The 57671-nt window shown below is 61.9% G+C and carries 35 protein-coding genes and 2 riboswitches (1 of these 37 running past the window's edge); of the genes, 7 read left to right on the top strand and 28 right to left on the bottom strand.

The annotated features are described in order from the left end of the window. The 5 genes from Uis1B_RS04855 to Uis1B_RS04835 all read right to left on the bottom strand — a co-directional run. Positions 1–771, bottom strand: the 5' portion of a protein-coding gene (locus Uis1B_RS04855) for a tagaturonate reductase (RefSeq protein ID WP_101616118.1). It extends 681 nt beyond the left edge of the window; the window shows 771 of its 1452 coding nt (coding positions 1–771); its start codon is at positions 769–771; its stop codon lies beyond the left edge, outside the window. Between the two features lie 412 nt (positions 772–1183). Further along, positions 1184–4501 (bottom strand): mupirocin-resistant isoleucine--tRNA ligase, encoded by a 3318-nt coding sequence (gene ileS, locus Uis1B_RS04850; protein ID WP_101616117.1) that lies wholly within the window; start codon positions 4499–4501, stop codon positions 1184–1186. A 396-nt stretch (positions 4502–4897) separates the two neighbouring features. After that, a complete protein-coding gene (locus tag Uis1B_RS04845; RefSeq protein WP_243390261.1) occupies positions 4898–5755 on the bottom strand; it encodes an ADP-ribosylglycohydrolase family protein in 858 nt (285 codons plus the stop codon). Positions 5756–5805: 50 nt separating this feature from the next. Then, positions 5806–6555, bottom strand: a complete 750-nt coding sequence (locus tag Uis1B_RS04840; RefSeq protein WP_101616115.1) for an alpha/beta hydrolase — start codon at positions 6553–6555, stop codon at positions 5806–5808. Positions 6556–6627: 72 nt separating this feature from the next. Then, positions 6628–7491 carry a glycosyltransferase family 2 protein gene (locus tag Uis1B_RS04835; protein ID WP_165782738.1) on the bottom strand — a complete coding sequence of 288 codons (864 nt, stop codon included), beginning with the start codon at positions 7489–7491 and terminating at the stop codon, positions 6628–6630. 123 nt (positions 7492–7614) lie between these two features. Here Uis1B_RS04835 and Uis1B_RS04830 point away from each other — a divergent pair, with 123 nt between their 5' ends. Continuing rightward, positions 7615–9468, top strand: coding sequence for a hypothetical protein (locus tag Uis1B_RS04830; protein ID WP_101616111.1), 1854 nt, complete (start codon positions 7615–7617; stop codon positions 9466–9468). A 1-nt stretch (position 9469) separates the two neighbouring features. Here the strand turns inward: Uis1B_RS04830 and Uis1B_RS04825 are convergent, their stop codons facing one another. From Uis1B_RS04825 to ribD, 11 genes are all read right to left on the bottom strand, one after another. Next, positions 9470–11893 (bottom strand): hypothetical protein, encoded by a 2424-nt coding sequence (locus Uis1B_RS04825; protein ID WP_101616107.1) that lies wholly within the window; start codon positions 11891–11893, stop codon positions 9470–9472. A 230-nt stretch (positions 11894–12123) separates the two neighbouring features. Beyond that, positions 12124–14172 carry an ABC transporter ATP-binding protein gene (locus Uis1B_RS04820; protein ID WP_101616105.1) on the bottom strand — a complete coding sequence of 683 codons (2049 nt, stop codon included), beginning with the start codon at positions 14170–14172 and terminating at the stop codon, positions 12124–12126. Continuing rightward, the gene (locus Uis1B_RS04815; RefSeq protein WP_423734863.1) at positions 14172–15935 is read right to left on the bottom strand and encodes an ABC transporter ATP-binding protein; all 1764 of its coding nucleotides are present in this window, start codon (positions 15933–15935) and stop codon (positions 14172–14174) included. Before Uis1B_RS04815 ends, Uis1B_RS04820 begins: the two co-directional genes overlap by 1 nt. 83 nt (positions 15936–16018) lie before the next feature. Further along, a complete protein-coding gene (locus Uis1B_RS04810; protein ID WP_101616102.1) occupies positions 16019–16516 on the bottom strand; it encodes a MarR family winged helix-turn-helix transcriptional regulator in 498 nt (165 codons plus the stop codon). A 210-nt stretch (positions 16517–16726) separates the two neighbouring features. Beyond that, positions 16727–17842 (bottom strand): Mrp/NBP35 family ATP-binding protein, encoded by a 1116-nt coding sequence (locus Uis1B_RS04805; protein ID WP_101616100.1) that lies wholly within the window; start codon positions 17840–17842, stop codon positions 16727–16729. A 65-nt stretch (positions 17843–17907) separates the two neighbouring features. Beyond that, complete coding sequence (gene ligA, locus Uis1B_RS04800) at positions 17908–20742, bottom strand: NAD-dependent DNA ligase LigA (RefSeq protein WP_101616098.1); 2835 nt, start codon at positions 20740–20742, stop codon at positions 17908–17910. A gap of 273 nt (positions 20743–21015) precedes the next feature. Further along, positions 21016–24582, bottom strand: coding sequence for a tetratricopeptide repeat protein (locus tag Uis1B_RS04795; RefSeq protein WP_423734862.1), 3567 nt, complete (start codon positions 24580–24582; stop codon positions 21016–21018). 104 nt (positions 24583–24686) lie between these two features. Next, a complete protein-coding gene (gene ribH, locus Uis1B_RS04790; RefSeq protein WP_101616096.1) occupies positions 24687–25187 on the bottom strand; it encodes a 6,7-dimethyl-8-ribityllumazine synthase in 501 nt (166 codons plus the stop codon). Then, positions 25184–26503, bottom strand: a complete 1320-nt coding sequence (ribB, locus tag Uis1B_RS04785) for a 3,4-dihydroxy-2-butanone-4-phosphate synthase (protein WP_243390260.1) — start codon at positions 26501–26503, stop codon at positions 25184–25186. Before ribB ends, ribH begins: the two co-directional genes overlap by 4 nt. Positions 26504–26628: 125 nt before the next feature. Then, on the bottom strand, positions 26629–27336 hold the full coding sequence (locus tag Uis1B_RS04780) for a riboflavin synthase (RefSeq protein WP_101616094.1): 708 nt from the start codon (positions 27334–27336) through the stop codon (positions 26629–26631). Further along, on the bottom strand, positions 27317–28552 hold the full coding sequence (gene ribD / locus Uis1B_RS04775) for a bifunctional diaminohydroxyphosphoribosylaminopyrimidine deaminase/5-amino-6-(5-phosphoribosylamino)uracil reductase RibD (RefSeq protein WP_207763381.1): 1236 nt from the start codon (positions 28550–28552) through the stop codon (positions 27317–27319). The genes Uis1B_RS04780 and ribD overlap by 20 nt, the downstream gene beginning before the upstream one ends. Positions 28553–28653: 101 nt before the next feature. Beyond that, positions 28654–28811, bottom strand: a riboswitch (FMN riboswitch). Between the two features lie 95 nt (positions 28812–28906). Here ribD and Uis1B_RS04770 point away from each other — a divergent pair. After that, the gene (locus Uis1B_RS04770; RefSeq protein WP_165782737.1) at positions 28907–31375 is read left to right on the top strand and encodes an LTA synthase family protein; all 2469 of its coding nucleotides are present in this window, start codon (positions 28907–28909) and stop codon (positions 31373–31375) included. Between the two features lie 143 nt (positions 31376–31518). Here Uis1B_RS04770 and ppgK read toward each other — a convergent pair whose 3' ends face one another. From ppgK to Uis1B_RS04740, 6 genes are all read right to left on the bottom strand, one after another. After that, entirely contained in the window at positions 31519–32295 is a 777-nt protein-coding gene (gene ppgK / locus Uis1B_RS04765) for a polyphosphate--glucose phosphotransferase (protein ID WP_101616090.1), read from the bottom strand. Positions 32296–32438: 143 nt separating this feature from the next. Beyond that, entirely contained in the window at positions 32439–33704 is a 1266-nt protein-coding gene (locus Uis1B_RS04760; protein ID WP_101616088.1) for an MFS transporter, read from the bottom strand. Between the two features lie 224 nt (positions 33705–33928). Next, on the bottom strand, positions 33929–35383 hold the full coding sequence (gene tpiA / locus Uis1B_RS04755) for a triose-phosphate isomerase (protein WP_101616086.1): 1455 nt from the start codon (positions 35381–35383) through the stop codon (positions 33929–33931). A gap of 35 nt (positions 35384–35418) precedes the next feature. Beyond that, positions 35419–36075 carry a histidine phosphatase family protein gene (locus Uis1B_RS04750; protein WP_101616082.1) on the bottom strand — a complete coding sequence of 219 codons (657 nt, stop codon included), beginning with the start codon at positions 36073–36075 and terminating at the stop codon, positions 35419–35421. Between the two features lie 178 nt (positions 36076–36253). Further along, positions 36254–37291, bottom strand: coding sequence for a class II fructose-bisphosphate aldolase (locus Uis1B_RS04745; protein WP_165782736.1), 1038 nt, complete (start codon positions 37289–37291; stop codon positions 36254–36256). Between the two features lie 359 nt (positions 37292–37650). Continuing rightward, entirely contained in the window at positions 37651–38835 is a 1185-nt protein-coding gene (locus Uis1B_RS04740; RefSeq protein WP_101616211.1) for a pyridoxal phosphate-dependent aminotransferase, read from the bottom strand. 59 nt (positions 38836–38894) lie between these two features. Next, positions 38895–39046: riboswitch (FMN riboswitch) on the top strand. 8 nt (positions 39047–39054) lie between these two features. Here Uis1B_RS04740 and Uis1B_RS04735 point away from each other — a divergent pair. Together Uis1B_RS04735 and Uis1B_RS04730 are read left to right on the top strand one after the other, a co-directional pair. Beyond that, entirely contained in the window at positions 39055–39642 is a 588-nt protein-coding gene (locus Uis1B_RS04735; RefSeq protein ID WP_101616079.1) for an ECF transporter S component, read from the top strand. Positions 39643–39737: 95 nt separating this feature from the next. Next, positions 39738–42128, top strand: coding sequence for an energy-coupling factor transporter ATPase (locus Uis1B_RS04730; protein ID WP_101616077.1), 2391 nt, complete (start codon positions 39738–39740; stop codon positions 42126–42128). On the opposite strand, the gene Uis1B_RS04725 is transcribed toward Uis1B_RS04730, so the two are convergent. The 4 genes from Uis1B_RS04725 to Uis1B_RS04710 all read right to left on the bottom strand — a co-directional run bounded on the left by Uis1B_RS04725 (position 42109) and on the right by Uis1B_RS04710 (position 50049). Beyond that, positions 42109–44694 carry an alpha-L-rhamnosidase gene (locus Uis1B_RS04725; protein WP_207763380.1) on the bottom strand — a complete coding sequence of 862 codons (2586 nt, stop codon included), beginning with the start codon at positions 44692–44694 and terminating at the stop codon, positions 42109–42111. The two genes, Uis1B_RS04730 and Uis1B_RS04725, sit on opposite strands and share 20 nt — an antisense overlap. Beyond that, positions 44691–46286: an MFS transporter gene (locus Uis1B_RS04720; protein ID WP_207763379.1), complete on the bottom strand. Its 1596-nt coding sequence runs from the start codon at positions 46284–46286 to the stop codon at positions 44691–44693. Before Uis1B_RS04720 ends, Uis1B_RS04725 begins: the two co-directional genes overlap by 4 nt. 65 nt (positions 46287–46351) lie before the next feature. Next, on the bottom strand, positions 46352–48400 hold the full coding sequence (locus Uis1B_RS04715; RefSeq protein ID WP_101616074.1) for a PKD domain-containing protein: 2049 nt from the start codon (positions 48398–48400) through the stop codon (positions 46352–46354). A 50-nt stretch (positions 48401–48450) separates the two neighbouring features. Beyond that, a complete protein-coding gene (locus tag Uis1B_RS04710) occupies positions 48451–50049 on the bottom strand; it encodes an apiosidase-like domain-containing protein (RefSeq protein WP_101616072.1) in 1599 nt (532 codons plus the stop codon). Between the two features lie 238 nt (positions 50050–50287). Here Uis1B_RS04710 and Uis1B_RS04705 point away from each other — a divergent pair, with 238 nt between their 5' ends. From Uis1B_RS04705 to Uis1B_RS04695, 3 genes are all read left to right on the top strand, one after another. After that, positions 50288–51331, top strand: coding sequence for a LacI family DNA-binding transcriptional regulator (locus Uis1B_RS04705; protein ID WP_101616070.1), 1044 nt, complete (start codon positions 50288–50290; stop codon positions 51329–51331). 125 nt (positions 51332–51456) lie between these two features. Beyond that, the gene (locus Uis1B_RS04700; protein WP_165782734.1) at positions 51457–53802 is read left to right on the top strand and encodes an alpha-L-rhamnosidase; all 2346 of its coding nucleotides are present in this window, start codon (positions 51457–51459) and stop codon (positions 53800–53802) included. Positions 53803–53852: 50 nt separating this feature from the next. Next, entirely contained in the window at positions 53853–56273 is a 2421-nt protein-coding gene (locus tag Uis1B_RS04695; protein WP_101616066.1) for a glycoside hydrolase family 3 N-terminal domain-containing protein, read from the top strand. 222 nt (positions 56274–56495) lie between these two features. On the opposite strand, the gene Uis1B_RS12320 is transcribed toward Uis1B_RS04695, so the two are convergent. Both Uis1B_RS12320 and Uis1B_RS12315 read right to left on the bottom strand, forming a co-directional pair. After that, entirely contained in the window at positions 56496–56930 is a 435-nt protein-coding gene (locus tag Uis1B_RS12320) for a transposase (RefSeq protein WP_243390259.1), read from the bottom strand. Then, entirely contained in the window at positions 56921–57451 is a 531-nt protein-coding gene (locus tag Uis1B_RS12315) for a hypothetical protein (protein ID WP_243390258.1), read from the bottom strand. Before Uis1B_RS12315 ends, Uis1B_RS12320 begins: the two co-directional genes overlap by 10 nt. Between the last annotated feature and the right edge of the window lie 220 nt (positions 57452–57671).

Raw genomic sequence — 57671 nt, 5'->3', positions numbered from 1 at the left:
GACCCACAGCAGGAACGGTTCGGCCTTGACCATGTTGTTGTCCACGTAGCCGAGCTCGTTCCACAGCTCCTCGGCGCGGTCGCGCGGGTAGCCGGGCACGATGCGGTCGACCAGCGTGTTGCAGAACTTGTTGGCCTCGCCGATCCATGCGACGAAGTCATCGCCGTAGCCGTAGCGCCGGGCCTGTTCGATCAGGTCGGCCTTCAGCGTGGTGCCGTTGTCGGCGATCAGCTCGCACGGGATGATCAGGAATCCGGGCAGGCCCTTGTCGAAACGGCGCTTGAGCAGCTGCACCAGCTTGGCCGGGTAGCTCTTCGGCGGCACGATGTCGGCGGAGGAGTCGGCGTCGTCGAGCGCGATGCCGGCTTCGGTGGTGTTGGAGATGATGATTTCGGTGTCGGGGTCGTCGGCCAGCGCGAGGAACTCATCCCAGTCGGCCACGGCGCTCAGCGTCTTGCTGATGGAGTCGATGAGCTCGCGGCTCTGCACCTGCTCGCCGTTCTTCAGACCTTCGAGGATCACGGTGTACAGGTCGTCCTGGGCTTCGATCTCCTTGGCGCGTCCCTGGGCGATCGGCTGGACGACCGCCACATTGCCGTTGAACAGTCCGTTGTTGTTCATCTGCTGCACGATCCAGTCGACGAATGCGCGCAGGAAGTTGCCTTCGCCGAACTGGATGATCTTGACCGGACGCTTGCGGGCGGCTTCGGTGGTCAAACCCTTTTCCAGCGCGACCTCTTCGCTGAGGATGGGAAGATTGTTCTCTGCCATGATGTGCTCCTCTTTCCTGTGACTTAGGAGTGGATAAACCATACCGAAACGCCGCTTACCGCTTCGTATCGGGAGCTCCGGTATCTGGTTCCCAGCGTAGGGAGGGGAATACCATGACGATGAAAATGTTGCCAAGCTTTGCCGTATTTGCCGCGGAATCCTTGACAATATCCGTAATCGGTACTATCGGACATCCGACCGATCGATATCGCCATGAACGATGCCGTGCCGCTGACCGCCGCCGGACACGGCAAAGGCCGGAACCGCTGACATGCAACGATTCCGGCCTTATCGGCTGATCAACCCAGACGGCTGATCAGCCCAGACGGATATCGGCTCAGCCGGTTGATCAGCCCAGATGAGTTGATCAGCCCAGCCGAGTCGGATCCCGGAGAGTTCGGATCCCAGTGGTTCAGATCCTGGCGACCTCGACGCCGATCTCCTTGGCATCGGCATCGGCGGTAATCTCCACTCCGCCTTCGGCCAGCGTCTCCCTGGCGATCAGATCCTTGAACTGCTCGGCCTTCGGCGCGTCGGCCGCGGGCAGGACGAGCTTGAGGCTGATGCGGTCGGCGATGTCGAGGTCGGCCTCCTTGCGGGCGTCCTGCACGGCGCGGATCACGTCGCGGGCATAGCCTTCGGCGATCAGATCGTCGTTGAGCTCGGTGTCGAGGATCACGAAGCCGCCGGTCGGCAGTGCGGATGATACGGAGTTGGCCGCCTCTTCGGCGTTCTCCTCCTCCACACGGTTGATCAGCTCGTACTCGCCCTCCACCAGCGCGATCTCGCCGTTCGGGGTTTCGACCACGGGAGCACCGTCCTCGCCGACATGCCATGCGCCGGTCTTGGAGGCCTTGATGGCGAGCTGAACGTCCTTGCGCAGACGCTTGCCGGCCACGCGGGCGTTCACCTTCAGCTCGTGCACGATCCTCAGGCCTTGGGAGCCGGCGTCCTCCATGGTGCAGAACTCGATGTCCTTCACGTTGAGCTCCGACTTGAGGATGTCGGTGTACGGCTCCACAGCGGCGACGTCCTCGGCCACCACGGTGAGCTTGGCGAGCGGCTGACGCACGCGGATCTGCTGGGCCTTGCGCAGCGACAGCGTGCCGGACACCACCTCTCGCACCTTGTCCATCGCGGCGATGAGGGCCGGATCGTCCACGAGCACGTTGCCGAGCTCGGTGGCCTCGCCGGTCTTCTCGTCGGCCAGGAACGGCCAGTCGGCCAGATGCACGGATTCGCCACCGGTGAGGCCGCGCCAGATGGTTTCGGTTTCCATCGGGGCGAGCGGAGCCATCACGCGGCACAGCACCTCAAGCGCGGTGTACAGCGTGTTGAAGGCGTTGGCATCCTCGTTCCAGAAGCGATCGCGGGTGTTGCGGATGTACCAGTTGGTGAGCACGTCGATGAAATCGCTCACCTCGTCGCAGGCGTCGGAGATCGCGAACTCGTCGAGCGAACGCTGCACGCCGGAGACGACCTTGCGCAGTCGGGCCAGCAGGTAGCGGTCCATCTCGGGCAGACCGGCCACCTCGTCGGCGTTCAGCCGGCGGGCGTCGAAGCCTGCGCCCTTGTTGGCCGCATTGGCGTACAGGGTGAAGAAGTAGTAGGAGCTCCACAGCGGCAGCATGACCTGACGCACGGTGTCGCGAATGCCTTCAGCGGTGACGATGAGGTTGCCGCCGCGGAGGATCGGCGAGCTCATGAGGAACCAGCGCATGGCGTCGGAACCGTACTTGTCGAACACGCCGTTGACGTCCGGGTAGTTGCGCAGATGCTTCGACATCTTCTGGCCGTCGGATCCGAGCACGATGCCGTGGCAGATCACGTTCTTGAAGGCCGGGCGGTCGAACAGGGCGGTGGCCATCACATGCAGCAGGTAGAACCAGCCGCGGGTCTGGCCGATGTATTCGACGATGTAGTCGGCCGGGAAGTGCTGTTCGAACTTCTCCTTGTTCTCGAACGGGTAGTGGAACTGCGCGAACGACATCGAACCGGATTCGAACCAGCAGTCGAGCACGTCGGAGATGCGGTGCATATGGCTCTTGCCGGTCGGATCGTCCGGGTTCGGGCGGGTGAGGTTGTCGATCCACGGACGGTGCATGTTCACGTTGCCGTCGCGGTCGCGCGGATAGTCGCCGAAGTCGGCCTTGAGCTCCTCGAGGGAACCGTAGACGTCCACACGCGGGTACTTCGGATCGTCGGACACCCACACCGGGATCGGAGAACCCCAGAAGCGGTTGCGGGAGATCGACCAGTCTCGCGCGTTGGCGAGCCACTTGCCGAACTGGCCGTCCTTCACGTTCTCCGGGATCCAGTTGATCTGCTGGTTGAGCTCCAGCAGACGCGGCTTGATCTTGGTGACGGAGACGAACCAGGAGCTCACCGGCTTGTAGATCAGTGGGGTGGCGCAGCGCCAGCAGTGCGGGTAGGAGTGCACGTAGCTCTTCTCCTGCAGCAGGATGGCGCGACGATCCTCGGGGATCTCGGCGAGCGGGCCGTCACCGTTGCGCAGGTTGCGCAGGATCGGCTTGTTCGCGTCGAACACGTACATGCCTTCGTAGTCGGGGCACTGCGCGGTGAAGCGGCATCCGGCGTCGAGCACGTCGGTGCTCTTGATGCCCTTGGCGTTGAGCGTGTTCATATCGTCCTCACCGTAGGGGGCCTGATGCACGAGGCCGGTGCCTTCGACGGTGTCGACGTAGTCGGCGGTGAAGATCTGGTAGCCCTGCGGTCCGGGCACATGGCCTTCGGACTCGGCCTCGTCGCCTGCGAAGTACGGGAACACCGGCCAGTAGCGCCAGCCTTCCATGTCCTTGCCCTTGAGCTCGCGCACGATCTCGTAGTTCTCGCCGAGCTCCTTCTCGTACTTGGCGAGCAAGGGCTTGCCGAAGTAGAACTTCTTGCCGGCGTACTGTCCTTCGGTGGGCCTGACCTCCACATAGTCGATGTCGGCGCCGACGACGATGGCGAAGTTGGTGGGCACGGTCCACGGGGTGGTGGTCCAGAACACGGCGTAGGCGTCGTCCTCGTCGCGCAGCTTCACGGCCACGGAGACGGTGGTGTCCTGACGGTCCTGGTACACGTCGGCGTCCATGCGCAGCTCGTGCGCGGAAAGCGGCGTGCGATCCTTCGGGCAGTACGGCAGCACGCGGTAGCCCTGATACGCCAGACCCTTGTCGTAGAGCTGCTTGAACGCCCACATCACCGATTCCATGTACGGGATGTTCAGGGTCTTGTAGCCGTGTTCGAAGTCCACCCAGCGGGCCTGACGGTGCACGTAGTCCTGCCATTCGTTCGTGTACTTGAGCACGGAGGCGCGGCAGGCGTCGTTGAACTTGTCGATGCCCATCTTCTCGATCTGGTCGACCGAGTCGATGCCGAGCTCCTTCTGCGCTTCGAGTTCGGCCGGCAGACCGTGGGTGTCCCAGCCGAACACGCGGTTGACCTTGCGCCCCTTCATGGTCTGGTAGCGCGGGATCACGTCCTTGGCGTAGCCGGTAAGCAGGTGGCCGTAGTGCGGCAGGCCGTTGGCGAACGGCGGGCCGTCGAAGAACACGAACTCGTTCTGGCTGTGATCGCCGGAAGGATTGCGTTCGACGGACTTCTGGAAGGTATCGTCCTTATCCCAATAATCGAGGGTCTTCACCTCAAGATCGGGAAAGCTGGGGTTCGGCGCGACGTGCTCCAGGCTGGAGTCGGCCGCGGCCTTCGGGAACTTGTTGCTCACCGCTATCTCCTCGTCATCTGCCGAGGATTCTCACCCCGGCGCATCTTCATCGTTCGCCGAGGACGATCACGTCGCGCATCGACTGCCGCCTACGCGGCATCTGCGATGCGTACCGGACCGCGGTACCACCTCGCTTGCCGCACCCCGTTCCGTAACCTCATGGAACGCCGATGCGACCGCTTGTCCTGGGCTATGTCGGGCCCACCCGCCGGGTCTAATAGGCCGGTGCCGCGTTCGCCGCCGCGTTCGCCCGCGACGACCGGCCGGCCGTTCTTCCGGAAGCTCCCCGCTGATAACGGATCGATGCTCACCGCGTATATGATAGCACCGTCGCGCGGACGCTCGTCACACGCATCCGAGGAATGCTCGGATGCCGGCTGTTCCGACCGGCATAGGTCATTCGGCCGTGGACCGCGATTCCGGACGATTCGCGATGATCCGGTCGATGACGTCTCTGCCGCGTACCGCTCGAACCCAGTCATCCGGAATGCCCGTCGTGCCACCGATTCCGTAGATGATACCGGCAAGCGCGCCGGCGACCGCAGCCGTGGTATCGGTGTCATCGCCGAGATTCACCGCCGTCCGCACACAGTCGGCGTACGAAGTCGTGGTGGTCAGGCACCAGCATGCGGCCCGCAGGGTATGCCGGACGAATCCGGTGGATGCGATGCTTTCCCGAGGTTCCTCCCATATCCGGTCGAATCCAACGCAGGCGACCGCTTGCCGCGCCGGTAGGCCGTTGATGAGCATCCGCGCCGCATGAACATATGCCACGCAGGCTTCGGTACTGATCTCATGCGCATGGGTGACGGCACTGGCGGCACGAATATCGTCGTCCGAAACGGGAAAGAACGCCAGCGGAATAGATCTCATCAACGATCCGTTGCCGTTATTCCGCTCGCCGGTCATGCCATGGCCGGACTCCAACGCCATGTCAGTGGCGATACCGACGTCGAACACGATGCCGTCGGCCGTGTATTCACCGTCGTAGCGCCATGCACGAAACCGTTCGAGAAGATCGTCGACGTCGACGTGACCGTGACGCCTATTGAGCGAATCCAACGTGGCGAGCATCATCGACGTATCGTCGGAGAATGTTCCGGCCGGGTGTCGATGCGTGCCGCCGCCCGTCATGCCTTCGCACCGGAACGTATCGCGTTTCAGGAACTCGTACGGCACGCCCAGAGCGTCTCCCACCGCTTCGCCGTATACGGCGGCCCTGAGCTGATCGGACATGGTCAGGGAATCGGGCATGGATTCCTCCTTCAATCGTGCTTCAATCGTGCGGATTGGTTCTCGTCGCGCTATGCGTTCAGGAAGACGCGGATGTCGGAGAATTCCTCGTCGCACACGTCGTGGCGCATACCCTCGTAGGTGTGCTCCTCCACTCGGGCGAATCGGTGGAGGGCCGTGCGCATGTCGTCTTTCTGCGATTCTGGAATCTGCCGGTCGCGCGTGCCGTAGCCGAGGAACACGGCCGGGCGCACTCCACCGGCCGGAACGTCGGCATCGTCGGCATCATCCGGGCTCCCGGACTTCGAAGGATCGCCGAAATCAGCAAGCACACCCTGCACATCGTGGAACGACGGCGCATCGTGGAACGAGGGAGCGAGCAGCACCGCGGCATCGAACACCTCGGGGTGATCGGCGAGCAGACGGTAGGACAGATACCCGCCCTGCGAGAACCCGACGAGCACGATGCGCCGATCCCGCAGTCCGCTCGAATCCAGCAGGGTCACCAGTTCATCGCCGATCCGGGAGCATTGCGACTGGATCCGCGCGTCATCCCAATCCGCGCTGTCGTACCACGCGTATCCGCCGAGGTACCGACGGCGGATCGGCCCCTGCACGGCGATGTAGTCGGCTTCGGGGTCGATGGCTTCGATGATGCGGATCATCTCCTGCTCGTCATTGCCGTATCCGTGGAACATCACGAACAGATCACGCCGATCGCACCTTCGTATGGAATCGGATTGCCGCGCAGGGTCACGATCCTCGCCGTGCCCCTCTCCCTTATGATCGACATCGACGCTGATGATCATGGACAGTTTCATAGCCGCCTCGCTTTCGCGTGTCGTCTACTACCTTACGCCAGCGCCACTCCAACCCTTGGATTCCCGAATAATTCAATCCTGAACAAATCGATTTCGGGCGATCCACAGCAGATGTCGCATTCCCGTTTCGAAATAACGCTGCTTGGTGTCCCCATGCCGCGCCCGCTGTTTTATAGATACTTCACCAAAACGATCACCCAAATACCGGTGGGCATTGAGCTTGATCTGAGGGGAAAGATTCCAATCCCCTTCCGTAAGATGAAGTTTTGGTACAACTGAACGATGGAATACCCACATGCCTGATAATGAATCTCGGATTCGCAGACCATACAGTAACGCTATCTCCAGATTGAGCGTACGCACACCCATTTGCAACTTCAATGGAATATCCTTGGCCGGATATCTCGTGCAAGAGGCGAATTCCAATCCCCTTCTCCGCATTTCCTCGATAATGCGGGGAGTATCACCTATCGGATAGGTACCATCGCAATCCGAGCAAACAAGCAGATCCCCTCTGGCCGCTGTCATGCCGGTCATATGGGCGAAGCCGTAACCGATGCCATTAATGGTTCTGTCGTCTTTCAGCACACGCAATTTCGGGTATCGCCGTTCAAGATCCTTGGCAACCTCATAGGTATCATCAGTCGAGGCATTGCTGATGAGAATAATTTCATCATAGAAATCAGGAACCTCATCGATCAGACCAGCCAGATGTGCGCTTTCATTACGACACGGCATAATCAATGAAACGCGATACTCACCCAGCATCTGAGTTAATACTCCATTTCTCGGAACCACTAAACTCGTTGGGCAAAAACCTTGACCAAAGAGATCGAACAACATGGTTTCAAGCGTTTCGTCACCTGTCGTCCAAACAGCATTTAGACTACATTTGACACCCCCCCCCCCGAAATAATTAGTATGCAATATCGTCACGATACCGCCACATTCACATCAAAACAGTGGCACCATATTGCAGCACGGAGAAACGGATTCTTGATAAGAAGAGTATTGCACCACAACGATCAGTCTCATCGCACCTCAACAATGGCCGGATCAATGCTTCGAACCATGTTCCGACATTCCGTAGAAGATCATCGTCAGATTCGCTCCGCCATCATCATGATGTTCCTCGGAATCGCCACCATCGGTCGTCTTGCCATGTCGTTGACCCTACACATGTGGTTCCCCTACAGCCAGCTTGCCGACGACTGGCTATTGATGAGCTACTCCCTCCCCTGGTACGAACACTCCACAAGTCATTACAAACTCGCCAAGAATCAAGGGTTCAGCTTCTGGATACGAATCATCCACGCAACCGGAATCAATGTCGACGTCATGTACTTCATGCTGTGGCTTTGCGCCGCGGCCCTCACCGCACTGGCCATGCATCGTTTCTTCCGAACACGATGGCTGACCATATTCTCGTACCTTTACGTGCTGTGGAATCCCCTCGCTTTCGAATTCTGGTCCGGGACCCGCGTATACCGCAATTCGGTATTCGCTCCCTTCATGTTCATTCTTCTCGCATTGCTGATACTTTATCTCACTGCATTCGGACCTTGGTTTTCGCAACGCCCCACGTATCGTTTCACCACTGCCGCGGACTTTTCTCCGGACGGTCGGCGACGCAACCTGCTACAAGGCATCGCCCTGATAATCTTCTTCGCCGTCATCGGTCTCGTATTCTCGCTGGTCTACGATCTCAAGGAGGATTCGATATGGCTGATTCCCATGTTTGTCGTGATCATCGGAATCAAGGTCATTGAATCCATTCGGATGAAGGCACCGTGGTTGACGAAAGCGACGACCATACTGCTGTGTATTGTTCCACTGATCGTTTCATTCGCCGGCATACAGACCATCAAATTCGCCAATTACCAACGTTTCGGCGTCTACCTGCTCAACACGCGAACAACAGGAGAGGTCGCAGGCTTTATCAGCCGCATCTACCAGATCGACTCCCCTAATCAGAATCAAAAGATATGGACACCCGTCGATTCGATCGACCGGGCGTTCGCGGCGTCACCGACGCTTCGGCAATACCCTCAGATACAGCACTTCGTCGAACATAATGACTTCGCATTTCCCAACATCCATGAACGTCCGCTGACCGGGGACTATATTTCATGGCAGATGCTGGCGGCCCTCAACGCAACCATCGGCATGGATGATGAGAGGCAGGTGCAGGATCTGTTCCGTCAGGCCAATACCGAGATCGATGCCGCATTCGCTTCAGGAGCTCTTCCCCGGACGCATAAGATTTCATTGACGAAGTCCTTAGTCCCGCGGACACCCGAGGAAATAACCGGTCTTGTCGCACCGAGCATCAGATACTATGTCAATGCACTTACGTTGACCTCCCAGTATCGCGTTTCCATCGGAGAGAACGATGACGTCGACTATAACAATCCGAAAAGCTGGATCGGGTTGCAGCAGCTCAACATCGATCTGCAGAATCCCAATCCGCAGGTCATCCCTTGGTTCTCCGCGGATGATGCCCGATTAGTGGCCCGCAACATAGTCCGCATGTACCGGCTCGTCAATGCGGCGATGGTCCTCGCATTCGCAGTGATATTCATTGGAGCGATTCACGATGGCATACGACGCCGAGCCCTCCATCAGTGGAAGTATCTGGCTCTGTCCCTGTGCTTGTTCAGCTACGCATTTGTCTACACGTTTTTCGCCTACTGGTACGCGCAGTATCTAGAGAATCCCAATACCACATTCTTCTACATCACCGGCCTGATCATGCCGCTGCTCTGCATCGGATTGCTGATCGGTCTTGGAGCGCCGAAAAATCCCCATGGAAATCTCGACACGGGAATCCCCCCTGCCACATATCGCAGCAACCGAAGAGCCCGCATCGTCCGCGGAAAAGCAATGATATCGAGGACTCCCGATCGAGGATAACCTACTGTCCCACCACCATCAGCTGGGGGATCTGATCGGCCTGGTAGAGGAACGAGTAGATGAAGCCGTCCATGAACATCAGCACGATCAGCCCGAGCACCACGAAGGTGCCCAGTCGGGTCAGGGACGCATACCGCGCCGGTGAGGCTTCCGAAGATGTCTGGCGGGATGTCTGGCGGACATGCTTGCCGGAAACCGTCGTATCCGACGATTTCGCTCCGGTTCCAGACTTCCCGGACACCGGCGCATCCGATGCCGGCGAGGTTTGGGCCGAACCGTCCGCAACGTCTGCGTCGATCGGCTTCTTGTCGACCGGTCCCCTGTCGACCGGTCCCCTGTCGACCGGTCCCCTGTCGATCAGCCCCGTGCCGACCGGTCCCGTACCGCCCGATTCCTCGCCGGCGAGTCCCGTACCGATCAGCCGATCGTCGGCCGTCTTCACGAAGTATCGTGTGAGCATCCATATGATCGCTAGGGCGAAGAACACGATCGCGCACAGGAAGTAGCGGCTGCTGTACCCGCCGAACCGACCGTTGAAGTAGTAGGATTTCGCCACGCCGACGAACTCGTAGAGCAGCACGACCAGCACGGACGCCGCGCCCATCGACAGGTACCGCTGCGCCCGGCTCTTCGCGAAGAAGAACACCGTAAGCGGCACGAGGAATACCAGAATCACGCCGATCGTGGTGATGTCGTACGCCTTCATGTCGGGCCGGGGCAGATTGACGTGCCCGGTGACGGCATACCAGGTGCCAAGGAATCTTTCGATGAACGTCTGCACCACGTCGGCGACGAACATGCCGGAGTCACGCTTGTCGATCGGCGTGTACATGGCGCTGTTCACGTATTCCGCGTAGGCCATGTTGGCGTAGCCGGGCTGGATCGTGTGGAATTTGGCGTACAGGCCGGCGAAATAGGCGATCGGCAGCAGATACACCGGCGTGGAGGCGTAGAACGCCGGGCGCAGAATGTTGCCGGGGTGCTTCTCCACCAGCAGCGTGTAGCCCACCACCAGCACGCTCATGACGACGACCAGCATGCCGCCGGTGAGCTTGGTGAGCACGGTGGCGCTCACGCCGACCGCGATGAGCAGGAACGTAAGCCAGTCGTACCGGCGTTCGAAGAACCGTATGATACCGAGGGCGTAGACGCTCACCGTCAGCAGGATCAGCGTGTCGTTGGAGACGCCGCTGAGACCGTAGACCATGTTGACCGGCGCGATGACGATAAGCGCGAACAGCAGGTGCAGCAGCGGTACCGGCGCGATGCGCGTGAACCCGATGTAGAAGATCATGAGCAGGCCGAGCACGCCGATGATGAACGACAGCGTCCGCAGCCAGTCGAGACTGAACGTGGCCTGATCGCCGGATATCCGCACACCGCCGAACAGACTCATGATGTGGTAGTACAGCGGCGGATGGCCCAGATAGTTGAACTGCGTGGGCCCGGCCAGGTTCATCGCATTGTCGCCGACGTACGGGTAGATGCGCATGTGGGCGAAATCGGGGATGACGCCGCCATGCTGTTTGAGGAACACGATGTAGGAGACGTGGGCCTGTTCGTCGGGGAAGCCTTCCAGATACTGTGTGAAGAGCCTGAACTGGTAAATCACGTAGCCGATGACGATCGGATAGTTGAGCCCCGACATGATTCGGCGGGCCAGCAGGCCGCCTTTCGCGCCGACGAGATAGTTCGCAACCATGACGATCAGTAGCAGCACGATGAGTATGGTGATCGCACGGCGGTACGGGTATCGGCCGGCGCCGATACCGCCTTTGACGAACCACAGCCGGTAGAAGAAGGCGTACATCATGCCGAGTATCAGGCAACCGGCCGCATAGTAGCGTTTCGGCAGCTTCCTGAACAGCGTGAGCTTGCCGAGAACGACGACGAAGCACACGCCGATGAGCAGCAGCAGGTAGAGTCTGGTTTCGGATTGTCTTGTGGACGCGCGCATCACGTCGTTCAGCTGGGCTTCGGTGAGCGAGAAGACCGTTTTGCCATCCACGACGCTGCGCTGCAGTTGAGCGCCCGGAATGCTGTACACCGCATGGTCGATTTTGGTTCGGACGTTGATGTGAGCCACAAACGCACCGACCTGCGCGTTCTCGCCGTCTACCGTGATCGACAGGGTACGGGAATCGTCGTTGAGCGGATCGAGATGGATTGTGGCCTGCGACTGGATCACCTTGGTCGTCTGCCGGGACGACGCGGCATAATCCTCGTTCTCGTCGAAGGCGAAGACGACGTTGCTGTTCTCGGCGGGCGTCTGGGTGAAGGTGACGCTGTAGTACAGGTTGATCGGCCGGAAGTTCGCGAATCCGACGTATCCCGCCAGGATCACCGTCACCGCGACGAGCACCGCCACGGGGTATCTGCGCAGGGTCGTGACGCATTGCGCCAGTCGTTCCTTGACCACCTTCAAACCTCTTCCCTGTTGTCGATTCCGTGCCGTATTGCATATCCGCCGATCCCGCGTTACGCTGCGGCGGTCCGGTCCATGTCGTTCCGGCGACGTCGTCCCGGCAACCGATACGGCGGCGAAGCGTCTTCCATCTTGCTATCACCATCCGACCTGAAGATTTGGAGTCCTCAAGTCGTTCAACGTGCGACAGCCGGCGGAAAGGCGCCGAGGAACAATACGGCAACCGGCCGCTAGTCCAGCTCCACGGCGCCCGTGTACAGCTGGTAGTACTCGCCCTTGAGCGCGATGAGCTCGTCGTGGTTGCCGCGTTCGAGGATCCGACCGTGGTCGAGCACCATGATCACGTCGGAGTTGCGCACGGTGGAGAGTCGGTGCGCGATCACGAACACGGTGCGGCCCTTCATCAGATTGTCCATGCCGGCCTGCACCACTTCCTCGGTGCGGGTGTCGATGGATGACGTGGCCTCGTCGAGGATCAGCGCGGGTGGGTCGGCCACGGCGGCTCGAGCGATGGAGATCAGCTGGCGCTGACCCTGTGACAATCCGCTGCCGTCGCCTTCAAGAACGGTCTGGTATCCCTGCGGTAGCATGCGGATGAAACCGTCCGCATTGGTGAGCTTCGCCGCGGCGATGCATTCCTCGTCCGTGGCGTTCAATCGACCGTAGCGAATGTTGTCCATCACGGTGCCGGTGAACAGGTTCACGTCCTGCAGCACCACGCCGAGCGAACGACGCAGATCCGACTTGTGGATGCCCTTGACGGAAATGCCATCGTAGAGGATCTGACCTTCCTGCACGTCGTAGAACCGGTTGATGAGATTGGTCACGGTGGTCTTGCCGGCGCCGGTGGCGCCGACGAGCGCGATCTTCTGGCCGGGCTTGGCGAACCAGGTGATGTCGTGCAGCACCGGCTTGCCGGGATCGTAGCCGAACGTCACATCGGTGAACCTCACGTCGCCGCGCAGTAGGGTGAGTCGGCCGTCCGGCGAGGTGATCGCCGATTCGCGGGCCTTCATCGCCACTTCCGCGGCTCGGGGGCTCAGCGCGTGTGCGGCGGCGAGCGACCGGGTGCCGTCGTCGCCATCCTCGCGCTTCCACGCCCAGTAGCCGGTTTCGTGATCGACCTCGGTCATGGTGCGGCCGTCCTCGCCGAGCTCCACGTTCACGAGGGTGACGGTGCCGCCGTCCTCCTCCACGGGCTCGTCCATCAGGGCGAAGATGCGGGAGGCGCCGGCGATGGCCATCATCACCATGTTGAGCTGCATCGAGACCTGGCCGATCGGGTTGACGAAGGATCGGGAGAGGGTGAGCAGCGAGATCAGCGTGCCGAGGGTAAGCGGGCCAGCGCCGGCGAGACCGAAGTTGCCCAGCCCGGCGATCGCGACCATACCACCGACGATCGCCATGAGAATGTAGAGCAGGTAGCCCAGATTGACGACGATCGGCATGGTCACATTGCCCCAGGTGTTCGCTTCGGCGGCCGCTTCGAAAAGCTCCTCGTTCTTCTCGTCGAAGGTCTTCTGGGTGGCGGCTTCGTGGTTGAACACCTTGATGACCTTCTGGCCGTTGACGGATTCCTCCACGAAGGCGTTCACATCGCCGAGCCACTGCTGCTGCTTGACGAAGAAGCGTCCGGAACGACCGACGACCTTCCTTACGACCCACAGCAGGCCGACGGTGAACACGATGACGAACAGGGTGAACGGCACGGAGAGCCACAGCATGGCCAGCAGCGCGGCGAGGGCGGAGATGCTGGCGGAGAACATCTGCGGGAACGACTGGCTGATGGCCTGGCGCAGCGTGTCGGTGTCGTTGGTGTAGCGGCTCATGATGTCGCCGTGCTCATGGCTGTCGAAGTAGCGGATCGGCAGCTGCTGCTGGTGGGCGAACATGTCGTCGCGAATCTTCTTGAGCGTGCCCTGTTCCACGGTGACGACGAGCCACATCCACAGCCAGCCGCTGACGATGCCGGCCACGTAGAGGCAGCCGATCAGCGTGATGGCGCGGATGAGCGGGCCCCAGTCGGGGTTGTCGACGCCGACGAGCGGCAGGATGTAGTTGTCGATGAGCGTCTGGAGGAACAACGCGGATCCGGCTTGCGCGGCCGCGCCAATGAGGATGCAGGCCACGATGACGACGATGCGCAACCGGTACTGCAGGATGTAGCCGAAGAGTCGCTTGATGGTGCCGGGCGCGGGTTTGCCGATGCCGGGCTTGCGGCCGGAGAACGTGTTCTTCGATTCCTTCGATGCGGTATTGGCGGCGGTGTTGTCTGCCATTATCGGGCACCTCCTTCGGCGTTCGGAGACTGGTTTTCGGTTCGGGATTCCTTGCTTCTGGTCTGCGATTCGTAGATGGACCGGTATTCGTCGCAGGTTTCGAGCAGTTCGTCATGCGTGCCGCGGGCCATGATGCGGCCTTCGTCCATCACGAGGATCATGTCGGACTCCTGCACGGAGGCCACGCGCTGGGCGATGATGATCTTCGTGGTGTCGGGGATCTCGTCGCGGAACGCGGCGCGGATGGATCGGTCGGTTTTCGTGTCGACGGCGCTGGTCGAGTCGTCGAGGATCAGGATCTTCGGCTTCTTCAGCAGTGCGCGGGCGATGCACAGGCGCTGACGCTGGCCGCCGGAAACGTTGGTACCGCCCTGTTCGAGCATCGTGTCGTATCCGTCGGGGAACTCCCGGATGAATCCGTCGGCCTGGGCGAGCCGGCAGGCGTGGCGCAGGTCCTCGTCGGTGGCTTCGGGGTTGCCCCATCGCAGGTTCTCGGCGATGGTGCCGCTGAACAGCACGTTCTTCTGCAGCACCATGGCCACTTGGTCGCGCAGCAGTTCGAGGTCGTAGTCGCGTACGTCCACGCCGCCCACCTTGAGCGATCCTTCGGAAACGTCGTAGAGGCGGGGTATCAGCTGCACGAGCGAGGATTTCGCCGAACCGGTGCCGCCGACGATGCCGATGGTGGCGCCGGAGGGGATGTCGAGGTCGATGTGGTCCAGCACCGGCTTTTCCGAATCCTGCGAATAGCGGAAGGTCACGTCGTCGAATTCGATGGACCCGTCGGCCACGCTGCGCACCGGGTTCCGCGGGTCGACGACGGTGCTCTTCTCCTGCAGCACACGGGTGATGCGTTCGGCGGAGGCCTGGGAGATGATGACCATCACGAACATCATGGAAAGCATCATCATGGCCATGAGGATCTGCATGGCGTAGGTGACCAGTGCGGTGAGATCGCCGGTGGTCAGGCCCACGGCGGGGTTGTTGCCGGAGGCGACGATCTGGTCGGCGCCCATCCACGAGATGAGGATCATCGAGCCGTAGACGCACAGCATCATCAACGGCATGTTGAAGCTCATGATGCGTTCGGCCTTGATGAAGTCCTTGAAGATGCGCCGGGAGATCCCGTCGAACTTGGAGACCTCGTAGCCTTCCCGGTTGAACGACTTGACCACTCGCACGCCCTGCAGGTTCTCGTCCACCACGTTGTTGAGTTCATCATACGTGTGGAAGACCCGCTCGAACACCGGGTGGACGAGCACGGCGAGACCGCACAGGCCGATGGCGAGGATCGGCACGCAGGCGAGGAACACCATGGAGATCGACGGGCTGATGCGGAACGAGAAGAACCAGGCGACCACCACCATGATCGGCGCTCGCACGCCCATGCGAACCATCATCATGAAGGCGACCTGCACGTTCGTCACGTCGGTGGTGAGTCGGGTGATGATCGAGCCGGTGGAGAACCGGTCGATGTTGGTGAAGCTGAAGCGCTGCACCTGTTCGAACTGGTCGTGACGCAGGTTCTTGGCGAATCCAGCCGCGGCCACGGCGGCGAACCGTCCCGCGAGGAATCCGCAGCTGAGTGACACCGCGGAGCAGAGCAGCAGGATCAGACCGAACTTCACGATCGCGTTCATGTTGCCGCCGGTGATGCCCTGATCGATGAGCGCGGCCATGATGGTGGGGATCAGGATCTCCAGGATGCTTTCGATGGTCACGAAGGCCGGGGCCAGCAGGCTTTCCTTTTTGTATTCGCGCATGGAAGCGCCCAATGTGCGGAGCAGGTGCTTCGGCTTGTCTGATTTCGCGTTCCGCCGCTTGGCGTCGGCGGATGTGGATGTCGTCACTCGTCGTCTCCCTTCTTGTTCTTCGTATCGTTCGTGCGGCATTCCCGCTCGTATTCGGCGCTCATGACGGCGATGTTCTCGCGCAGCCGACGCACGTAGTCGTAGAGGGCGGCCTCCTCGTTCTCGGAGAATCCGGCGATCAGCCGTCGTTCCATATCGTCGCCGTTCGCCTTGAGATCGGCGACGATGGAGTCGGCCTTGGCCGTCAGCACGATTTTCTTCAGCCGGGCGTCATGCGGCACCGATTCTCGTATGATCAGCCCTTTCTTCTCCATCAGCGTGAGCACCCTCGACGCCGTGGAGCGCGTGATGCAGAATTTCTGCTCGATGCTGTGCTGGTAGATATCCCGCTGCCGGTTCCTGGCGAGGAACATGATGATATGCGCGTTGCCGCCCGTGGCGTCGGCCGCCGATTTCGGCATGCTTTCGCCGAGATACCGATCGATGGATTTGCATAGCGCCCGCAGCTCGAAGCTGAGAATGCGTTTGTCCATGCGCCTGCCTGCACCCCCGTTCTTCCGACCCGTGTCATGGTATGTCGACGGCTCCGGCATACGCCGATCGCCGTATATGCAACATGCAACAGCCGATGTTAATACGACTCACATACAACAGTTGCATATACAACAGAAGCGCGTGTCGCGGCCGGTCGGCGCACCGACGTCGACCTTGAAAATCGGAGCGGAACGCCGTTAGGCCGGCCTCTAGGCCATCAGCTGTTCGGCGATGGCGCGGAACCGGGCGGCGAGAGACGTGTCGGCCAACGTGCCGTCGGGGGCAAGCACCGTGGGACGACCGGCCTCGCCGTCGATGCGCACTTCGGGCTCGAGCGGCAGACTGCCGAGCAGCGGCACGTCATGATGCAGGTCACGGGTGAGCTGCTCGGAGACCCGCCGGCCACCACCCTCGCCGAAGATGCGCAGCCGTTCGCCGTTGTGTTCGTAGTAGCTCATGTTCTCGATCACGCCGCGCACCTTCATCGGCACCTGCAGGGCCACGAGCCCGGCGCGCACCGCCACATCGGAGGCGCTGGGCTGCGGGGTGGTGACGACCACGAGTTCGGCGTTCGGCAGCGCCTGGGCCACGGAGATCGCCATGTCGCCGGTGCCGGGTGCCAGGTCGAGCAGGAGCACATCGGGCTCCCCCCACCATACGTCGGAGAGGAACTGTTCCAGCGAACGCTGGAGCCTCGGGCCGCGCCACAGGATCGCCCGATCCGCTCCGGCGAACATGCCGATGGAGATGAGCTTCACACCCCACGCGCTGACGGGCATCAGCATACCGTTGAGATTGGTGGGATGGGAGTGCACGCCGAACAGGGTGGGCAGCGAGAAGCCGTAGATGTCGGCGTCGATGGCCGCGGTGTCGTAGCCGAGCGCGGCGAACGTGGCGGCGAGGTTCGCGGTGACCGACGATTTGCCGACGCCGCCCTTGCCGGATGCGATGGCGAAGATGCGCGTTTTGGAGCCGGGTTTGGTGAACGGGTTCTCCTTGCGCTGGGCCTTGAGATCGTTGACCAGTCCGGTGAGCTTCTCCTGGCTCATCGAGGCCACGTCGATATGCGGCACGAGCGTGGCGGCCGGATACGAGGTGACGGCCTCGTTGATCTTGTCGATGATGGTCTGGGTGAGCGGGCATCCTTCGACGGTGAGCTCGACCTTGATCGTCACATCCACCACGGAGCTGCCGGAGTCGATGACGTCGCGCGGCACCGCTTCGATGCCGGTGATCATGCCCAGATCGGTGATGGACTTGCCCAGCTCGGGATCGATGACCCGGCTGAGTCGAGTACGGACGTTTCTTTCGATGACATCGGTCATTCCCACGCGATTCGTTGCAGACATAGTCTCCACCCTATCGTTAATCGCCCTGAACGTGCCAGACGTTATTCCGCAGAGCTTGTGGAGGAATCCATAGCGTCGGAGGCGGAGGCGCCGGTGACGGAGGCGCCGGAGGCGTCGTCGGAGTCGCCGGCCGCGGAGCCCGCTGAGGAGTCAGTCGCATCCGGGGAGCCGGTGGCGAGCAGCCGCTTGAACGCAGCCTCGTCAATCATGGGGACGCCGAGCGATTCGGCCTTGGCGGCCTTGGATCCGGCGTTCGCACCGACCACCACGTAGGTGGTTTTTTTGCTCACCGATCCCGCGGCCTTGCCGCCGTGCCCGATGATCGCCTGCTTGGCGCCATCGCGGCTGAAATCGTCGAGGGAGCCGGTGACCACCACGGTCATACCGGTCAGCGTCTGCGGATCGTCGTTGCGCTCCACATGATCGCCGACACCCGCCGCACGCCATGCGGCCAAGGTGCGTCCACGCCAATCATCGGGATCCCGGGCGGCCTCGAACCAGCGAACCACCGATTCGGCGATTTCCGGGCCGATGCCGTCGATTTCCAGCAGATCATCCACGCTCGCCCGCTCGATGGCCTCCAGCGAGCCGAACTGCGAGGCGATCAGGCGCGCGGTGGGAGGTCCGAGCCGTCTGATCGACAGTGCCACAAGAACCCGCCACAGGTCCGCGGAACGGGCCTTGTCGATTTCGTCGAGCATCTTGCGGGTGTTCTCCCCCGGACGCACATACACCGGCTGTTCGGAGACCACCCCTTTGCGGGTGGTCTTCCGTTCGGTGCGGATCACCACCGCGTCGTCGGGCACCACGTAGTCGGGATACCGATTCGCCGGAGTCATGGCAGCAGTGGCGTCTCCGTCCTGCTCGGCTTCGGCCCGCTCGATCTCGGCCCGTTCGGCCTCGATTTGCTTCGCGGTCTTGCGTCGTGCGGCCGTCGGAGCCGTCCAGAACGCTTCGGTGCGATACCACAGGCCGGAGCCTCCACGCCGCTTGCGGGTCTTTTTCGGCTTGCCGTTGGATCCGATGGTTTCGCGGATTTCGATGATCGGCACTTCACGCCACACCCACACGTCGCGCAGCTTCCCCAGATCAAGATCGAACAGTCCGGCCTCGCTGGTGAGCGTCGGGCTTTGTGGTTCGGGCAGGCGAAGTCCGGCCAATGGCTCGTAAGGCTCCGGCTCCTCGCCCGGTCCGACGAGAATCTCTCGCAGGGTCGGCGCGTAGGTGTCCACCGAATCGGGCCTGTCGGCTTCGGGATTCGTCAGGGCGATGGCGCTCTGATCGCCCAGATGCTCGATGTCGAACGCCTTGCGGGAGGCGAGGTTGATGATGCGTTCGGAAAGCTGGGCCGGGCAGCTTTCCACATTCGGACAGCGGATGTCCTTGTCGCCCTCCTTGGCGGGGGCCAGCTCCGCACCGCAGCTCGGACAGTGCTCGGGCATGACGAATTCGTGCAGCTCGCCTTCGCGACCCTTGCGCCGTTCCAGCACAGGGCCAACGAGTTCAGGGATCACATCGCCGGCCTTGCGCACGATCACGGTATCGCCGATCAGCACCCCCTTGCGCTTGACCTCGAACGGATTATGCAGCGTGGTGCGGGCCACGGTGGAACCGGCCACGTACACGGGTTTGAGCACTGCGACCGGGGTCACGCGGCCGGTGCGTCCCACCTGCACGGTGATGTCGAGCAGCTCGGTGTTCACCTCTTCGGGCGGATACTTGTAGGCGATGGCCCATCGGGGGGCGCGGGACGTGGAGCCAAGCCGGCGCTGCAGCCCGAGATCGTCGACCTTCACCACGATGCCGTCGAGGGCGTGTTCAATGTCCTGCCGGTGCTCGCCGTAGTAGTCGATCATGTCGAGGATCTCACTGAACGAGGTGACCTCGCGATTGTGCGGGGAGACGGGTACCCCCCATTTGGCGTACAGCGCATACGCTTCGGACTGGTTGCGCACCGCATCGTGGGTGCCGCGCGGATGGTCGGCGCCCCAGTCCAGCGTGCCGATGCCGTGCGCGTAGAACGTGAGCCGCCTGGTGGCGGTGATGCGAGGGTCCTTCTGCCGCAGGGATCCCGCCGCCGCGTTGCGGGGATTGGCGAAGGGCGGCTTGCCTTCATCCTCGGCCCGTTCATTGAGGGCTTTGAAATCGTCGAAGCGCATGAACACCTCGCCGCGCACCTCCACCATGTCGGGCACGTCGGCGGGGTCGCCCCCAAGATTCTGCGGAATGTTCGAGATCGTACGCGCGTTGAGCGTGATGTCCTCGCCGGTCACGCCGTCGCCTCTCGTGAGCCCCTGTTCGAGCACGCCGTTACGGTAGATCAGATTCAACGCCAGACCGTCGATCTTCACCTCGCAGGTCATCGGCAGCGGCTTGCCTTCAGGCCAGTCGAGATCACGGATCACCGAATCGTACCAGCCGCGAAGCTCCTCGATGGAGAACACGTCGTCGAGGCTCATCATGCGGCTGGGGTGGCGTACCGACGCGAAGTCGTTGGAGAACGTGCCGCCCACGCGATGGGTGGGAGACTGCGGGGTGTCCAGGCTTGGGAATGCCGCCTCCAATCGCTGCAGGCAGCGCAGTCGCGCATCGTAGGCGGCATCCGAGGAGACGGGTGCGTCGTCGATGTAGTAGGCGATCTGGTCGGATTCCACCCATGCGGCCGTTTTGGTCCACAGGCGCGCGGCCGCTTCGGTGCTCATCGTGGTGACGTCGAGCGAGTCGAGCCTCATCGCGTCGGCGTCGGTGGAGCCAAGCGCGGCGATCCACCCTTCGGAGCCGGGTTCGAAGCGGGAGAGCGCATCGTCGCCGCCCACCTCGCCGTCGCCGTCGAGATCCCAGGCGAGCTGTTCGTTGTCCGGTGACTGCGATGCCATGAATGCTCTCTCCCTTGTATGTCGATATTTGTATGTCGATATGCCTGCTTGCCTATTCGTCTGAGCGCCTACGGCCATACGATCGTCCGAGTCAGCCCCCGAACTGCGTGTTCGGGCTCACGGATGTCAGGTTCGTCCGATTTCCCATCGTCCGATTTCCCATCGTCCGATTTCCCGCCGTCCGATTTCCCATCGTCCGGTTTCCCGCCGTCTGGTTTCTCGTCCTCGGCCACGGTCGCTCACCATGGCCATTGTAGAGGCACCATCGGGATGCTACGCGTTGAGGGAGCGCAGGAACTGGATCTGAATGGCGTCCAGCCCATCCGCATCGCCCTTCATGCGCGCCGCGGCCATCGACAGTGTGCGGGCCGGCACGAACAGCGCGTTGTCGACGCAGACTCGGGCCGCGTCCTTCACGATCCCCGCGACCTCCGTGTTCGGCCACACCGGCAGATCCTGGTCGAGCAATACGGCCCTCGCCTCCTCCACGGTCTGCGGTATGGCGATGCACTGCGAACGGGCGCGGGCCATCAGCTCGGCCAGCTCGGACTCCACCTGCCCCATGCCACCCGAGCTGATCTGATCGCTCATGATGTATGCGGCGGCGGCCACTGCGAACTCGTCGCGCATCCACGCCGAATAGGCCAGACGATAGTAGGCGAACGCGGCGTCGTCCCTGTCCAGCGCCACCCGCAGCGCGTTGAGGCATGCCGCGCGGGCGGATTCCCAATCACCGGTACGGGCCAATGCGATGGCCATCTTCAGGTGGGAAAGCGGATACGCCGGCGCATAGGCCACCATCGAGTTGAGATGCGGCAATGCGGCCTTCGCGCCGTCCAGCTGAGCAAGCACGTCGGCCAGTTCCATATGCGCGTAGAAGAGGTTGTCGGGAACCAGCACCGTACGTTCGTCCGGCGTGGCGAACAGCCGGTTGTACACCACCCGTTCCGCGTAGGAGTTGAAGTATCGGGGCACGCCATCCACACCGGAGAACATGCGATCCATGTCGCTCACCGCCGTTTCGGCCATGGATATAGCCTTGGCCGGCTGACCGGAGAACAGCATGTCCCTTGCCTTGAGCCGCTGCTCGTCGAGATGATCGCCGAGCACGAAGGTCGTGTCCGGCGTATCCCTGCCGTCGATCAGTGCGCTGGTGACCTGCGAGGAGATCGAGGAAAGCTCGGGATCTCCGATGCGACGGATGATGTCCATGGCATGTTCGGCCCGTTCGACCGACGACACCCGTTCGTCGGCGGCGAGACCATGGAAATCGTTCAGGGCACGCTGCAGCACGTCGGCGCGTTGGATGGCGAGATCCAGAGCGTCGCGGGCGCCCAGCACCCGGGCGACCCGCGTCGGGAACCGCTGTCCGCTCAGTTCGGGCTCCTCCTGGGAACCGCGCGGCGAGTAGGCGTGGTCACGGATGTCGAAATCGGCGGTGATCGGCTTAAACCCGCCGTTGCCGTCCACATCCATCACCGCGTTGAACGCACGATACATATGCTGGGGCCGATTCAGTCCGCAGGTGCGGATCATGTCGAGGAAGCGGTCCCGTTCGAAGGTGACGGTGACGAGATTGCGTACGGTGGGATTCCTGCGTAGCGCGGCGAGGGGATCATCCTGATCATCGGAGTCCATATCGGCCATGCCATCCATATCGGCCATCCCGGAATCATCCGCGTCGTCGGGGCCAAGGCCATCGTCCGCGTCGGAGAATTCCGGTGAGGTGTTGGCCGCCGCGGGATCAGCGAACATCATCTCATCGAAATCGACGCCTTTCATCAGTTCACGGAACGTTTCATCCATGTCTTTCTGATCAGCGGAGGCATGGTCTCCGGCAGCCCGATCGGCTGACCGGTCGCCGGACTGGTCCCGCATGATTCCGTCGGTGTCCGTCGCATCCGGATCAACCGATCCGACCGCTTCCGCGGAACCCGCGGTTTCCGTAGCGCCTCCCGCTTCCACATGACCGGCGGTCAACGCGGCGGGATTGCCGTGCACGTCGCCGTCCTTCGGGCCGGCCTTGCCTCCGCCTGCGCCGAGATCACGGCCGGTGCGGATGCGTTCGAATGCGCTGAGCGCCTCACCCATCGCCTGCGAAATCGCGGAATCCTGCTCGTCCACGGCCTCTTCGAGCCCGATGGAGTCGACGTGCAGCGACACCTTGCGCACATGGTCGTCCACTCCGAAGGCGAGCGCCGCCATCATCAGACCGACGCGCAGATTGTAGTCGGTGCTCATCGAGGCGCGTTCGGCGTCGGAAAGCTCCACCCAGGTTCGTTCCCGTTCGTCGTATCGCGTGGACGGCATCATCGAGGTTCCCGCCGTGGTGAAGCCTATCGCCACGTTGCCATCGGCAAGATTCGAACGGAATTCGGCGTCGAACCGGTATGGCAGGCGAAGCCGTCGTACCAGCGATGAGAGCGTCTGCCGATACACCCATTCCGAGCCTCCCTCATAGTCCGACGATTCGGCGGAACCGTCGCTCCTGGCGTTCAGCGGGTCCGGATGCTCCTGTGCGATGCGCTGCGCGGCCTGCCGGGCCACGTTCACCATGGCGGTGAGCGCCGGAGTGCCGTCGTCATGCACCGGATCGAAGCTCTTGCCGGGTGTCTCCTCCAGCTTCAGGGCGGTGAGCGCCGGGTTGAGCAGCAGGGCGCGATCGAGCTGAGCCGCCTGCGCGTGGGTCACGTTGTCTTCGGTGGGGTTCGCGCCGATCCTGCCGTTGCGTTCCAGCCATAGGCTGACGTCGGCGAAACGGTTGAGGTTGCCTTCGATGCGCAGTGCGGTGAGCGCCGGGCGGAATTCAAGCGAGGAGTCCCAGCCGAAGAAGTATCCGCCGGAGAACGGCGAGGTGAACAGTTTGAGCGGCTCGGCGCCGTGAACGGCTTCCAGTCCTTCGGTTTTGTCGAGGGCGCCGGCCTCGTTCATCAGGTCGGCGAAGTGGTCTTCGAGCCCGGAGGCCCGCAGCCCGTGGGCCCGTGCGCGCATCGTGTCCTTGACGCTGCGGCGGATCGCCCCGATCGGCGCCTCCCCGCGCAGTCGACGGAAGATGTTGCCTGAGCCGAATCCGATGAGCACGCCGTTGAACCGCGGCAGCAGGTAGGCGGCGAAGAACGCGGAGGCGATCGCGTCACGGTATTCGAGTCCGGCTCTAAGCCCCACTGGCAGTTCGGGCCGAAGCTGTTCCAGCGTGTAGCGGTTGTCGGATTTGAGCCATGAGGCCAGCCACATCATCTCGCCGTTGTCGTCCCGGCCGACGATGCCGCCTTGCAGGGCGTGTTCGTAGCCGTCCTCCGCACCGCCGTCCCTGCGGCCTTCAAGACGACTCTTCATCACCAGGATCTCCTCCTCCTTGGCGAAGAGGAACACCGGTTCCAGATCCTGAACGTCGGGGTTGACGTCCTCGCCGGCGAATACGCGGCCCTTGTCGTCCACGAACGCCAGCGGAGCGCAGTGTCTACGGTCGGGGAATACGCCGAGTGTGAAGCCCTTGCCCCGGGTTTCGGGGAACTGCGCCCAGCCGACGGCGAGTCCTTCGGGAACGTCGGGCATGGCGTCGAGGATATGGCGTTTGGTCAGCGGGCCGAGAGGCCGGGCATTGCGGGTCAACGCCTCGACGACGCCCAGATCGCCGTCCGCGGCGACGTGCAGGGCGTCACCGAACGCGCTGCGGGTGCCGGGATCGTTCGCGGGACCATCGGACGTCCGTATGGAGTCCGATGGCTTCTTCGGTCTGCCGAATCGAGCGGCGAGTCCACTCACCAACCCCCGCAGACGATCGAGATGATGGGACTGCTGCTCGCCGTCATGGCGCTGGTTGGAGGGAGACTTCGACATAACGTTCATTGTCACAATCCAGTCAGACAACCTCGGCGTTTCCTCGCCTATAGAGAACACCGCCCGCCGGTCGGCGCCGCACGAACCGACCGGCGGGGATGCCGTCAGCGTCCTTCGCTGATCGACCGCAGCACGTTGATCATCTCGATCGCGCCGAGGGCGCAGTCGAATCCCTTGTTGCCGGCCTTGGTGCCGGCGCGTTCGATCGCCTGCTCGATGTTCTCGGTGGTGATCACGCCGAACAGCACCGGCACGTCGGAGTTCAGGGAGACCTGGGCGATGCCCTTGGCGGTTTCGTTGCACACGAGGTCGTAATGGGAGGTGGAGCCGCGGATGATCGCACCAAGGCAGATCACCGCATCGTAGCGGCCGGTGGCCGTCATGCGCTTGGCCGCGATCGGGATCTCGAACGAGCCGGGCACCCAGGCCACGTCGATGTTCTCGTCGTCCACGCCGTGACGGCGCAGACCGTCCTGCGCGCCGGACAGCAGCTTCGACGTGATGAACTCGTTGAATCGCGCGACCACGATGCCCACGCGGATCGGACGCGCCGCGCCTTCGCTGCCGGTCGATTCGGCGACGAGCTTTCCTTCGAATACGGTCATGATCGTTCCTCCTTTGCCGGGACGCCCAGCAGGTGTCCCATGCGTTGTTGTTTGGTTGACAGGTAATTCGCGTCGAATTCGTTCGCCGCGATGATGATCGGCACGCGGCTGGCCACGGTGATGCCGGCGTGGCGCAGCTGGTCGATCTTGTCGGGGTTGTTGGTCATCAGGTCGATGGCATGCACGCCGAGATCACGCAGAATGGCCGCGGCCGTGTGGTATTCGCGCAGGTCGGCGGGGAATCCGAGTCGCAGATTCGCGTCGAGGGTGTCGAAGCCCTGTTCCTGAAGCTCATAGGTGCGAAGCTTGTTCAGCAGGCCGATGCCCCGCCCTTCCTGGCTGAGATACAGCAGCACGCCCCTGCCCCGTTCGGCTATGCGACGCATGGCCTCGTGCAACTGCGGCCCGCAATCGCAGCGGCGGGATCCGAAAACATCGCCGGTGAGGCACTGGGAGTGTACCCGGCACAGCACGGGTTCGGAGTCCGGGAGGGGTGCCTCGTCGTCCATCGCCGCGAGCAGATCGTCGCCCATCACCAGCGCCACATGCTCGCCGCCGTTTTCGGACTCGTAGCCGACCATGGTGAACATCCCGTACTCGCTGGGCAGCGACACCCGTGCCACCCGACGCACGGTGCGGGGGAATTCGTGCGTACGCCGGTATTCCTGCAGCTGCGCGATGGTGATGTACGCCAGCTCATGCTCCTCGGCGAACGCCTTGAGGTCGTCTCGCCGCATCATGGTGCCGTCCCGTTTCATCATCTCGCAGCACAGTCCGCACGGTTCGAGTCCGGCCAGTCGGGCCAGATCGACGGTCGCCTCGGTATGTCCGTTGCGTTCAAGCACGCCGCCCGGCCTCGCCACCAGCGGGAACATGTGCCCGGGACGTCGGAAATCCTCCGGTTTCGTCTGCGGATCCACGCATGCCATGGCGGTGACGGAACGGTCGCGGGCGCTGATGCCGGTGGATGTGGCGATATGATCGATGGATACGGTGAACGCGGTATGGTGGTTGTCGGTGTTCGTGGCGCACATCGCCGGCAACTCCAGCCGTTCGGCCAGTTTCGCGCTCATCGGCGTGCAGATCAGTCCACGCCCCTCGCTGGCCATGAAGGCGATGTTCCTCGGCGTGGCGAATCGTGCCGCGCAGATGAGATCGCCTTCGTTCTCACGGCTTTCGTCGTCGGCCACCACCACGATGCGTCCGGCTGCGATGTCCCGGATGGCCCGCTCCACGGGGTCGCCGGCATGGCGTTCTTCCCGGCGTTCGGCCGGCGCACCGTCTTCGGGCCCGCCGCTCATAATGTTCATGGACATATTCATGTGATCGTTCCTTGTTGATGTGCTGATTACTGATGTGCTGATTGTTGATGTTGCATTGATCGAAGTCCGCTGATCGCGGTTCGTCCGGCGTCCTGCCTGCCGTTGCGAGAACCGGCCGGTTAGAAACCGTGCTCGATCAGGAAGTTCCGTGTCAGCGGGGAGGCTGCCGTCCCACCGGCACCGGCACCGCCCGGCTTCCCGTCCGCCGTTCCTTCGTCGTGCCCGTCGTTGTGCCCGTCCATCGCCATGAGCCGGGCCACATATCTGGCGACGGGATCGACCTCGAGGTTGACGATGTCTCCCACCCGGCGTTCGGGCAGCACCGTGTGATCGGCGGTGTGCGGAATGATCGACACGCCGAATGCATTGTCGTCGGCGAACGTCACCGTCAAACTGATCCCCTCCACGGCGATCGACCCCTTCTCCGCGATGAATCGCAGCAATGTCCGGGGAGCCCGGATCGTGTATACGGTGGCGATGCCGTCGCGTCGGATCGATTCGATCTCGCCGGTGCCGTCGATGTGTCCGGAGACGAGATGACCGGAGAACCTTCCGTCCGCGGGCATCGCCCGCTCCACATCGACGCGGCTGCCCCGGCGCAGCGTTCCCAGACTTGATCGGCGCAGCGTCTCGTGCATCACGTCGGCGGTGAACGTCGAATCATGGATGCCGGTGACCGTCAGGCATACCCCGTTGACCGCGATGCTTTCCCCGATGCGGGTGCGGTCGGTGACCACCACGTCGGACGCGACGGAAAGCCGGGCGAAATCGGCACCGCGGACCAGCTGCGTGACCGTGCCGAGATCCTCAACGATTCCGGTGAACATACGAGACACCCCCTTCGATCAGCACGTCATCGCCCAGACGGATCACCTGCGGATCGGTGACGTGGAAACAGTCGTCGGGCGTGTTCACGCCCTCTCCGCCCACCGGGGACGGCGCCGATTCGCCGCCGAACAGCTTCGGCGCGATATAGGCGTCGATCTTGTCGACCACATGGGAGCGCAGGGCGGACCATGCCAACGTGGCCCCGCCTTCGATCATCACGCTGTCGATGCCGCGGGCTCCGAGCAGTTCCATCAACGCTGGCAGACTCGGATGACCGTCGTCCGCGGTCTGAACCGGCAGCACCTCGCATCCGGCGTCCCGATACCGTCCCACTCGTTCGGCGACACCCTCGTCATGCTCGTCGAACGGGTTGGTGACGATGATCGTAGGCGTGTCACGGGCCGTGGTCACCACCACCGAGTCCAAGGGGGTACGCATCCCGCCGTCGCAGATGATGCGAATGGGGTCGTGACCGTGTTCGATCCGGCAGGTGAGCCGCGGATCGTCGGCGAGCACGGTACCCACGCCGACCATGATGGCGGCGAACCGGTTGCGGTCCTCGTGAACCCGACGTCGAGACGGCTCCCCCGTGATCCATCGGGAGGCGCCGCTCGCCGTGGCGATCCTGCCGTCCAGCGTCATCGCGTATTTGAGCAGTACGAACGGTCGGCGGTCGACGATGTAGTGCAGGAAGATCTCGTTCATCGCATCGCATTCGGCGCGGAGTACGTCTTCGGTCACGGCGATGCCGGCCTGCCGCAACTGCCGTATGCCCTTGCCGGCGACCAGCGGATTCGGATCGGCGGAACCGACGACCACACGGGATATTCCCGCGTCGATCAGCGCCTGCGTGCACGGCGGCTGCTTGCCCTGATGGCAGCACGGCTCCAAAGTGACGTAGATGGTCGCGCCGCGCACCGATACGCCCTGCCGCTTCGCGGATTCCAATGCGTCGCGTTCGGCATGCCAGCCGCCGAAATGGTCATGATGGCCGGTGGCGATGATCCGCCCGTCACGCACGATGACGGCACCCACCAGCGGATTGGGATTGACCTTGCCCAATCCTCGCTTCGCGTGGTCCAACGCCACGGACATGTATTCCCTATCGTCCACGGTTCCCCTTTCGACGCGATAGAGCATGTCCAGGGATTCGTGGCTGAGCGCCGCATACGATGCAACCCCGCATGACCTGGCCACACCCGTATGCGTCGCCACGCCATGCGCTGCCGTGCCGTGGCGACCCTATACGAAAAAGCCCCGAACTCCATACGGAATCCAGGGTCTGCGTTATGGCCACGACGGGTATGCGTACGCCGCCGCATGCTTCTTTCATCCAGACTGTAACTGTCGGTACCGGAATCTCACCGGCTCACGAGCGCTTGCGCTCCCACACTCCCACGGCACTGACGTGCCGACTCGAATGCTCGCGGACTATACCGCCGATCGGGAATTTCACCCTGCCCTGAAGATGCGTATTCGATTATCGACCATCATTGAACCTCATATGGCCGACAATGCGAGGCGATGCCGCCGAACGCTCCTTTCCTGCGGGCTTTCTACAATGAAACGGTGAAACTGCGTGAACCATCGAGGAACGTCGGAACCGCCCGGAAGCGCTTCGACGCCGCACGACGACGAACACCACGGTCAGGAAGAGGGAACGGCCCGTGGCGGTTCGTCGGAATCGCCGCCCTGATCATCGTGCTGTTGGAGTCGGTGGCGTTCAACCTTCCGTTCTGGACCACGCTGAGCATTCCCGACGCTCCGGCGCACACCACGGTCAGGCTCGGCAAGGGGCTTGAGCGCAACGGCGATGGCGTGCTGCTGATCGACGATCCCACGCAGGCGTACATCGAGATCGACGGCATCGATTCACCGGTGGCGACGATCCGCTGGCGGTCCGGCGACGCCACAGCAGACGATGCGTTGCTGCAGGGAGAGGGTCATCCGTTCATCGGCGCCCTGCATCTGCGCCTCGACACCCGCACCGTCCCGAACGCCGGGAGCGAAACCGACGCATGGCATACCGGCGTCGAGAACGTGGCGCATCGAAGCATTGACGCCACCACGTATCTTCGCAACCGCACCGATGACGGAGGCCGTTCGGTCTCGTCCATACGCCTTTGGGTGCAGGAGACCACGGGGGTTCAGTTCGCCTTCGACCGGTTGGACGTCAACGCCGCTCCCCCGTTCCGCATCGATTGGCTGAGGCTGGGCGTGATGATCGGCATCGCGGCGATGCTGTTCGTGCTGCGCCCCCGATCCGCGCTGTACCGCATGGAGCTGAACACGGCGGACCGCGCGCAGCGCATGGCCTTCGCCGTGGCGTGCGTGCCGTTGGCCATCTACTTCGGTCATGCGATCTGGCAGTCGATCTGGCAGGGGCCGCAATGGTCGCACCAGCCATATTCGTACACCTACGATTTCAACCAGTATGCGCAGATGGCCGACTCGCTGCTGCACGGCCGACCGTGGCTGGATCTGCCGGTGCCGAAGGAGCTCGTCGAAGCGTCGAACCCGTATGACGTGAACGTGAGGAACCAGCTGCTCTCCCAAGGTGTGGACGATATCTACTGGGATCATGTGTTCTTCAACGGACACTGGTATTCGTATTTCGGCGTAGTGCCGGCGATACTGGTGTTCATGCCCTATCAGCTGATCACCTCGCTGTGGGTGAGCGGCGGCGCCTGGCTTCCCGCCTCGGTGGCGGCGGCGCTGTTCTCGGTGGGGTTCGTGGTGTTCGGATCCCTGCTGGTCATACGACTGTTCGCCCGGAACTTCCCCCATACCAGCGTGGGCATGACGGTGCTGGCACTCATCGCGTTCCTCACCGGATCCGATATCTGGTTCCTGTGCATACGCGGCACGTTCTACGAGGTGCCGCTCACCGCCGCGCTGATGATGTCGGCGCTGGGCCTGTGGCTGTGGCTGGGTGCACGACGGGCGTGGGACGCGGACCGCAAACGATGGCGCCTATGGACCGCGGACGACGTATGGCTGGACACCGAGGACGGCCGACAGGACATCCCCGGCGCACCACGTCCGACGACGATCAGGCTTTCCAAACCGCATCTCGCCTTCGGCTCGTTGTGCGTGGCCTCCACGCTGGGATGCAGGGCCACGTTCATCGCCGTGGCCGTACTGTTCCTGCCGATCTTCGCCGACGAAATACGATCCGGCCTGATTCTAGGCTTCCTGCGCCCGCTGCTGCCCTCCCGATGGCGAAGCCGCATGCTCGCCGTCGACGGCGAAGCCTCGCCGCCGAACGCGCTGTCGAGCTGGAGGCGCGACCTCGCGGCGATCCTGCCGGCCGTCGCCGTGTTCGCCGGGCTGCTGTACTACAACTTCTGGCGGTTCGGCTCGTTTCTGGATTTCGGCAACGACAAGCAGCTCACCGTCACCGATCTCAATCGATATCGCGAACCGCTGGACGTGTTCGGGCAGATCGTAAGCTACTACCTGTTCATTCCGCCGCGGGTGATCGACCGATTCCCATGGCTGGCCGTACCGACGACACCGCTGAATACGTGGCAGTATCATGAGCGGCTGCTGTGCGGATTCCTGTGGTTCGCCCCGATCTGCCTGCTGGTGTTCACACTGCCGTGGCTCCGCAGGACGTTGACGCGCCACCGCATGTGGGGCATGGCCTGCACGCTGGCCGGCCTCGGTTTGCTCGAACTGGCGTTCGTCAGTTACAAGGGCGGCATGGATTGGCGATATGTGGGCGATTTCGCGTGGCTGTTCACCTTCGCCTCGATTCTGGCGATGCCCTCGCTCGGAGAACGGATGGCGGTGCGACGGTTCCTACCCGCGTCGGGTGGCGTCAAGCAGCCGGGGATTTCTAGCGTCAAAGCGATCGGCGGCACGACGGAGCAGGCTGCAGCGGAGAGGATGGCTCTGACGCTGCTGGTGACGCTCACGCTGCTCACCCTGTTCATGACGGCGGCATGCACGTTCATGACCGGCAAGATCGGGCCGTTGCGGGCCGCCGATCCGATCGCCTACTACACGGTGGAATCGTGGTTCACCTGGCTGTAGCCGACATCGACCGGTAGTCAAGGCCGACCGAGATGCGGCCGAACATACGACGGATATGGTTCGGGGCCCTCCCGCTCATCGGAAGGGCCCCGGATCGCAGCCGATCGGCGTTCGATCAGTGCTGCTGTTCGATCAGTGCCGAATCAGCGTTCGCGGTTCTGCATCATCGTGGTGGCGTAATAGGCGGCGCCCACGATGCCCGCATCGTTGAGCAGCGCGGCCGGCACGATCGGCGTGTCCACCTGGATGTAGGGGAAGAACTTATCGTGCTTCTTGCTCACGCCGCCGCCGACGACGAACACGTCGGGGCTGAAGTAGTGCTCCAGCAGACGGTAGTACTTGGTCAGGCGCTTGCCCCACTTCTTCCAGCTGAGCTCGTCGCGGGTGCGTGCGGAATCGGCCGCGTACTTCTCGGCGTCCCCCTTGCCTTCGAGCAGCAGATGACCGAGTTCGGTGCAGGGCACGAGCTGACCGTTCATGATCAGCGCGGTGCCGATGCCGGTGCCGAGCGTGGTGGCGATCACCAGGCCCTTGTTGCCCTTGGCCGCACCGTATGCGGCTTCGGCGAGGCCGGCCGCATCGGCGTCGTTGACCACATACACCTCTCGGCCGGTTTCGCGGCACATCAGCTCGTTGACGTCCACGCCAAGCCATGACTGGTCGAGGTTCGCCATGAATCCCAGTGCGCGGCCCGGCTTCACCGGTGCCGGGAACGCGATGCCGATAGGGGTGCCGTCCTCCACCTCGTAGTGGTCGAGGATCTGCTTGACCACGGCGGCGACGTTCTGCGGCGTGGCCTCCTCGGGGGTGGGGATGCGCAGCCTCTCGCAGGCGAACCTGCCCTCACCGAGATCCACCGGGGCTCCCTTGATGCCGGAGCCGCCGATGTCGATGCCGAAGGCCTGTGCGGATTCAATCATGTTCTTCTCCTCGTCGAGTCGTTGGGGATATGTGGCGATTGTAACCCACGAAAACACCTACGGCCGTTCGTGTTCCGTATGAAGGCGGATCCCGCGACCGCGATCGCCTGCCGGAATCGACCGCGATCGTCTGCCGGAATCGACTACGCCGGCATGTCGGAGGAGACGTCGCCGCGAACCCTGCGAAGGTTCTCGTGCATCGCCACCATGAGCAGCAGGATCACGATGAGGAACCACGGGAACAGGGAGATGGTGACGTGATTGGCGATCCAACCGAACACCGGCGGTGCGGAAAGGCTGCCGACGTAGGCGCAGGCCATCTGCACGCCGACGATCGCCTGGGATTTGTCGGCCCCGAAATAAGCGGGGGTGGAGTGGATCACGCAGGGGTAGATCGGCGCGCAGCCGAGACCGACGACGATCAGGCCGACGAGGGTGGTGAGATCGCCCGGCACGGGCAGCAGCATGAGCACGATGCCGCAGACCACCAGCACCTGACCGATGCGGATCATCGTCGGGTCGTCGAACCGCATGGTCAGGAAGCCGCTGGCCGCACGTCCCACCGTGATGCCCACATAGAACAGGCTCGCCCAGGCGGCCGCCTGCCTGGCGTCGACTCCGCGGCCGAGAACCATGTAGCTGGCGGCCCACAGCCCGGTGGTCATTTCCAAAGCCGAATAGCAGAAGAACATGACCAGAATGGATTTCGCACCCCTGATGGCGAACACATCGAAGAGGCTCAGCGCCTTTCGCGGCTCTTCGGAAGAATCGGCCCGCACGGTGGAGTCCAGCTGCACAGTGGAATCCGACTGCACAGTGGAATCCGGCTGCGCGGTGGAATCCGGCTGCGACTGGCGAGTGCGCCATAGCGGCAGGCTGAAGATCAGCAGGGCGGTGAGCCCGATCTGCAGGATGGCGATCCAACGGTAGCCGCTGTTCCATCCATATCCGCCGGTCAGCGCGAAGCTCATGATGTACGGGCCGGCGCTGGCCCCGATGCCCCACATGCAGTGCAGCCAGCTCATATGACGGCTGGAGTAGTGCAACGCCACATAGTTGTTCAGCGCGGCGTCCACGCCTCCCGCTCCCAAACCGTATGGAATGGCCCATAGACACAGCATCCAGAACGCCGAGAACGCCGAGGAGAATGAGAAACCAGCAAGTGCAATCGCTGTCATTCCTACGCTGATGACGGTGATCTTGCCCGCGCCGAGCTTCAGCGTGAGCCGGTCGCTCATCAGTGCCGAGACGATGGTTCCGGCGCTGATGATCATCGAGATGCTGCCGGCGTACGACACCGGCACGTCGAACTGCCGGTACATGATGGGCCAGGCGGAGCCGAGCACGGCATCCGGAAGCCCGAGACTGATGAATGCGGCATAGATCACCGCCAAAAGAAGATTGCCCATCGCGTGTTCCTCCGCTTGAACCGTCAGTGTCAATACTCCGGGCACATGCGTATGCCATCGGCATCCATGCCGACGGCATATCAAGCGCTAGTGCCTCAAGCACACCAACAGTCTAAAGAGAACATCGATCCAACACGCCGTTTATCTACCAATTGTTAGATAAAACGCCGGGACCGTCGCGATCACGGAGTCCCGGCCTAGAACACTCGGAACATGCGCTGAGGCTAGAACGAGAGCTTGTGCTCCTTCCACGGGGAATGCTTCTTGCGATCGATGCCGCGAATGCGCCATAGACGGTTACGCGTGTCGACGTCGCACAGCAGATAGCCGGAGACGAACGCCACACGGAACTCCTCGAAGTCGATCCTGTCGCGACCGAGCTCCTCATACGCCCTCAGGCACGACACGTTGGCCATCTCCTCGGCCAGCATGTCGCAGCGATTCTCATAGTCAAGCGAATCATCGCACTCGATCAGCCACTGACGAATCGAGAACAGTCCCCGGATGCGACCCTCATCGATCAGCTTCATCAGCGATTCGATGATCCGCAGACGGTTCGCCCAGATCGTGTCGCGCAGCACATCCGGGTCCCCTCCCACCATCATGGTTCCCGAAGCGTCGGCGGCATCCTCGTTCTCGATGTCGGCCTGTTCCTCCAACCATTTGAATCCGACGGTGCGGTAGGCGGCCAATGCCAATGCCGCGCGCCACGCCGCATTGTCGGGATGATTGTTCGCCACCTGCTCGGCGGTGATCTGATGGGGAGCCTGCAATGTGGATTCGGCGAATTCCTGCACCGTTCCCTTGCCGGGCAGGTAGATGGTCTCGGCGCTGCGGCGCAGACGAACCACACTCGATTCGGCCACGCGATGGCAGATCTTGGCGAACTGCCTCGGGTCGAGACTCGCGCCTCCCACCAGGAAACCGTCGATGCCATACCGGCGGATGATGGCGGCGGCATTGTCGGGCTTCACCGATCCGCCGTAGAGGATGCGGACCTTCTCGGCCACGTCGGCGCCGAAGGTGGCGTTGATGAAATCACGGATGTCGGCGAGCGCCGATTCGATCACCGGCGGCTCGGGGGTGGCGCCGGTGCCGATCGACCACACCGGCTCGTATGCCACGATCACCTTGCACATATCGGCCGCGGAGAGCATGCGCACGGCGGCGACGAGCTGGTTGAGCGCATAGTCGATGCCGATGCCGTTGTCGCGGCCGAGCTTGGTCTCACCGATGCAGATGATCGGGGTCATACCGGCGTCGAGCACCACGCGCACCTTCTGGTCGATGTTGTCGTCGTCCTCCGGATGGTATCGACGCTGTTCGGAGTGCCCGACGAGCACGTACCGGCAGTCCAGCGCGGCCAGCATCTGGGCGCTGATGTCGCCGGTGTAGGCGCCGGCGTCCAGTTCGCTCACGTTCTGGGCTCCGAAGTACAGTTCGGAGGTCATTTTGGTCTTGCGGGCCATATCGCGGATGGCCAGCAGACTGGTGAACGACGGCAGCACGCCGATCTCGGTGCGGTTCACCATGGTGTTCGACTCTTCCATGCGTCTGATCCAACCTTCGTTGGACCCGGCGTATTCGAGCAGCCATTGCCCTGCCTGAACATGGTCGAGGTTCATCTTCCAGTTACCGATGATCATCGGCGTGCGAACCGCCGAATCGTTGTACTTCATACCTGCTTGTACCTTTTTGCCGTCTGATGACTGATTCACGCGCCCCAACGTTCGATGACGGGCTGGCCCTTGTGGTCGCCGAGCACCACGTATCGGGCGGTGCCGAGTTCGAATTTGCGCCCGTCGGACGCCGGCAGGTCCACCCATGCGCAGGCGACCAGTCGCAGGATGTGCGAGTGGGCCACCAGCAGCACGTCCTCGCCGCGGTCGGCGTATTCGCGGGCCCGTTCGGCTACGCGCGAGGCTCTGGCGAACGCTTCGTCGAGCGGTTCGCCTTCGGTGAGATGCACGGACACCTGCTGACCGTCGGGAAGGGTTTCGACACGCTCCTCGCCCAATGATTCCGGCACGGACTGCGGGCCGTCCGCCCAGAGGTTCCAGGTTCGTCCCAGCGCCTCGCCGATCTGCCCGCGGGTGCGGCCTTCGGCACGCCCGTAGTCCCATTCCATGAGGTCGTCCAACGCCTCGGCGTCGAAGCCTGCGAGTCTGGCGGTTTCGCTGGCTCGGATCAGCGGCGAGCAGAACACCGCGGCGAACGGTTCGGGATGATCGGCGCGCACGCGGTCCCCTGCTTCGACGGCCTGCCGACGTCCGGTTTCGGTCAGCGGCACATCGGTGCGACCGGTGTGCTGGCCCGACATGGACCAGTAGGTCTGACCGTGACGAAGAAGATAGACGTTGCCCTTGCTCATGGTGGATGTTCACTCTTTCTGTACGACTATGTACGGTATGGCTTGCTGTGTTCTCAATGATTGACGGTTCGATGGAAGCGTACGGGAACGCTTCGCCGGCGAGGCGACGCGACGCGAATCGTCGGGCCGGTCGACCAACACTGCTCCGGCCGGCCCGACGGCATCGGGATGCGGCCGGTCAGGCCAGCACGGGCTCCAGCACCGACTTGTATTCGACCTTGCGGGCGTGCCCGGCGCTGCCGAGCAGTTCGGCCACCTGAACCACCTTGGCGGTCATGGCCTTGCGTCCCGCGGCGTTCCACTTGCGCGGATCGAAGTACTTCTTGCCCACGCGGTGCGAACGCTGCCTGCCGTCCGCTTCGACGAAGAAGGCATCGATGCCGTTGGTGAATTCGTACTGGGTGTCGGTGTCCACGTTCATCTTCACCACGCCGTCCTTCACCGCGGCGCGCACGTCCTCGTCGGGCGAGCCGGAACCGCCGTGGAACACGTACATGTTGCGCACACCGGTCTTCTCGGCGATCTCGCTGAGCAGTTCGGGCTTGAGATCGGGGATCACGGCGGTGCCGTGCGCATTGCCGAAGGCCACGGCGAGCAGGTAGTCGTCCTCGTTCAGGCCGAGGTCCTTGAACACCTGCTGGATCACGGCGACGTCCTCCGGGGTGCTGTATACGGCCTTGTCGGCCACGCCGTCCTCCATGCCGCCCCACTTGCCACCGGCCTCGACCTCCAGCACGCCGTCCACGGCCTCCACAAGCGGCAGCAGTTCGCGGATCGTCGCGGCGTTGTCATGGATCTCGTCGTGGGAGCCGTCGAACATGAACGAATCGAAGATCTTCTCCTCGCCGGCGTCCTTGAGCTTCTTCAGCTCGACGAGCAGGGGCTTGAGCCAGGTGTCCACGTAGTCGGCATGGCAGTGGTCGGTGTGCAGCATGATCGGCACATGGTGGCTTTTGCGCAGATCGCGCATCAGTCTGCCGATGATGATGGATCCCTCGACCGGATCACCCACCGGGCTCGCCTGCTTGGCGCCGCCGATGCTCACCTGAACGAATCCGGCGCTGTTCGCCTGTTCAAGCCCTTCCATCGCCGCGATCGCGGTATCGAGATTGCTGATGTTGATCGCGGGATACGCGAACCCCCCGTCGTGCGCTTCGTCGAGCAGTCGCCTGACTTCGGACTTCGTCATGGTGAAGGTGTTGCCGGTATCGGTCATGTCCATCCCCTCAAATGCGGTGATACCGACGCCGTGGGAACAGCGTCGATGCCGGACGATCCGTCCGTCGTCCAACAGCCTCCATAGTCCCACCTTTTCATCGGCGTTCGCAACCATCGTCGGCGGCTTCCCGCCACCGTTGGCCAAAGATCACAAAAGGATAACGGATACACACGCGATATCTTGCGGTTCCGTGCGATTAGAACGCACCAATCCACCATAAATCGCACAAAATCAAACGACACGCTTACAGAAGATAATTTTCATGTCGCATGTCGTGCGATTCACTTGCCATTTCCGTGTTCGAATAAGCAAAAACTCACAACTAACCCGAACATCACCGCCCGGTCATCGTCCGTTCACCCAACCGGACCGGCAGCACACCCCAGTTCCAGCCGAATGGCTTCAAGCAGACGACGCATCCCCTCCTCGAACACGGCCGGCTCCGGCAGCAGCGACACCGCCACATAACCGTTCGCCGTCATATCGAAGAAGAATCCCGGCTGGGCCGTGGCCCGCAACCGTCGGATCAGCAACAGCACCAGATCGCTCTCATCAATGGCCGCGGGGAACCGCAGCAACACGTTCCATCCCCCTTCGGCGCGCAGCACGTCGGTGACGCCCAGATCATCCTGCGCCAGCAATTCACGCAGACGCGCCAGATTGCCCCGCGTGCGCCGCCTCACCCGTGCGGTCTGTTCATCCGCGGAGGCCAGAAGATCGGGAATCCTCCCGGCGATCAGATCGCTCATCGGCAGGAAGTCATCGGCGATCACATCAAGCCGGCGCATCGTCTCGGCGACGTCCCCCTCCGGACCGGAGACCTCGATCCAGCCGACCTTGGCGTGCGGCGCGGCCAGCATCTTCGAAAACCCGTCCAGCGCGAAGGTGAGCGCGCCGCGTTCGCCAGCCAGCCGCCGATTGCCGTCGAACGGGTCGAGCGAATAATCGAAGAACACCTCGTCGGCGATCATCGCCACCCCCCGTTCGGCGCACAACCCAACCAACCGTTGACGCTCGCCGGGCTTGACGTACGATCCGGTAGGATTGTTCGGATTGATCAGCACCAAAGCCCGTACCCTATCCGCATACTCGTCCAGCAGCGACTCGACCTGCGCGAGGTCGATCATCCATGAACCGTCATACAGCAGCGAATACTCCACCGCGGAAACGTTCTCAAGCCTTGCGATCGATTCGATCAGCGGATAGCCCGGCTTGGGCGAAAGCACCACGTCGCCCGCATCGCACAGCAGCTTGATCAGCCATGAATACGCCTGCGAGGTGGAGCTGAGCAGATAGAGCCGATCCGGATCCACGGTGCGGGAGCCATCGCGCCCGAGGAAGTCCGCCAGAGCCTCCCGTGCCGCCCGCGGGCCTCGGGGATTCGCCTCGTAGACGCCCGGAATCGCCTTCGGCGCCAGTCCGTGGCGCGTGGGATTGGAGTCGTTGAGCTTCATCAGGTTCACGCCCTCGGCCCGCGCCCGGGCCTCGGCAAGCGATATGGCATTCGGTTCGGTGACGTCCACTCGGGAGGAAAAACGCATGGTGTTCATTGTAGGCGCCGGCCGGCGTTCCACCATGCAGGCTTATGCTATACTGACCATGCAAGTTTCAGGGAAGGTGCAACTCCTTACTGGCGGTAAGCCGAAGACCGGGAATCATAACGGCCCGACGGCGAGCCCGCGACCCGCAAAGGCGGCTGATCCGGTGCAAGTCCGGAGCCAACGGTCATAGTCCGGATGAAAGAAACGAGGGACTCAGTCATGAGTGAATCTTCGCACGTCACCGACGCCCACTCCACCTCCGCGGCGGATTCCGGCCGCTGGTCCACCAAACGCATCGCCGTGTACGCGCTGTTCGTGGCGCTGACCATGGTCACCAGCTTCATCGAACTGCCGATCTTCCCCGCAGCCCCGTGGCTTAAGTACGATCCCTCCGGCATCGTGTGCCTGGTGGCCGGTTTCGCATACGGGCCGGCGGCCGCCGCAATCGTCAGCGTGCTCGGGTTCGCCCCGCATGTGTTCGCGGACCCTTGGGGCACCCTGATGGCCGTGCTGGTAGCGCTGGCGCTCAGCGTGCCCGCATCGCTGATCTACCGTCGCATCCACACCCGCAAGGGCGCGATGATCGGCATTCTCGTCGGCGCGCTCTGCGCGATCGCCATCGCCCTGCTCGGCAATCTCGTGGTCACGCCGATCTACGCGCATATGACGGTGGCGCAGGTGGCCGCGATGATCGTACCGATCCTGCTGCCGTTCAACATCCTGAAGATGGCGATCCACGGCGTGGTGACGTTCCTGATCTACAAGCCGATCTCGAAACTGCTCGACAAGAGCGGCCGGGCCGAATAAGACGGACCAGTGCACCCTGGGCCGCTCAACCCTGAACCGGCACGACCAGAACCACCCAGACCAGATGATCCGATCGGAGCGACACCGAATCAGCCATGACCTCAACCGAAGATATCCGCGAACATGCCGTAGTCGAACTGCACGGCGTGCGATTCAGCTATGACGGCGGTACCTCATGGGCGTTGGATGACGTCGATCTCATCATCCGTTCCGGTGAATATGTCGCCGTCATCGGTGCGAACGGTTCCGGCAAATCCACGCTGGGACGTCTGATCGCCGGACTCGCCGCGCCCGACGCCGGCACCGTGCGTCTGATGGGATCAACGGTGTTCGCCGACGACCGTGGCGCGGACGCCGAGACGTATCGCCGCGCCCGACATGAGATCGGCGCGGTGTTCCAGAATCCGGAGGATCAGATCGTCACCACGGTCACGGCGGACGACGTGGCATTCGGCCCGGAGAACCTCGGCGTCGCGCGCGAACGGATCGGAGAACGGGTCGAGGCCGCGCTGGCCGAAGTGGGCATGGACGGATACGAGCGAACCGATCCCACCAGAATGTCCGGAGGGCAGCAGCAACGGGTCGCCATCGCCGGCATGCTGGCCATGCATCCGCGGATTCTGGTGCTCGACGAGCCGACCGCCATGCTCGACGCCGCGGCGCGCGGCGAGGTGATGGACGTGCTCGACCGACTGCACCGGCAGGGCGTCACCATCGTGCACATCACGCACGACATGAATGAGGCCGCGAGAGCCGACCGCATCGTCGTGATGGCCCGCGGACGAATAGAGCGTGTCGAGAGCCCTGACCGGATCGGTACGGACGACCGGCTCGACCCCGCCGACGAAACGAGAGTTCATGCCACTCGGCTGAATGCCGATATGCCGTCAAACGCCACAACCGACAGCGCCGCAACCGACACATCGATCATCACCGTGGAGCATGTCCGATTCTCCTATTCAACGGACGCCGGCGGCACACCGGTGCTGGACGATTGCTCCCTGACGGTGTCGGCCGGCGAGACGGTGGCGATATCGGGCCGCAACGGTTCCGGCAAATCCACGCTGGCACGACTGCTCTGCGCATTGGAACGGCCCGATCGCGGCGACGTCACCGTGGACGGGATTCCGGTCGCGGTTCGCGGGAGCTCTCGCCGCCCTCGCAGACCAAGCAGAGCGGATCTGGCGAGACTACGCCGCACGGTGGGCTATGTGATGCAGCATCCGGAGAGGCAGCTGTTCGCCGACACCGTCGCCGATGACGTGGCGTACGGTCCGCGCAATCTCGGGCTTGACAGGCATGAGGTCAAGGAACGTGTGAACGAGGCGATGCGGCTGCTCGGCATCGAGCATCTTGCCGATCGTTCGCCGTTCGCCCTGTCGGGCGGGCAGCAGCGGCTCGCCGCCATCGCCGGCGTGATCGCCTGCCGTCCGAGGATTCTGGTCATGGATGAGCCGACGAGTAGTCTGGATGCCACTGCCAGTGCGACCATCCGTGATCTGATCGTCACGCTGCATGATCGCGGAGTCACCGTCGTGCTGATCACGCATAGTCGTGAGGAGATGGCGTTGGCCGACCGAATCATCGACCTCTCCCCCGCCGATGGCAATTCCCCCGACCATGACGACTCCCCCAGCGATGACGGTGCACGACGTTTCACGTCGAACACCGTCGTGGAATCCGAAGGGCATGGCAGAAGACCATCGTTCGTCGCCTCGCTCGATCCGCGGGTGAAGATGACGACGTTCCTGATCATGATGTTCACCGCGTTCACGATCTCCACGCCCGTGCAATTGGGCGTCGCCGCGGCGATCGTGCTGGGGATACTGGCCGCGGCACGACTCAGCCCGTTGAAGGTACTGCACACCATGCGCCTGTTCCTCGCCCTGTTCGCCGTGATGTGGGTGCTGAATCTGTGCTTCACCAGATCGGGAACCGTGCTGGTGAGCATAGGCCCGCTGCCGATCACCGATGATGGTCTGTGGATCGCCACACTGTATTTCTGCCGCTTCGTACTGGTGATCGTTCTGGGAGCGGTGATCCTTGAAACCACCACGCCCACGGCGATGACCGACGCCTTCGAGTCGCTGATGCGGCCGTTGCGCCGGTTCGGTTTGCATACCGACGAGCTGGCGCTGGTGATGAGCCTGGCGCTGCGGTTCATCCCCACGCTCACCGCGGAAACCCGATCGATCATCGACGCGCAGTCGGCCCGTGGCGGCTCGATCGAAACCGGTTCGCCCATGCAGCGCATCCGCGCCATGGTCGCCATCGCCGTACCGATCTTCGCCGGCACCCTGCGTCACGCCGACAATCTTTCCCTGGCGCTCGATGCCCGCTCCTACGAGGGCGGCGCCCACCGCACGCACTGGCATTGGCTCGTCCTTGGATGGCGGGACATCGTATTTGCCTCGGTCTGCGCACTCTACGTGGCGGCGATCATCGCGCTTCCGCTCATGCCGCCGTTCATGAACATGGCCGACTGACGATCACGCGGCCCGACCGAGTATGCCATACCCATTCGCCATTGCCCACGATGATTGGCTCCTCCGTCTCATCGGAACCCGGCAGCCGCACCTGAGCGGTGACGCCCACCGGCACGTTGACACGCAGCTCGATACCGTCACCGGTTCGACGCCAGTCCACGGCGATACGACCGTATGGACAGTCATGATGGGCCGAGACATAATCCAAACCTTCGAAGCAGTGAGGCGCCACACGGATTCGACGATAGCCGGGTGCCTCGGGAGCCAGTCCGGCGATACACCGATTCATCCAATCGACGACCGCACCGAGTGAATAGTGGTTGAACGACGTCATCTCACCGGGATTGATCGTGCCGTCCGGCAGCATGGAATCCCATCGCTCCCAGATCGTGGTGGCACCCATCGTCACCGGATAGAGCCACGAGGGGCATTCGGTCTGGTTGAGCAGACGCCATGCCAGATCCGGATATCCGGCCTCGGTAAGCGCATCGCAGAGCAGCGGGGTACCGACGAATCCGGTGCCGATATGGAAACCACCCTCCCTTACCAGCGCCGCTAATCGTCGGCCTGCCCCATCCCGCTGCCGATCGTCGGCGAGGAGTCCCCACTGCAGAGAGAGTGCGTAAACGGTTTGCGCATCCGAAGCGATCCGACCATCATCGTCCACGTATGCTTCGACGAATGCATCGCGTATCAGGGCCGCCAACATCCCATACCGAACGGAGATCGCCTTTTCGCCGATGGCCTCGGCGGCGTCCGCCACGATCTGAGCGCACCGCGCAAAGCATCCGGTCGCTACCACATCGGGATCGGCCTTGGCCTTGCCCGGCTCGTCCGGAGGGGCGGTTGGATCCAGCCAGTCGCCGAACTGGAATCCTCCCTGCCACAGGTGGTTGTCTCCGGCAAGTTCGTTCACGCGATCCACCCATGCGGTCATACTGGGCAGCTGTCGTTTGAGTATCCCGTCGTCGCCAGTACTCAGGTAGATGTTCCATGGCACCACCACTGCCGCATCTCCCCAGGCGCAGGCGGCCGGATCATGTTCGAGGAACGTCGGATTGGGAATGACATGGGGCACTCCACCGTCCGGGTACTGTTCCGCAGCGAGATCCTTCAGCCAACCGACCAGCAGACCAGAGACGTCGAACAGTTCCAGCGCGGTGGGACTGAACACCTGAATGTCACCGGTCCATCCCAATCGCTCGTCTCGTTGCGGACAATCCGTAGGAATGTCGATGAAATTCGATCTAGTGCTCCAAACCACGTTGTCGTGCAAGCGGTTCAGCAGATCGTTCGAGCAGACGAACCATCCAATGCGGCTCAGTGCCGTGCCGACCACCACGAATTCAACGTCGTCAATCATCAGATCATCGATACCCGTCACCTCCGCATAACGGAAGCCATGCAGGGTGAAGACCGGTTCCAACGTTCTGGGATCGGGACCGTCGAGAATGTAGGTGTCGGTCGCCTTGGCGGCCCGCAGCGGTCTGACGCCGAGTTCGTCGTGTTCCAGCACTTCTGCATGCCGAACGGTGACGATGCCGTCCGGCGCAAGACCACGCACATGCAGGCGAACCCAGCCCACGGCGTTCTGACCGAAATCCACTAGGGTCTTCCCGGATGGAGACTTCCAGATCCGCTGCGCACGCATCGTCCCGACGGGGAGAATGGACGGCCCATCGGGAGCGACGAGCCGTTCGGTGCCGGATTCCACCACCCGTACCGGCATGATCGGCGAATCGTCCAGATCAACACGATAATCGATGATCGTGCCGTTGTACAGATCGGCGCTGACCACGGCGCTTGACCGTGCCCGCCATTCCTCGTCGGTACCCACGGTGATTCGCTTGCCGCTTTCGGTGGTGATTTCCAGCTGCGCGCAGAGCGCCAGACGACTGCCGTAATGCGCGCGTCGGCTTTCCCATTTGAGATAGCCGCGATACCAGCCATCTCCCACTAGGGATGAGATCGTATTCTCTCCCGATCGAATCAGATCGGTGACGTCGAGAGTCCGGTAGCGCAGTCGATGAGGGTATGAGGTCCAACCCGGGTCGAGTACGCTGTCCGTCACGACCCGGCCGTTGATGGTCGCACGGAATACACCGTGCGCGGTGATGTACAGCCGTGCCGACATGACCCGATCCTTGACATGGAATGTATGGAACAGCTCAGGTGCCGGCTGATCGAGATCGGCGATGCCCTCCGGAGTAATGAACCTCGCCGTCCAATCCCGTTCGTGCAGCAGCCCGGCTTCAACCGCAGCAGGAGAGCTCCAAGGACCCCAGCCGTCGATCTCTCCGGCAACCCTCACGCGAACGACCGCACGCTGTCGAGATCGCAAAGGCTCGACCGGCCAGGGCACGAGCACCTGGCGATCACCTTCGACGGTAAGGGTGCGGCGGTCTCCACCGTCGAAGGAGACTTCCACCTGATACGCGGTCTGTCTGAACGGTGAGGACGACCGGATCTTCCACGACAGCCGAGGAGCTGCATAGCCGATGCCCAAGCAATCACCTGGAGTCTGATGTTCGAACGATAGATCGTAGACGATTCCTTGGCTATTCACGCCGACCGACCTCCTTCCTCGTCCTTCTCGTTTCCATCGGACATTGAACCGGAAGGATTATCCGTTTCCGCTTCGGCCACCGTGGCCAATTCCGATCCCATAGCTGCTTCCGCTGCCATCTCGGCCTCGACTTCCTTGCGACGGGCCTCGTTGTCAGCGCGAATCACGGCGATCTCACGGTCGAGCTTGTAGAAACACAGGATGAAGGCCACGACGGCGAACATCACCAACGGAACGATCGTGTAAAGCATCCGGATCATGTCAAGACCGGATTGGGGGACGGCCTGCGAGTCGTTTGCCGTGTCGTAGTGAGCCATGCCCAGCAGCACGCCGAGCAGACCTGCGCCGAGACCGGATCCGATCTTCGCCGCGAAGCTGTTGATGGCGCTGAGGGTGCCCTCCATACGGGGGATGCCCTTCCACTCGTTGTAGTCGGCGCAGTCGATGATCAGCAGCGCCACCACCATGGCGATCGGGGATGATCCGACGGAGGCCAGCACGCCGCCTACGATCAGCATCGGCACGTTGTCATAGGCGAACCAGTTGATGCCATAGCCGATGCAGCTGAGGAACAGGAATCCGATCATGAGTTTCGTGGTGGAGGTACGACGGATGATGGCCGGATACAGGAAGGCCAACGGGATGCCGACGATCATGACTGCGTTCAGTATGCTCATGGCGGAGAGATCACCGACAATGTGCTTGAAGTAATACACCTGCACACCCATATTGATGATGATGTTGAACACGAAGGTGGCGAACGCGATGATGTAGATATATCCGTTGTGCCGCAGTACCGACAGTACGTCACGGAACTTCGTCTTCTCGCCATGGGTCTGCACGTCGGCGTCGGTGACCTCCTTGATGAAGACGAATCGCATGATGCCGATCACCGCCAGAGGCAGGGCGAACATGCCGACCAGCGAGCTCCACCCCTGCGGGGATATGGCGAACTTCGCCATCAGGGTGGGGAATGCCACATTAAAGACGACTGCGGGAATCATGAGCAGTGTGCCACCCCAGGTGTTGATGGCGGTGTAATCCTCCTTGCGGGGGAACGCCCTGACCATATAGACAACGTTGCCACAGTTGAGGAACGTGTTGAACAGGGAGTTGACCATGGTGTACATCACGAAGATCCAGCCCACCTTCACCGGCAGGGCGAAGCTTTCCGGAGTGGAGTACATCAGCCAGGTAAACAGCCACACGCCGATGATGCACCATTCATACGGACGACCGCGACCCCAGCGGGTATTGGTTCTATCAACCAGGTACCCGCCGACGAGATCGATCACACCATCGAACAGCTTGCTTACCAACAGGATGCTGCCGACGATGGCGGCCGGCATGTGCAGGGTGTCGGTACAGTAGATGGTCAAATAACCGAGAATCAATGTGGCAACTGTGTATGAGACTCCTCGCGACTGCCATACCAGCATCTTGCCGAAACTGATGGTGCGCTTGCCTTCCTGAGGAGGCTTGGATCCCTTTCCCGTACGGGTATCGGATCCTGTGCGAGCATCGGGAATCTCATTCCCCCTGGTGGTTGCGGCACCATCGCCGACCACGGACTCCGTCGTTGCAGTTGCCATGGTTGTTCTCCTGTTTCTCCTAGATTATCGATGTCATTGTCATTAATGCCGTATTCGTCTGCCGATCACGCGTCGACGATGACGCGCGCACGGCACAGGTTGAGGATCTGACCGAATCGGTCGTCAGAGTCCCCATGACGGTTCGCCGCAACACGGACGACCGGGAAGTACGTACCGGGCCGGGAGTAGGCATGCTCGGTCTCGGCGACGCCACGCTCACCGTCGTCCCAGATCCCGTCGAAGGTGGATCGCGTGCCGTACCCCTCTCCTTCGCCGAAGTTCCATTCCACGGTGACGACCATGCCGGCACCGTGCGGCACCCGCGCTTCGGCGACAAGATGCACCGGCTCCCCGGCCCGGACGTGCACAGCCTCGAGCCCGTCTGCCAACAGGGTCACCATTGGCTGCAGCCCCTTGCGTTCGTCGGGGTCGTTCGGAGTGAGCATCTGTCCGCCGTCGATGACGTATCGGGTCGAGGGATTGGGCTCCACGCCGTGTTCCACCCAAGCTGCAAGGTCGAGCAGGGACTGATACAGGGTACCGAGGTAACTCACCAGATGAGTGTCATCGAGCACCTCCTCACCGTCGTCGTGAATGGCATGGTCGGTCACGTACACACGGAATCGATCTTCGAAGTCGTCTCCCGCCCATTCGCGGACCTTGTTCACATACCAGTCGGCCTGCGAGGAAAAGGCGCTTTCGTCCATCTGCGAAAGACAGACGATCATCTTTCCGTTGAATTTGCCGTTCTGCAGTGATCCGCATCCCGACAGGGCAAATCCGGGGCCGTAGTTCTTGGCGCGTCGAGGATAGATCGGCTCGCCGTGTTCGTCCCGGTAGATGTCCCACTGCTTCGGAGCATCCTCCCCCGGGCGCGGCACCTGATGGCGGTGGTAGGTTTGGATGGCGATGTAATCGGAGTTGTCGATGAACACCGTATCGCCGGGCTTGATGGCAGAAAGACGTTCCGCCATGTCCTGGATGCCGAATCCCGGAGCAAGCGTCACCACGTTGCCTGCTCGGCTCTCCAGCGGCACTTCAAAGCCCGCCGACGCCCCGGAGGTGACCTTCAATGTGGCGAAGTACACGTATGGATCGCCTTCAGGCAAGGATTCCAGTTCGATCCACGGTCGCCCGCCCATACCATTGACGCCGTTCATGCGTTCGAAGGAGGAATTGGCGCCCGTGGCGTGGGTGTCGATGTCGTCCCCGACCCGACCGGGAACGTGAACTCGCACCACCTTGGTTTCGAATCTGATACGGTCCCACGCCGCCGAACCGTTCGGATCGTAGCCAAGATATCCCGGCTTGGTCCAGAAATCATCGAAGTACGTGTCGTCATCGGAATCGACCAACGGTCGGACGACCGGCAGTGATCCGTCATCGAGCAGATTGTTCAGCGCCCAGGTCCGCAGGGGAAATCCGAAGTCGGTGACTTCATGCAGGAAGGCAGTCTCCTCGTCGGTGAGTCCGGCGAACGGATCGCCGCTACCTCCCGGTTCGAGCGCATCGTTGATCGAATCAAAGCAGTGTCGCAGCACACGCTTGCCGTGGGAACGAATGGTCTGAGTGTTGGGAATCGAGGTGGGAGTGCCGATGATGTATGGCACCGAACCGTCCCAAGTGGCAGTGTTCTGTACACAGGCGATGGACTTGTAGCCTCCTCCCGATCCTCCGTACACGTAGCCGTATGGCCGGTGCGGCCCGTACATGTCAGCGGCCACGGTTCGCGAGTATTCCGCGGCGCATGCGCTTTCGCGATACATCATGGTCGGGTCCGGAAATGAGGCGAACGGCGTGGTGAACCCCATATTCGTTTCTACGAAGTACGCACCATGCGTCAGTGCGAAGGTGATTCTGTCCTTGAGTCCGGTCAGGGAGTCGGAAGCATCCTCATGGTTTTGCATCGGGGCCACGAAGTGGAAGAACCGGCCCTCGTAATGCTCGGGTTCCGGGAAGAAGAACGAAAATCGTGCATCGGTTCCCCTGAATCCTCCATGCACGTAGCGGCACCGAACGCCTTGGCGCGCTCTCCACTCGTCGATGTCAATGTATGGTCGGTTGTATTGCGTGTCCGTCGTTGGATCATACGGTGCCGTGAATTCGGCGTTCATGCGATTCTCCTTTGAATCTTCGGATTTCTATGTTTGCGATCGACTTGGGGTCATCGAGCCGTTGCGATGATGGCCTGCCCCTCCTTTCCAAGCATGGGGACGATGACCTTACCTGTAACGCCTTCGAGCACGGTGGTACGGGTCATGTCCCAAGCGTCGATCACTTCGACGTCGTACGAACGGGTGTCGGGCAGTTCGATCTCAGTATGGACGCAGCATTGACGGGAGAGATACCACACCATCACATCGTCGTCGCTGCGTCCCTGAATCGGTCGTAGGTCTTGCACGAGATCAAGAAACCGCTTCTCGTCGAGTCTCATGATTACCTCGGTCATGGTGCCCTTGACGCCATCAGGGAGCTCACCGCTTTTGCGCATGGCCAGCAGTTCGTTCACCGGCATACCGAACGCGCCGCCGACCGCGGGCTCCATATCGTTCGGCAGAGATTCCATGACCTCTCGCAGGAAAGCGATGCGTACGGGACTTTCACCATGCAATTCCCCTCCTCGAGCCCACCACAGCACGTCGTCGGGATCTTCGAAGGTTTCGCCATGTGTGCAATAGCCGCCGAGCGTGAATGCGGTCCAGAATCGATCTACCAGTTCGAACGCCGAAAGATTGCCCCAATCATAAATGATGTTGCCCTCATAACCCACCTCGTCGAAGATCACGGGCTTGCCATGCCTTTCGATGAGATCACGCACCAACCCGGTATGCCCGTTCTGCACGCAGCAGTGCGTGGTGTTCGGTTCATCGAAATCCCAGTAGTTGACGAAATTGTGGTTGCTCAGCAGATGATGATACGGGTCATTGCCCCCGATGAACGCAGCGAAGTCACGCCACCATGAATCCTCGAAATCGGTCATGAGATCGTATTCGTTGGCCAGAGACCACCAGACATTGGGCAGTGCGGCAAGACGACGAACGGCATAGTCCAGATACGTCAGGCATTCCTCATGGCTCATTCGCGCGAATCCCCAGCGATCATAGGGATGGAACAGAATGAGGTCGACTTCGATGCCGATCCGTCGCATTTGACCGATGCGGCGCTCCAGCTCGTCCCAGTATCGGTAGCAGGGGCGGCTCGAGTCGAATCTTCCACCGGTTCTTTCAAACGGGAACCATTGCGGGTCTGCCGCATTGGCGAAGTAGTGCTTGGGGAACACGCACATGCGCACCTTGTTGAAAGGCGCTTCGGTCAGCGTCTCAATGGTCTGATCGATGAGCTCCTGACTTTGATGCACCAAAGCATAGACGGTGGTGCCGAAGGGACGGTACGGAGTTCCGTCATCGTAGGCGAATCGCGCACCGTTCGCCCTCACCATGCCATGCAGAGAACTAAGATCGACATGCCAAAGGGCCGCCGATTCCTTCCGCTCGGAATCATGCAGGGAAAGATCCTCCGATTGCGCCGGCAGACATTCCTCCGAACCATCGCCCTCGAACAGACCCCGGACCCGCCAGGTGCAGTGTCCGGCATGCAACGGAAGGAAGCGGATCACGTACCGTCCATCACCGGCATGGAAGCCTTTGACTCGGGTCGTCGTTCCGGCAAGCGTGAAGATCGCCTCCAGATCGACAGCCACCTCCTGACCGATCTTCGGAGGTTCGCCGCGGAAGTTCAGTTCGAATGTCCTATAGCACTGCATGAAATCGTTTTCCTTTGCGCTCAACTATGACGAACGATTCTCGATGGCTCTACATTGAACCAGCTTGTTTGATGGTGTCCACCATATCTTTTGTATAACGTTCTACACATTACCACAATTTGTACATCGAAAGTACAAACCTCTGCAATCACAATAATCATTCGGCGTGTCTAGGGAAATGCATTGTAGAACAGCACACAACATCGACGGTTTTCATGCATCGATGTATGCTTTTTCCATGACGTCGACACCAGAACCCACCGGCAAGCATCGGAATCCGACCATCAAGGATGTGGCCGCCGAAGCCAACGTGTCCGTGTCGGCGGTGTCCAAGGTGCTGCGCAACGCCTACGGAGTGAGCGACGAGATGCGCACCAAGGTCAACAAGGCCGCTCAGACGCTGGGATACCGTCCCCGCACGGCCGCGAGATCGATGCGAGGCAGATCGTATTCCATCGGCATCGTGATGCCCGGCATCGTCTCATCATTCCCCACGCAGATCGCCGAGGAGATCGACGAGGTCTTCAAACCCACGCAATACCAGCCGCTCATCGCCGTCGGCGGAGCTCTCGGCACCGAACAGATCAACGCCGCCGAGGCGATGCTCGACCGACAGATTGACGGCATCATCCTCATCTCCCCCTGGATGGACATCTCATGGGTGGAGCGGCTCGCCAAGCGAACACCCACCGTACTGGTGGCCCGCAACGGCATCGGCACCCACTACGATTCCGTGACGGACAACGCCTTCGAAGGTTCCTTGGCCATGGTGAACTATCTGGTGGAGCTGGGGCACCGCAGCATCGCCTACACCTCCATGCCTGACGGCGGTCTCAAACGCCCTTATGTGCTATCGCACACCAGCCGGCAGGACGGATATGAATACGCCATGAAGATGCACGGACTCAGGCCACGCATCGTGACGACCACCTACAGCGAGGACGGAGGATACACGGCCGGATGCCAGCTGCTTGACGACGACAACCCGCCGACCGCCATCTACGCAGGCTCCGACATCGCCGCATTCGGCGTGATGAGAGCAGCCCAAGAACGGGGACTGCGCATTCCCGAGGATCTCACCATCACCGGATACGACAACGTCTTCGCATCCGGTCTGCACGGAGTGAGTCTGACCACCATCGACCAGTCCAGCAACGAAATGGGCAAAACGGCGGCAAAGCTGCTGATCGAACGGATCAACGGCCGAACCGAGTCGGTATGCCGAGTCGAATCGCCGAAACTTGTGATCAGGGGATCGTCGGCCCATCCAGCCAAACGATAGCATTCCCGACAGCACAAGCGACATGCCGACGGTGTTCGTCGCTCATACTAGATGTAGAATGTTCTACGAAATGGAATCATCAATGTAGAATCCATTCCGTAATTATCCAGCGAAAAGAGCTCGTTATGAACTCCTCAGTGCAAAAATTCGATCCCAAATCCGCACTCGTCGATGCACAGTGGATCACCATCGATGATGGTATTCCCCCAGGAGAGCGTCCGGCCTACGATTTCCGAACCGTCTTCGATCTGCCGCAATCGTCATGTGCGGCGACAGCCCGCCTGACCGTCACCGCACACGGTATCTACGAAGCCTTCCTCAATGGAATGCGAATCGGTGACGACGAATTGCGCCCCGGATTCACCAGCTACTCCAAGACCCTGTATGTGCAGCAGTACGATGTCTCATCGATGCTGCGCCCCGGAAGCAACGAACTGCGTCTGCGCGTCAGTGACGGATGGTATCGAGGTCGATGCGGATACTCTCGTTTCGCCGATAGTTTCGGTAATCGGATCGCCGTCATCGCATCGCTTAATCTCGACGGAGATGATCATTCGCAACGCATCGACACCGACGGCCGCTGGCAGGTGACGGTCAGCGAAATAGTTCAAGCCGACCTCATGGACGGACAGACCACCGATTTCACCCGCATAGGGCATGAATCATGGCAGCCCGTGGCGATCAGCAGCGATCCCCTCACTTCGGATCGGGAACGCTTCGCCATCGATCCCGCACCTCCGATCCGTTGTTGCGAGCGATATGTTCCCCGGTCCATCACAAGACTGGCTTCAGGACGACAAATCGTGGATTTTGGACAGAACATCAGCGGATGGGTCCGTCTGTCCGAACTCGGTCCGGCAGGGACCAGGATAACCCTGACGCACGGCGAGGCCCTGAACACCGACGGCGATCTGACCACCGACCATCTGAGAGCGCTGGTCGGCCCAGAAATGACTCCGTTGGAAGCCGGCCAGATCGATCATGTGATCTCACGCGGACGCGAGGAAGACGTCTTCGAACCGCGCCATACCACGCATGGATTCCGCTATGTGGCCGTGGATGGCTTGGCGAATGATCTTTCCCCCGACGATATCAGCGCATTCCAAGTACGTAACGATCTCACCCATATCGGCACCTTCTCGTGTGGAAACGATGAAGTGAACGCACTTCACCGCATCGCGGTTGCCAGCTGGCGGGCCAATTCCTGTGCAGTTCCCACCGATTGCCCGCAACGAGAACGGTCCGGCTACACCGGAGACATACAGATCTTCGCCCATACGGCCGCATTCCTCGACGACATCGACTCCTTCCTGCGATCATGGCTGAGATCGCTTGCCGATGATCAACTCTCCGATGGCCGTGTCACCAATGTGGCGCCCAACTGCGGCAACGGCCCGGATTACGATCCGAATGATATCATTCACGGCGCCGGAGGGTGGGGGGACGCCGCCACGGTGGTTCCCTGGGAGCTATATCAGGCATACGGTGATATCGATGCGCTTCGAGAGAACTATCAGATGATGAAACGCTGGGTGGAGTTTCAGGAGCGAAAAGCCGCATCCTCACGGCATCGAGATCGCGTCGCGGCCCGGCCGACTCCGGCACCGCACGAACGGTATATATGGGATACCGGATGGCAATGGGGCGAATGGCTGGAGCCTGACATGGTCTTTGATCCCGTCAAAGTCGGTTTCTGGGAGCAGGGCATCGTGGCCACGGCATATTTCGCGCACAGCGCCGAAATCCTCTCCCGCACGGCCCACGCGCTCGGACGCGCCGACGACGAACTTCGATTCGGGAAACTGGCCGAACTGGTTCGACTAGCATGGAGAGCGGAATTCATGCACGATGACGGCACGCTTGTTCGAGACACTCAGGCCAGCTACGTTCGGGCATTGCGGTTCGGGCTGATCCCCGAACCGCTCCGACCCGCCGCCGCTGCACGCCTTGCGAAGCTCATCGAAGACGATGGCTGCAAACTGGCCACCGGCTTCCTCTCCACCGGCATGCTGCTGCCCACGCTCGCCGATTACGGATATGCCGATCTGGCCTATCGTCTTCTACTGGGGCATGACGAACCGGGCTGGATGGTGATGCTCGATCGAGGAGCCACTACGGTTTGGGAAAACTGGCACGGAGTGGACGAGCAGGGGCATCCGACCGAATCTCTCAACCATTACTCCAAGGGTGCGGTCATCACCTTCCTGCACGAATACACCGCAGGATTGAAAGCCACCGCCCCCGGATATCGGTCCTTCACCGTCCGACCCTACGTGTATCCGCCGTTCGACCATGCCAAGGCGACGCTCGAATCGCCATACGGTCGCATAGAGGCCGGGTGGCAGGTAGACGGGGACGCGGTAATCGTGACCGTTCACGTCCCGGAAAGCACGGAAGCCACGGTGGTGCTGCCCGACGGCACCAGATGCCATCCGAATCCCGGCGATCATGCGTGGACGTACCGATTGTAGACCGCGCCACCTGCAATCCGAAAACCGACATCTCAACCGAAGGAACGCTTATGAAACGTTATCTGGACCCGACCCTCTCTCCTCGTCAACGGGCCAACGACCTACTGGGCAGGATGAGCATCGACGAGAAAATGGCTCAGGTGACCTGCTATTTCGTGCCGGACTTCACCATGGACCCTGCCGATTTGCCAAGGACCGACACCGACTACGCGTACGGGGCCGGACAGATCAGCTGTCTGACGATGCGAGACCTCGAAACGCTGGATCAGGTGACGACCATGCAGCGGGCCATCCAGCAACGATTCATGGAACTCAGCCCCCACCACATTCCAGCCATCTTCCATATGGAAGGTATATGCGGAGCCTACTCCCCCGGAGCGACCAGCTTCCCTTCGGGCATCTCGAGAGGCGCCGCTTGGGATCCTGAGTTGGAGCGGAGCATCGGCGACGTTGTCGGAAGACAGGAACGAGCCATCGGCATCAGCCAGACATTCGCACCCGTACTGGATATCTCCCGTGATTCCCGCATGGGACGTCAGGGGGAAACCTACGGGGAGGATCCCACGCTGGCGTCGGCGTTGGGATCGGCGTTCACCGATGGTGTGCAGTCCAGCCGCCCCGACGGCTTGACCACGGAAGCCGTGGCCAAGCACTTCACCGGATTCCACGCCGCTCTCGGCGGCATCCACGGCGCCAATGTGGAGCTGAGCGATCTCGAACTGCGAGAACAATACGCCAAACCTTTCCAAGCAGCCATCAGCGAAGCTCATCTGCGAGGCATCATGCCCTGCTACGCTTCGATCCGCAACGAACCAGCATCGGGTTCCAAACGCCTGTTGACAGCCCTGCTGCGCGATGAGATGGGATTCGACGGTCTCGTCGTCTCCGACTACGGCGCAATCACCAACATACACACGGTGCAGAAGGTGACGGAAAGCCTGACCGAAGCCGGACTGCGGGCCATGGAGGCCGGCATGGATCAGGAGCTGCATGTCCGGTCCGCGTTCAATAACGAGCTGGCCGAATGGTTCCGCAGCGGCAAGGCGGATATCGCCATACTCGACCGCGCGGTGCATCGAGTGTTAGAGGCCAAGTTCCGCATGGGCCTGTTCGAGCATCCCTTTGCGCTGCAGGGTGATGAGCTGATGAGCGAGTTCTTCCATGACGGCGACGCCGATGTCACGCTTCGGGCCGCTCTGGAATCGATGACGTTGCTGAAGAACGACGGTACGCTGCCCATCGCCGACGGCATTCGCACGATCGCCGTCATCGGTCCGCATGCCGAAAACGCCCGGTACCTGTTCGGGGGATACACGCATCTGTCGATGGCCGAAGGCGCCGTGGCGGCCATGACATCCATGGCCGGTATCACCACCGCCGAAGATTCCGGGGCCGGCACATTCGAGACACTTCCCGGAACCCCGATCCAAAGGTCCGAAGGAGGTAGATTCGACGCAATCCTGCACCGACTACACCCGAAGGCCACCACGCTCGCAGACGAACTGCGTCGGCTGCTTCCCGGCATTACCGTCATCACTGCACACGGCTACGATCATTCCGGTACCGACGAATCCGGATTCGATGAGGCTCTGCAGGCGGCGGCACAGGCCGATCTGGTCATCGCCACGGTGGGTGGCAAGCACGCCACCTCGTCGATAGCATCGATGGGCGAGGGCGTGGACGCCACGGACATCAACCTCTCCCTCGCACAGGAACGGTTCATCGAACTGCTCGGCGAAACCGGCAAATCCATGGTGCTGGTGCATATGAACGGCCGTGCGATCTCCAGCGACGCCGCCGACCGGTACGCCAATGCGATCCTCGAAGCATGGAACCCTTCGGAATCCGGATTCGAAGCCATCGCGCGCACCCTGACGGGAGACTACAATCCGGCCGGCCGTCTGCCGGTCACCGTTCCGTACACCGCCGGGCAAATCCCCTTGTACTACAATCATCCAAACGGCTCCGCATGGCATCAGGGAGACAGCGTCGGATTCCCGGAATACGTGGATTCCCCGCACACGCCGCGATATCCCTTCGGCCATGGCCTGTCGTATTCGAGGTTCGCCTACGAGGATCTGACCATCAATGACACCGACGTACGGGTCGGAGACGTCGTAACGATATCGGTCACGATAGCGAACGTCTCCAATCGTGACGGCGAGGAGGTCGTGCAGCTCTACGTGCGCGACCGATACGCCAGTATGACACGCCCCGTGATGGAACTGGCCGGATTCCGCCGTCTGCCCATCGCCGCAGGGAGACGCCGCAGGATCACGTTCGATCTGAAAACCAGTCAGCTGGCCTTCCTCACCGTTGATCGGCAGTGGAAGATCGAACACGGCACCATCGATGTGTTCGTTGGCGGATCCTCGCAGGATCTGCAACTTCATGGAAAGTTCGAAATTCTCGGCGACCGGATCATTGAGGGGAAGGAGCGCGGATTCTACGCGAAGTCCGTCGTCGAATGATCGATGCGGAGCGTTCGCAACTGCCACAGGACAATCGCACAGTCACTGCGCGGTATTCATGGAGCAGGCCCCCGCAGGTCGTCGCGAAGTGTCCGCGGAACCGCATCGCATCGTGATAACACTGCCGAAGCCGTGGAAAGGCTGGCCTCAGCACATTGCGTTGAACACATAGCACAGGAGGAACAATCGGCTCTTCCGATTTTGGTGTGTAGGGGGCGTGTGTCATAGGTGGGTCTGGATGGTGTGTCTGAAGCCACCGGTGTGCAGTAGGCTGCGGGTGATGTAGTTGTCGAGGTTGCGGAAGCCGAGGGCGATGCCGCGTAGGGTCTCGAGCCTGCCGTTGATGGCCTCGGTGGGCCCGTTGGCGCTGTGCTCCCGGTCGAAGAACGCGAGGACGTCGCCCATGCGGCGTTTCAGAGTACGGCCCAAGACGGCGAGTTCGGGGCAGCCGGGCGCGGCTCCCCTGGCGTTGAGCGCCTCGATGAGCTCGGCCATCACGCCCTTGCCCTTGCGTCTGTCCTCCTGCGCGTAGCAGCGGATGATCCTCTGGTAGGCGCCGTGCGCTAGCCTCAACGCGACGTTGGCGGGGTCGTCGAGCAGGCGGGCGGCGCGCTCCTTCTGCTTGTCGGTCCTCAAGGTCTCGATCTTCAACAGCACGCGTCGTCCCCGTCCAAGCGTTTCGGGTCGCCGATCAGCGTCTCCATGCCCTTCTCCAATACGGCCTTATTGACGGCCCCCCACGAGCAATGCAGGTCGCGCGCGCACGCCAGGATGCTCTTCGACTTCAGCACGACCTCGGCCGCGGCCCACCACGCCGCCGCCTCCGTCAGCCGCCTGCCCTCCGGGGCGACGCGGGTCAGGTCGTCCGTCCACGAGCGCGCGCACGGCACGCACTCGTAGCGGCGCACCCGCACCATCAGATGCACGGCGTGCTGGCCGACCGGCGTGTGCGCCAACCGGCGGAGCCACGAGGAGCGGATCCGTCCGGCGTCACCGCACCGCGCGCAACGGCGTGCCGTGTCGTCCCCGGACTCGCAGCCGATCAGCCACACACCCGCACGCGAGCCGGCCTTCTCGTGCCGCTGCCAGACGGGATTCAACCCCAGCTTGTCGAGACCGAGCAGGACACGGCCATCAAACGCGCTAGACTCGATGGCAAGCCGCGCGGTTTTCTTCATTTTTGGCGCTATTGCTGTTTTCGTGGGTGTGGGTTCGTCGTTGAGCCGTTGATTTCGTAAGCGTGAGGGGCGTTCCCGTGTATTCTGTTTTCCGACCAAAGAAATGAACCACGGAGAACGCCTGATGAACAGCTTATTCAAACGTCTTCTCAACGTCAAAGGCATGGTCGTCGAGGACGTGCGGGTCGCGGACTCGCCGCTGCGTCCCGAGCCCGTGCTC

The sequence above is a fragment of the Bifidobacterium margollesii genome, from assembly GCF_002860355.1.
In the GTDB taxonomy this organism is placed as follows: domain Bacteria; phylum Actinomycetota; class Actinomycetes; order Actinomycetales; family Bifidobacteriaceae; genus Galliscardovia; species Galliscardovia margollesii.
The sequence above is the reverse complement of the archived record's forward strand: the minus strand, read 5'-3'. Positions and strand labels throughout refer to the sequence as shown.

Bases quoted from the DNA above. Each gene is read 5' to 3' on its own strand.
- Uis1B_RS04735 (WP_101616079.1), top strand. From the start codon at position 39,055: ATGAGTGAATCTTCGCACGTCACCGACGCCCACTCCACCTCCGCGGCG.
- Uis1B_RS04815 (WP_423734863.1), bottom strand. From the start codon at position 15,935: ATGCGCGAATACAAAAAGGAAAGCCTGCTGGCCCCGGCCTTCGTGACC.
- Uis1B_RS04810 (WP_101616102.1), bottom strand. From the start codon at position 16,516: ATGGACAAACGCATTCTCAGCTTCGAGCTGCGGGCGCTATGCAAATCC.
- Uis1B_RS04780 (WP_101616094.1), bottom strand. From the start codon at position 27,336: ATGTTCACCGGAATCGTTGAGGATCTCGGCACGGTCACGCAGCTGGTC.
- ribB (WP_243390260.1), bottom strand. From the start codon at position 26,503: ATGTCCATGAACATTATGAGCGGCGGGCCCGAAGACGGTGCGCCGGCC.
- Uis1B_RS04705 (WP_101616070.1), top strand. From the start codon at position 50,288: ATGACGTCGACACCAGAACCCACCGGCAAGCATCGGAATCCGACCATC.
- Uis1B_RS04720 (WP_207763379.1), bottom strand. From the start codon at position 46,286: ATGGCAACTGCAACGACGGAGTCCGTGGTCGGCGATGGTGCCGCAACC.
- Uis1B_RS04700 (WP_165782734.1), top strand. From the start codon at position 51,457: ATGAACTCCTCAGTGCAAAAATTCGATCCCAAATCCGCACTCGTCGAT.
- Uis1B_RS04795 (WP_423734862.1), bottom strand. From the start codon at position 24,582: ATGTCGAAGTCTCCCTCCAACCAGCGCCATGACGGCGAGCAGCAGTCC.
- Uis1B_RS04820 (WP_101616105.1), bottom strand. From the start codon at position 14,172: ATGGCAGACAACACCGCCGCCAATACCGCATCGAAGGAATCGAAGAAC.
- Uis1B_RS04760 (WP_101616088.1), bottom strand. From the start codon at position 33,704: ATGGGCAATCTTCTTTTGGCGGTGATCTATGCCGCATTCATCAGTCTC.
- Uis1B_RS04845 (WP_243390261.1), bottom strand. From the start codon at position 5,755: ATGCCCGATTCCCTGACCATGTCCGATCAGCTCAGGGCCGCCGTATAC.
- ligA (WP_101616098.1), bottom strand. From the start codon at position 20,742: ATGGCATCGCAGTCACCGGACAACGAACAGCTCGCCTGGGATCTCGAC.
- Uis1B_RS04730 (WP_101616077.1), top strand. From the start codon at position 39,738: ATGACCTCAACCGAAGATATCCGCGAACATGCCGTAGTCGAACTGCAC.
- Uis1B_RS04840 (WP_101616115.1), bottom strand. From the start codon at position 6,555: ATGAAACTGTCCATGATCATCAGCGTCGATGTCGATCATAAGGGAGAG.
- Uis1B_RS04745 (WP_165782736.1), bottom strand. From the start codon at position 37,291: ATGACCGATACCGGCAACACCTTCACCATGACGAAGTCCGAAGTCAGG.
- Uis1B_RS04830 (WP_101616111.1), top strand. From the start codon at position 7,615: ATGCTTCGAACCATGTTCCGACATTCCGTAGAAGATCATCGTCAGATT.
- Uis1B_RS04740 (WP_101616211.1), bottom strand. From the start codon at position 38,835: ATGCGTTTTTCCTCCCGAGTGGACGTCACCGAACCGAATGCCATATCG.
- Uis1B_RS04715 (WP_101616074.1), bottom strand. From the start codon at position 48,400: ATGAACGCCGAATTCACGGCACCGTATGATCCAACGACGGACACGCAA.
- Uis1B_RS12315 (WP_243390258.1), bottom strand. From the start codon at position 57,451: ATGAAGAAAACCGCGCGGCTTGCCATCGAGTCTAGCGCGTTTGATGGC.
- ribH (WP_101616096.1), bottom strand. From the start codon at position 25,187: ATGACCGTATTCGAAGGAAAGCTCGTCGCCGAATCGACCGGCAGCGAA.
- Uis1B_RS04750 (WP_101616082.1), bottom strand. From the start codon at position 36,075: ATGAGCAAGGGCAACGTCTATCTTCTTCGTCACGGTCAGACCTACTGG.
- tpiA (WP_101616086.1), bottom strand. From the start codon at position 35,383: ATGAAGTACAACGATTCGGCGGTTCGCACGCCGATGATCATCGGTAAC.
- Uis1B_RS04710 (WP_101616072.1), bottom strand. From the start codon at position 50,049: ATGCAGTGCTATAGGACATTCGAACTGAACTTCCGCGGCGAACCTCCG.
- Uis1B_RS04695 (WP_101616066.1), top strand. From the start codon at position 53,853: ATGAAACGTTATCTGGACCCGACCCTCTCTCCTCGTCAACGGGCCAAC.
- ppgK (WP_101616090.1), bottom strand. From the start codon at position 32,295: ATGATTGAATCCGCACAGGCCTTCGGCATCGACATCGGCGGCTCCGGC.
- Uis1B_RS04805 (WP_101616100.1), bottom strand. From the start codon at position 17,842: ATGACCGATGTCATCGAAAGAAACGTCCGTACTCGACTCAGCCGGGTC.